The organism is Stappia indica (assembly GCF_009789575.1).
In the GTDB taxonomy this organism is placed as follows: Bacteria; Pseudomonadota; Alphaproteobacteria; order Rhizobiales; family Stappiaceae; genus Stappia; species Stappia indica_A.
Window position 1 is genome coordinate 4,019,253 of record NZ_CP046908.1, and the last position, 56,279, is coordinate 4,075,531.

A 56,279-nucleotide genomic window follows, 5' to 3' on the forward strand; every position below is an offset into this window, starting at 1 on the left:
TCGCGGTCGACCTGGGCAAGGCCGCCATCCGCGTCAACGCCATCTCCGCCGGCCCGATCAAGACGCTTGCCGCCTCGGGCATCGGCGACTTCCGCTACATCCTCAAGTGGAACGAGTACAACTCGCCGCTGCGCCGTACCGTCACGATCGAGGAAGTCGGCGACGCCGCCCTGTTCCTGCTGTCCGATCTCGGCCGCGGCGTGACCGGAGAAATCCAGCATGTCGACTGCGGCTACCACGTTGTCGGCATGAAGTCGGTGGACGCCCCCGACATCTCGGTGGTCAAGGACTGACCTTTTCCGAACAATCGCAAGAGTGCCGCAATGCGGCGGGGCCTGCCGGGGGGCGGGCGGCCGTTCGCCGTCGCATCGCGACTTCGGAGGTATGATGAGCAATGCCGGTGCGGGCGCGTCCCGCTTCTTTCCCCCCTTCCTGGTCTTCATCCGCCATGGGCAGACGGACTGGAACGCCGAAGGCCGCATGCAGGGCCAGCGGGACATCCCGCTCAACGATACGGGCCGCGGCCAGGCCAGGCGCAACGGCGCCGCCCTTCGGGACTACCTGAAGGAAAACGGCATCGCCCTCGAGGATCTCTCCTATTTCGTCTCCCCCCTGTCGCGGGCGGTCGAGACGATGGAACTGGTCTGCGGGGAGCTCGGCCTGTCGGCGGATCTTTGCCAGCGCGACGAGCGGCTGCGGGAAATCACCTTCGGCGCCTGGGAAGGCTATACCATTCCGGAACTGGCGGAGCGCGCTCCGGACCTGACCGCCGCCAGAAAGGCCGACAAGTGGGGCTTCGTGCCCCCGGAAGGCGAGAGCTATCGCATGCTGGCGAGCCGCATCGATGCCTGGCTGGCGACGGTCACGCGCCCCGCCGTCGTGGTCTCCCACGGCGGCGTGATGCGCGTGCTGCAGGGGCGCTTCCTGTCGGTGCCGCAGCCGGAGATTCCGACGCTCGACACACCTCAGGATCGCTTCCTCGTCTGGAAAGATGGGGAACTGGCGTGGGTCTGACCGCCTGAGGCGATCAGTCCAGGACCTGGACGTCGGTCAGCATGCGATTGCTGGTGGACTCGTCGTAGAACACCAGCACACGCATGCCCGGCTTCAGGTCGTCGACGAAGAAGTCGACCGGAATCGCGTAGGTCTGGCCGTCGGACAGGATCATCACCGAAGCATCCGGGCGGATCTCGACGATCGTCGCCTCAACCTCGCCTGCCAGCGCGGCTGCGGTTCCAGCCAGCGACAGCATGATGGCGGCAAGGGTCATCTGCAGCATGCGTTTCATCGTGTTCTCCGTGGAGCCGCCCGTTTGGCTCGGAGCAGGATCGAACAAAACCCGGGCTCCGGCGTCAAGTGGGGATCGGCAGAAGCGCGGATGGAAGTTGCTGGTTCATCGGGGGGTTGGGCGGCGAGGCACGGTCTGCCATGGGGCCGACGGCTGCGCCCGGACCTGGATGCGACCGGCGAACGGAGCGGGTGGTAAGGGTCAAGCGTGGCCTTTCGATGGCGGCATGCGGCTCTCGTGGTTCCTTGCCTGAAAAGGGTCAGGGCCGCCAACCGGCGGCCCTGTGCCTGATCGCTGGGCGAGGGGGTCAGGCCCCGCGGATGAAGTCCAGAACGTCGGCGTTGAACTGTTCCGCCTGAAGCTGGGCAAGGCCGTGGCCTCCGCCCGGATAGACCTTCAGCGTCGCATCCCGCACGATCTTCGCCGCGCGGTAGGCCGTTGCCTTGATCGGGACGAGCTGGTCGTCGTCGCCATGGATGATCAGGGTCGGCCTGTCGATTGCCCTCAGGTCGTCCGTATAGTCGATTTCCGAGAACTCGCGGATGCAGTCGTACTGCCCCTTGATGCCGCCGGCCATGCCCTGCAGCCAGAAGCTGTCGCGCAGGCCCTGGTTGTTCGCGACGCCCTCGCGGTTGAAGCCGTAGAAGGGCGTGGTGATGTCCTTGTAGAACTGCGAGCGGTCGAGCGAAGTCCCCCGGCGGATGTCGTCGAACACCTCCATCGGGACGCCATCGGGATTGTCTGCGGTCTGCAGCATCAGCGGCGGAATGGCGCCGACCAGGACCAGTCTGGCGATCCTGTCGTTGCCGTGGCGGCCGACATAGTGGGCGACCTCGCCGCCGCCGGTGGAATGGCCGATCAGGATCGCATCCTTGAGGTCGAGATGCTCGATCAGCTCGGCCAGATCATCGGCGTAGCGGTCCATGTTGTTGCCGTCCCAGGGCTGGGAGGAACGGCCGTGGCCGCGCCGGTCATGGGCGATGACCCGGTAGCCGTTCATGCCGAAGAACAGCATCTGCGCGTCCCAGGCATCGCCCGACAGCGGCCAGCCATGGGAGAAGACGATGGGCTGACCCGAGCCCCAGTCCTTGTAGAAGATCTCGGCGCCGTCGCTGGTGGTGAAGGTGGTCATGATCATGTCTCCGTGTTCTGCGGCCTGTGCGGCTAGGGGCAAACCCAGGTTGGGAAGAAGGGTGAGGCCGATGCCGAGCGCGCCGCCGCCGATCAGAGCGTTGCGACGCGTAAGCTGGAAGCGTGAGCTCGAGTTCGTCATGGGGTCCATCCATTTTGATCGTGAGCGATTTAATCGCTGACGAGTTGTTGTGTAACCGATGCCTGAAGAGGATGTCAATCGCTATCGATTAAATCGTGTACGATTTTTATTATTGATGGGAGGTTGCGATATGATCGCGCACGACTTATATGGGCGACATGCACAAGGAGAGCGGATATGGCGCCCGAAAAGACAACTGACGACGATGCGACCTGCGGCTTGCCGGAGGAGATGCTGTGCTTTTCCGTCTATGCGGCGTCGCATGCGTTCAATCACCTGTATCGCAAGGCGCTTGCCGACCTGGGCCTGACCTATCCGCAATACCTGGTCATGATGCTGCTGTGGCAGGCCGACAACCGGATGGTGAAGGATATCGGCCGGCACATGGACCTTGAGTCCAACACCCTGACACCGCTCCTCAAGCGGCTGGAGGTGCTCGGCTTCATTCGCCGCTCGCGCGATGCCGAGGATGAGCGCGTCGTGCGGGTCCAACTGACGGCAAAGGGCCGCGAACTGGAGCAGGTCGCCCGCTCGGTGCCGGAGTGCATCGCCGCGGCCGTCGATCTGGATCCCGACGAGTTGAAGGATCTCTCGCGACGGCTCAACGGGTTGCGGTTGCGCTTGCTGGAAGCCTGACGGGCGTTTGCCTGCCGGCCCTGGTCTTTTCCTACAGGTTTCAGGTCTGCCCGCGCTATCGCCGGCGTGGTGGAGACGTCGCCTTGCACGCCTTGCGCGGCTGGCGGACACTGCGTGCGGGGCGGAACGGTGGTGCCATGACGGATGTGAGTGCGGAAAGCGAGCTCTTCTACCAGTCCCTGCCGGTGTTCAGCGACTTCGCAAAGGTCAGCGATGCAGCAGCCTTTGCTCCCTTGCCCGAGGACTGGACGCTGCTGGCATCCGATATCGTGCGCTCGCGCGATGCGATCGCTGAAGGTCGCTACAAGGACGTCAACATGGTAGCGGCGGCAGCGGTTGCCGCCGTGCTGAACGTGGCAGGGCGTGCCGACCTTCCGTTCGTATTCGGTGGCGACGGGGCGCTGGTCGCGGTGCCGCCGGGCCTGGTGGATGCTGCCAGCCGTGCACTCGTGTCCGTTCGCGTGATGGCGCGCGAGACCAGCGGTCTTCGGCTTCGCGTCGCAGCCATCCCGGTTGCGGCGTTGCGCAAGGCGGGCGCGGATTTGCGGGTCGCGAAGTTCGAGCTCAGCCGGGGCAACAATCTCGCGATGTTTTCTGGCGGCGGCATCGAGCTGGCGGAGACGATCCTCAAGGACGAGGACCGTGTGGAACCCTACCGCCTCGCCGAGCCGGATGTGGTGGAGGCTGCGCCGCTGGACGGCCTGTCCTGCCGCTGGGAGCCGTTGCCGGCGCGCCGCGGCCGTATGGCGACCCTGCTCCTGAGGCCCGCCAGCGGCCGGGTGGAGGAGTTGAGCGGGATCCTGGAGGATCTTCGCGGAATGCTCGGCATCGACCTGACGGGGGCGGATCCCGCCAGCGCGCCGGTGCGGCGCAGTTCGTTGCGGTTCCGCTTTCCGCCGGCCGGGCTGAAACTGGAAGCGCGGATGGTCGGCTGGAAGAAGGGGCGCTGGCGGACCTACCTGGCTGGGCTGGCGGCCTGCGCCGCTTTTGTCTTCGGCGTTGCCACGGGGCGCCGGGTCGGACCTTTCGAGGCCGAGCGCTATCTGCACCAGGTCGCACTCAATACCGACTTCCGCAAGTTCGACGACACGCTGCGTCTGGTACTGGATCTCGACTCGCGCGAACTGGCGGCGCTGACGGCGTATCTCGCCCGCGAGGAGGCTGGCGGGCGCCTCTCCTACGGTCTGCACGTCTCCAACGAAGCGCTGATGACCTGCCTCGTCTTCAGCCTGGAGGACAATCGACATATCCATTTCATCGACGGCGCGGATGGCGGTTATGCGCGCGCGGCCCAGGACTTGAAGCAGAGACTTGCCGTTGGAACGGCGGGAAGTGCGACCGCCTGATCCGGTCCCGGTCGCTTTTGCGGTTTCCCTCTGCGGCGCGGCGCTTTAGAAGACCTGTGCCAACCCGCTTGTCGGCCATGTTCCGGATCACGCAGATGTCGCACAATACCTTCGGTCACCTTTTCCGCGTCACCACCTGGGGCGAAAGCCACGGCCCGGCGCTCGGCTGCGTCGTCGACGGATGCCCGCCGCGGATCGAGCTGACCGAGGCGGAAATCCAGGCCTTCCTCGACAAGCGCAAGCCCGGCCAGTCGAAGTACACGACCCAGCGGCGCGAGGCCGATGCGGTGCGCATTCTCTCCGGCGTGATGAGCGACGACCATGGCGTGCAGCGCACCACCGGGACGCCGATCTCGCTGATGATCGAGAACACGGACCAGCGCTCGAAGGACTATTCCGAGATCCGCGAGAGCTATCGTCCCGGCCATGCCGATTTCACCTATGACGCCAAATACGGCATCCGCGACTATCGCGGCGGCGGGCGCTCGTCCGCCCGCGAAACGGCTGCGCGCGTCGCTGCGGGCGCCATTGCCCGGAAGGTGGTCCCCGGTCTTCTCGTGCGCGGCGCGCTGGTTCAGGTCGGGCCGCACAAGGTCGACCGCAGCCGCTGGGACTGGGACGAGATCGGCAACAACCCCTTCTTCTGCCCCGATGCGACGACGGCCGCGCGCTGGTCCGAATATCTCGACCAGATCCGCAAGGACGGGTCCTCCGTCGGCGCGGTGGTGGAAGTGGTCGCCGAGGGCGTGCCGGCGGGGCTTGGCGCTCCGCTCTATGGCAAGCTGGACCAGGAGATCGCCGCTGCGCTGATGTCGATCAACGCGGTGAAGGGGGTGGAGATCGGCAACGGCTTCGACGCCGCAGCCCTGACCGGCGAGGAGAATGCGGACGAGATGCGCATCGGCGCCGACGGACGTCCCGTCTTCCTGTCCAACAATGCCGGCGGCATTCTCGGCGGTATTTCCTCCGGCGAGCCGGTGGTCGCGCGTTTTGCCGTCAAGCCGACCTCGTCGATCCTGACCCCGCGCCGTTCCGTCACCCGCTCCGGCGAGGATGTGGACGTGCGCACCAAGGGGCGGCATGACCCGTGCGTCGGCATTCGCGCCGTGCCCGTTGGCGAGGCCATGCTGGCCTGCGTGATCGCCGACCACTACCTGCGTCACCGCGGACAGGTCGGCTGATTTCAGTATTGCTGAAATCTGTGATCATTTTTATTGCTACTGAAAATCCGCTGCGGTAGCATGCTGGCATGCGTCTAGATGCTTGGCTCACCCTCAACAAGGAAACCCGGTCGGCCTTTGCCCGCCGCGCCGGCCTGTCGCCGGCGGCCGTGACCGCCCTGTGCAACGACCCGGGCGTTTGGGTTTCGCGTGAAAGCGCGGAAAGGATCGCTGCCGCCACAGGCGGCGAGGTCACTCCGAACGACCTGCTCGGCTTGAAAGGATCTACCAACGTGGACATGTCCCAGACACGTGTCGCGGAGGCGCTGCGCGCCTTCGAACGCGGCGAAATGCTTGTGGTTACCGATGACGACGACCGGGAGAACGAGGGCGACCTGATCGTCGCGGCCTCGCTCATCACTCCGGAGCAGATGGCCTTCATGGTTCGCCATACCTCAGGCATCGTCTGCGCTCCCATGACCCGGGACAATGCGCGCCGCCTGCGGCTCGACCCGATGGTCGCCGACAATGACGCGCCGCTGTCGACGGCCTTCACCATTTCGGTCGACTATCGCCACGGCCTCACCACCGGCATCTCCGCCGAGGAGCGGTGCTCGACCGTGCGCGGCCTCGCCAATCCGAATGCAGGGGCGGCGGATTTTGCACGTCCCGGACACATCTTCCCGCTGGTGGCTCGCGAGGGCGGCGTGCTGATGCGCTCCGGCCATACCGAGGCGGCCGTCGATCTCTGCCGCCTTGCCGGCCTGCCGGAGGTCGGCGTGATCTCCGAGCTCGTCAACGACGACGGCACGGTCAAGCGCGGCCCCCAGGTGGCCGAATTTGCCGCCCGTCACAATCTCAAGTCCGTTTCGGTGGCCGATCTCATCGCCTGGCGCCAGCGCATGGAGCGCTTGGTCGAGCGGATTGCCGAACAGCCGATCGAGACCATCGCAGGCCCGGCTTATGCGGTCACCTACGCGACGCCCTATGACCCCATGCACCATGTTGCGGTGGTCTTCGGTGACATTCTCGATGGTCGCAACGTGCCTGTCCGCCTCCAGTTGGAATCGGTTCTCGACGACGTCTTCGGGGATGCGCGGGTGATGGACGACGTGATGCGCAGCTTCGCCGCACGCGGCCGCGGTATCGTGGTCTATCTGCGCGAGGGTTCGGTCGGCGTTGCGCGCCAGGCGCGTCGTGCACGGACGGATCTGGCGGCTGCAGAGGCGGAGGAGCACCATTCGGCTCAGGCGCGTGAGGAGCAGTGGCGGGAAATCGGTCTCGGCGCGCAGATCCTGAAGGATCTGGGTGTCAACTCGATCACCCTGCTTGCGTCCCGCCAGCGTCGTTATGTCGGCCTTGAAGGCTTCGGCATCGCCATCGAGTCGACCGAGATCCGCGAAGCCTGAGGGGCACGACTGGCCCGCGACGCATCCACGCAGGGGACAAGATCTGCTCCGCCGCACAAAAAAGGAGGCCGTGCCAATGGCACGGCCTCAAGTCGATCACTGTGCACGTGGCCCCATCGACCACAACCTGTATTTAGTATCTTTTTTGGCCCATTGCATCACCTAAATGCTAGATAAAAGTCATATTTTTCCGTCGCATCAGAAATTCCTACAGGGTCTTATTTACTCAAGGTTGCATTGTTCTTGTTCGAATGGGGGTGTCTGAGCTTTGTGGTTGCCGGACCTTGCGGCAAGCGCAAAGAGGGGGTGCGCCGCGCGGATTTGCGCCCTATGTGAACATGGTGGTATTCACCGGCATGGCCGCCACACGTTCGGGAGTGCTCCGACCTCCCGTGTCTCGCGTCGAACCTCTGGGATCGCTTCCGTGTACAAACGCCCCGAAACGCCTTTGCTCGACACCGTCAGTTCGCCGAGCGACCTTCGCCAGCTTCCTGAGCGCGAGCTGCGCCAGCTTGCAGACGAGCTGCGGGCGGAAGTGATCGACGCCGTCTCGGTCACCGGCGGCCATCTGGGCGCGGGCCTCGGCGTGGTGGAGCTGACCACGGCGATCCACTACGTGTTCAACACGCCCGACGACCGGCTGATCTGGGATGTCGGCCACCAGTGCTACCCGCACAAGATCCTGACCGGCCGGCGCGACCGAATCCGCACCCTGCGCCAGGGCGGTGGCCTGTCCGGTTTCACCAAGCGTTCGGAGAGCGACTACGATCCCTTCGGCGCCGCGCATTCCTCCACCTCGATTTCCGCCGGGCTCGGCATGGCCGTGGCGCGCGATCTCGATGGCCGCGCCAACAACATCATCGCGGTGATCGGCGACGGTGCCATGTCCGCCGGCATGGCCTATGAGGCGATGAACAACGCGGGCGCCCAGCATTCGCGGCTGATCGTGATCCTCAACGACAACGACATGTCCATCGCGCCGCCGGTCGGGGCGATGAGCGCCTATCTGGCGCGTCTCGTCTCCGGGCGTACCTATCTCACGCTGCGCGATGCGGCCAAACAGCTGGCCAAGGTCCTGCCGCGCCACCTGCAGCAGAAGGCGGCCCGCGCGGAAGAATATGCCCGAGGTTTCTGGACCGGAGGGACCCTCTTCGAGGAGCTCGGCTTCTATTATGTCGGCCCGGTCGACGGCCATAACCTCGATCACCTGCTACCCGTGCTGAAGAACGTGCGCGACACCCATCAGGGCCCTGTGCTGATCCACGTGGTGACCCGCAAGGGCAAGGGCTATGCGCCTGCCGAGAATTCCGCCGACAAGTATCACGGGGTGGCGAAGTTCGACGTCATCACCGGCGAACAGTCGAAGCCGAAGGCCAACGCGCCCAGCTACACGCGCGTCTTTGCCGAAAGCCTGGTCGAGGAAGCGCGCCACGACGAGCGCATCGTCGCCATTACCGCCGCCATGCCCGACGGTACGGGGCTGGACCTGTTCGGCGAAGCCTATCCGGAGCGCACTTTCGACGTCGGCATCGCCGAGCAGCATGCGGTGACCTTCGCGGCCGGCATGGCAACGGAAGGCTACAAGCCGTTCTGTGCGATCTATTCCACTTTCCTGCAGCGCGGCTACGACCAGGTGGTGCATGACGTCGCCATCCAGGGGCTGCCGGTCCGCTTCCCCATCGACCGCGCCGGCCTCGTCGGCGCCGACGGTCCGACGCATGCGGGCAGTTTCGACACGGCCTATCTCGCCTGCCTGCCCGGGTTCGTCGTGATGGCTGCCGGCGATGAGGCAGAGCTTCGCCACATGGTCGCGACCGCCGCGGCCTATGACGAGGGACCGATCTCTTTCCGCTATCCGCGCGGCGAGGGCGTCGGCATCGACCTGCCGCAACGCGGGCAGGTGCTTCAGATCGGCAAGGGGCGGGTGCTGCGCGAGGGCACCAAGGTGGCGCTGCTGTCGTTCGGCAGCCGTCTGCGCGAGTGCCTTCTTGCGGCGGACGAGCTGGACGCGGCTGGCCTGTCGACCACCGTTGCCGATGCGCGCTTCGCCAAGCCTCTCGACGAGGATCTGGTCATGCGGCTTGCCCGCGAGCACGAGGTTCTGGTGCTGGTCGAGGAAGGCTCGGTCGGCGGTTTCGGGTCCCATGTGCTGCAGCTGCTGGCCGAGCGCGGAGCCCTGGATGCCGGCCTCAAGGTTCGGCCGCTCTGTCTGCCGGATCGCTTCATCGAGCACGACCGGCCGGAGCGCATGTATGCCGAGGCCGGCCTCGATACCCGCGGCATTCTCCAGACGGTGTTCGCGGCGCTGGGCCGGGATGCGGGAACGGCCGCGCGGCTGGCCTGAAACCGGCACAGGGCAGCCGGGTTTGCGACCCATGCCCTGAGCGGGCGGCGCCATGCATTGCCCGCGCATTGACACTGCCGCGCGAATATTGAAACGGTCCCGCCAGGTTCGGGCACGCGCTCGTTTTGCGCGTGCCCTTGGTCTGGACGCGTTGGGCACCTGCGCGCTGCGCGCCGCTTGAACCATCCGCAACGCCACGGTCGGACCGGGCCAGCCCGTCCCGCACAGTCAGGAAAGAGCGAGCCATGGCGCAGGTGCTGGCCCCTGTATCGGCCCTTCTCATCGCGATTACGCTGCTCGTCATCGGCCATGGTCTGCAGAGCACGCTGATCCCGCTTGCCGGTTCCTTGGCCGGCTTTTCCGACCTGCAGGTCGGTCTTGTGTCGTCGAGCTATTTCTTCGGCCTCGTCCTCGGCTGCCTCGGCGCGCCTTACGTGATCATGCGCGCCGGGCATATCCGCGCGTTCGCCGCGCTCGTCTCGCTGATGTCGGCGGCGGCCATCCTGCACCCGATCATGGTGGACCCGCTGTCCTGGAGCGCCATCCGCATCATCTCCGGCTTCTGCCTTGCCGGTTTCTACATGATCGTCGAGAGCTGGCTGAACGAGCAGGCGTCCAACGAGAACCGCGGCACGATCATGTCGATCTACATCGTTCTGGTCTATGCGGCGATGACCACCGGGCAGCTGTCGCTGACGGTGATGGACCTCACCACCTTCGTGCCCTTCGCCATCGCGTCGGTTGCCGTCAGCCTGGCCGTCATTCCCGTGTCGCTGACCACGGCCAACCAGCCGGCGCCGATCACCGTCGTCCGCTTCCGGCCGGTGAAGCTTTACCGCAACTCGCCGACGGCGCTGGTCGCGGTGCTGCTGATCGGCGTCACGCAGGGCGCGCTGTGGATGCTGGCACCGCTCTATGCGATCCAGATCGGGCTGACGACCAGCCAGGCAGCCTATTTCGCGGCCGCCTTCGTCGGCGCCGGGGCTATCACGCAGTGGCCCATCGGCCGCCTGTCCGACCGGCTCGACCGCCGGCTCGTGCTGCTCGGTCTTGCCGCTTCGGCCGTCCTGGTCAGCATCATCTTCATGACGGTGCCCATCGAGGGCATGGCCATGGCGATCATGCTCGCGCTGCTGGCGGGCGTCGCCACCCAGCCGGCCTATGCGATCGCCGCCTCGCACGCCTTCGACCACGCGGACCGCAACGACTATGTCGAGACATCGTCGGGCATGAACCTCGCCTTCGGCATCGGCTCGTCCTTCGGTCCGCTTACCGCGTCCTACCTGATGCAGTCGGTCGGCTCCTGGGGCCTGTTCCTCCAGGTCGCGGTGATCCAGGCCTTGATGGGGCTTTACATCCTGTCCCGCCTGTTCCAGAGGGCCGGCCCGACGGTCGAGGAAAAGACGGACTTCGACTACGCCGCCTCGGCACAGGTCGGTACGGTGCTCAGCCCCGAGCCGCTCGATCTCGAAGATCCTTCGGTCATTCCGCCGGAAGAGTTCCCCGCCTACGACTACATCACCGAGGAGAGTTCCGAGGAGGCGTCCGCTCCGGTCAGCGAGGAGTTCTGGACGAGCGCGGCCAATGAGCCCGCTGCGGAGGAAGACGGGGTTGCCTCTCCATCGCCGCAGTCTGCGAGCGATACCGAGGCCGGCTCGCGCCGGGACTGAGCGTGGTCTCGCAATCGGCCGAGCCTGCGGCATCTCATCTCTCGACCCGCGGCACCGCATGGGGCATTGTCGCGCCATGATCCGAAGCGCGACCATGCTTGGCGTCTTGCGCCGCGAGGCCCTGCCATTGGTGCTGGCCTGCGCGCTCGCGCTCATGCTGCAGCTCGCGGCCATGCCGCTCACTCTGGCAAAGGCCGGCGGCGAGGGGAGCGAGGCCCTGTCGGTGTTGTGCCTCGGCAGTGCCGATGCCGATGCCGAAACGCAGCCCGTTTCGCAGTCCTCGCATCATGTGCCGGGCTTTTGTCCCTGCGGGCCGGTCTGCGCCCATTCCGGCTCGCTTCTCTCTGTGACCATGCCCTCCGTCGCCGAGACGGCGCATGCCTCGTATGTCAGCCGCCTCCAGCCGCTGCGACCCGGCAGCGAGCCGGCACGTGCCGGTCGCGCGCACCGATCGGGCGCGATCCGCGGCCCGCCTCCCGCCAGGACCTGATCCGGCAGCGCCCCAATTGCGCCTGCCGGCAATGTCCACCGTCCTTGCGCCATGTCCATGTCGCTGCGGGACGGAGCTGCTACACGTCCATCGGGAGACGATGACATGACCAGACTTGCCAAGCTTGCCATTGCCGCGCTGATCGCGGCTGCCACACTGCCTGCCTTCAACCTGCCGGCGTTCGCCGCCGACGTGACCGCCGGCAACCTGACCCTGTCGGGAGCCTGGACGCGCGCCACCCCGCCGCGCGCACGCGCCGGCGGCGGGTTCCTCACCATCGCCAATTCCGGCGAGGCCGACCGCCTTGTTTCCGCGTCTTCGCCTGTGTCCACCCGGACGGAGATCCACGAGATGGCCGTCCAGGACGGCGTCATGAAGATGCGAGAGATGGCCGACGGCATCGAGGTGCCTGCGGGCGGAACGCTCGAACTGAAGCCGGGCAGCTACCACGTGATGTTCCTGGAACTGGCCGGTCCCTTGAAGGAAGGCGAGAGCGTGCCCGTTACCCTTACCTTCGAGAAGGCGGGTGCGGTCGAGGTGTCGCTCACGGTCGAGAAGATGGGGGCCAAGGGCATGGCCGGCCACGGAATGGGCCACGGCCAGCAAGGCGCGAAGGAGTAAGCCGGAATGTCCTCTCTGAAGATCCTTCGCTACGTCGCCTGGGCGGCGGTGATCGTCCTGCTCGGCGCCATGGGCTTCGTCGGCTACAAGCAATATGTCGCGCCGGAAGGCGAGGGGCTGATAGCGCCTCTCGCCAGCATCGGCGGTCCCTTCACCATGACCGATGCGTCGAGCGGCAAGCTCGTCACCGATGCCGATTTCCGCGGCAAGCCGTCGGCCTATTTCTTCGGATTCACCTTCTGTCCGGATGTCTGCCCGACCACCCTTGCGGAAACGCAGATGTGGATCGAGCAGCTCGGCCCGGATGCCGACAAGATGAACTTCGCCTTCGTCTCCGTCGATCCCGAGCGCGACACGCCGGAGGTCATGCGCGACTATGTCGCCGCCTTCGACAAGCGCATCCGGCCGCTGACGGGGACGCCGGAGCAGACCGAGGAAATGATCAAGGCGTATCGCATCTATGCGCGCCGTGTGCCGCTGGATGACGGCGACTACACGATGGACCATTCCGCAGCGGTTTTCCTGATGGACAAGGACAACCGGTTCGTCGGCACGATCGCCTATGACGAGGCCCCTGAAAACGCCATGGCCAAACTGCGCCGCCTGATCGATAATGCCTCCTGACACGTGATGTGAACCGGACCTTCAAGATGCGCTCCGACTTGCTCCTTCCTGCCGGACTGTTCTTCGCGGCGGCCTTCGTCGCGACGGGCGCTCTGTGGTGGGTGTATGGCGAGCGCATCTATGTCGACCGGCTGCTCACCGGCATTGCCAATTGCTTCTGACCCATGGCGGAGCGTGAGCGGCTGGATCAGCTTCTGGTGGCGCGCGGGCTTGTCGAAAGCCGTGCCCGCGCCCGCGACGCGATCCTGCGCGGGCACGTGCGGGTCGACGGTACGGCCGTCGACAAGCCGGGGCAGAAGGTGGCCGTAGGCGCCCGGCTCGACGTGGACGATCCGGCCGGCGGTTACGTTTCCCGCGCTGCGCTGAAGCTGAAGGCCGGGCTTGAGCATTTTTCCCTCGATGTTTCCAGCCGGATTGCCCTCGATCTCGGCGCGTCGACCGGCGGCTTCACGCAGGTCCTGCTGGAGGCCGGCGCTCTCAAGGTCCATGCCATCGATGTCGGCCACGGGCAGATGCACGCCTCCATCGCGGGCGATCCGCGCGTGGTCAGGCGCGACGGGATCAATGCCCGCGCCTTGACGCTCGACGACCTGGACGGCGAGAACCCGGCCGCGGTCGTCTCCGACATGAGCTTCATCTCCCTGCGCCTTGCGCTGCCGCCCGCACTGGACCTTGCGGCGCCGGGCGCATGCGGGCTGTTTCTGGTGAAGCCGCAATTCGAAGCGGGCCGCGAGGCGGTCGGCAAGGGCGGTCTCGTGGCCCCTGACGTCGGCGAGGAGGTCGCCCGCGATCTCGCACGCTGGCTGGCCGGTCAGCCTGGCTGGTCCGTCCTCGGCCTGGAACCTTCGCCGATCGCCGGCGGCGACGGCAACCGCGAGTGGCTGCTGGCCGCACGCAAGGACGGCTGAGCGCGTTCCTTTTGGCCACTCTCCCGCATCGCGGCTTGCGCGCGCATCGGCGGCAGAGTAACCGGTGCCCATGACCCAGGACGCGACACTCGACATCATCGCTCTTGCCCACAAGGGCGAGGGCAGGGCGGACACTCCGGACGGTCCCGTCCATGTTCCCTTCACGCTGCCCGGGGAGACCGTACGGGTCCGCCGCGAGGGCACACGTGCCCGGTTGCTGGAGGTGCTGACCTCCTCGCCGGACCGCGTGGAGCCCGCCTGCCCGCATTTCGGCACCTGCGGGGGCTGCGCGCTGCAGCACATGGATCAGGCCCCAATCCTCGACTGGAAACGCCAGCAGGTCGTCGCAGCATTTGCCGCGCGCGGGCTCGAGGGGCTCGAACCCCTGGTCGAGCCGACGGTGGATGCAGGCGGGCGCGGCCGTCGCCGTGCCGTCTTTGCTGCGACGCGTGGCGGCGCCCGCATTCTTCTCGGCTTCCATGAACGCTCCAGCCACCGGCTCGTCGATGTCTCCCGCTGTCCGGTCTTGGTCCCGGAAATCGTTGAGCTGTTGCCGGTGCTCAAGGCGCTGGCCGCCCGCGTGATGCCGCGCAAGGGCGAGGTGACGCTGACCGTCCTTGCAACGCCTGCCGGTGCCGATCTGGCGCTTGCCTCGCCGGCGAAGATCGAGCCGCGCGCGACGGCGGGCTTGATCGAAGAGGCGATGGCCGCCGGCATCGCCCGCCTGTCGCTCAACGGCGAGGTCCTCGTCGAGGCGCGCGCGCCGGCCATCGACATGGGCGGTATTCCCCTGATTCCGCCGCCCGGCGCCTTCGTCCAGGCGACGGAAGCGGGAGAGGAGGCGCTGGCCGCGCGCGTGCTGGCCGGCGTGGGCAAGGCGCGCAAGGTTGCCGATCTCTTCTGTGGCTCGGGCACGTTTGCGCTCCGCCTTGCCCGCAAGGCGACGGTGCGGGCGGTCGAGGGCGAGGCCTCTGCCCTTGCCGCGCTCGATCGGGCGATGAGGGCCGGCGCGGGCGCGCTGCGAGAGATTCGCGCCGAGCGACGGGACCTCTTCCGCAATCCGCTGACCGCCGTGGAACTCGACGACTACGGCCGCGGCATGGAGGCGGTCGTGTTCGACCCGCCGCGTGCCGGCGCCGAGGCGCAGGCGAAGGAGCTTGCCCGCTCGAAGGTGCCGACGGTGGTCGCTGTTTCCTGCAATCCGGGGACGCTGGCGCGCGACTTGCGCATCCTCGTCGATGGCGGCTACCGGATCTCGTCGGTCCTGCCGGTGGATCAGTTCCGCTTTTCGCCCCATATTGAGGTTGTCGCGGTCCTGTCGCGCGGCTGAGCAAGCCGTCGCGGCGACCCGGGTCGAAAGACAGGAGAGCGCCATGGCGGAAACGAGCCTTGCCGGACTTGCCTTCAACTGGGGCCGGAGGGCGCGCTATGCCGCCCGCCAGGGCTCCCGCGTCGCCTGGTTCGCGGTCCACGGCGAGCTCGCCCAGTCGATCTCGCGCCGCATCGTCAGGTCAGCGCGTGACGACAGCAAGCCTGATCCGAAGCAGCCCGGCGGCGAGGAAAGCGGAGCCGCGCGCCGCCGGACCATATCGACACCGGACCTGCGGCGCCTCTTGTCACAGATTGCGGGGCTGTTCGCGCGAGACCTCGCCAATGTCGAGGCCGGACACTATCCCATGCCAGAGGGCGAGTTCGGCAGCCCGCGCACCTTCCTCGACCTCAGCCGGCGGTTTCTTGCCGATGTGCCGAAGGTTGCCCGGCGGCGCGTTGCCGGCGGCCATCAGGAAGTCTATGAGGCCACCCGCGAGGGCGCGTCCGGACTCCCGCGCTACTACCGGCAGAACTTCCACTTCCAGAGCGAAGGCTGGTTGTCGCGCGACAGCGCCCGCATCTACGACTTCCAGGTCGAGGTGCTGTTCAAGGGCGCGAGCGCGGCGATGCGGCGGCAGGGGCTGGTGCATCTGTCGCAGCTGGTGCGCCGGAAGGATCAGCGCGAGATCGCCTATGCCGACATCGCCTGCGGGACGGGCGGGCTGCTGGCGCCGGCCCTTGCTGCCTTCCCGCGGCTTCGCGGCGTAGGCGTCGACCTGTCATTGCCGTATCTGGAGCATGCGCGCGAGATATTGCCGCAAGCCCGGTCGCGGAGAGCGGGTTTCGTCAATGCCAATGCCGAAAGCCTGCCCTTTGCCGATGCCAGCCTCGATGCGGTGTCCTGCGTCTACCTGTTCCACGAACTGCCGCCGAAGATCCGCCGCGTGGTCGCTCGCGAGCTTGGCCGGGTGCTGAAACCGGGCGGGCGGCTGATCTTCATCGACAGCCTGCAGCGTGGCGACCTGCCGGAGAACGACGGGTTGCTGGAGCTGTTTCCCGACCTCTTCCACGAGCCGTATTATCGCAGCTATCTGGAAGAGGATCTCGACGCCTTGTTCGAAGCAGGCGGGCTGCATCGGGCCGAACTGTCGGCGGCCTTCCTGTCGCGCATCGCGCTTTATACCAAGGAATAGCGGGCTGCAGCTTCAGTCGACGTCGAGCGGGGCGGTTCCGGTGGCGCTGCCATCCTCGGCCAGCTGGATGCGCTCGACCTTGGCTTCCGCCGCCTTCAGCAGCTTGTCGCAGTGGCGGCGCAGCAGGTCGCCGCGCGAATAGAGCTTGATGCTCTCTTCCAGCGGGACGTCGCCGCGCTCGAGCCGACCGACGATCTCCTCAAGTTCCTTCAGGGCAACCTCGAAGGCGAGCGCCTCGATCGCCGGGTCGATATCCTCTCGGGCCACGCGTCGGCTCCTGCTTGCTGCCTCGTTTGGAGTGCCAACCTACAGGGCGCCCCGGTGCCGGGCAAGGCAGCCGGCGCTTCCCCGGCCGCAGCCTGTGGACGGGGGCGTCACGCCTTCATCAGCGTCATGATATGGGCAGCGGTCGAGCGGGCAAGGCCCTCCAGGTCGTAGCCGCCTTCCAGGACGGACACGACACGGCCGCCGCATTGACGGTCGGCGATCTCCATCAGCTTCATCGTCGCCCAGGCAAAATCCGCTTCGACCAGGTTCAGCCCGCCGAGCGGGTCGCGGGTGTGGGCGTCGAATCCGGCGGAGATGATCACCAGGTCCGGCTGGAAGGTCTCGACTCGCGGCAGGATCGCAAGATCCATCGCCTCGCGAAACTCCTCGCCGCCGTCACCGGCCGCCAGCGGTGCGTTGACGATCGTGTCGGCTTCGCCGCGCTCGCTCGCCGCGCCTGAGCCCGGATAAAGCGGCATCTGGTGGGTGGAGCAGTACATGACTGTCGGGTCGGACCAGAAGATGTCCTGGGTGCCGTTGCCGTGATGCACGTCGAAATCGATGATCGCGACGCGCTCGGCACCGTGCTCCTGCTGGGCGTGCCGCGCCGCCACGGCGGCATTGTTGAACAGGCAGAAGCCCATGGCGCGCGCGGTTTCCGCATGGTGTCCGGGGGGGCGCGAGGCGGAGAAGGCATTGCCCACCTTGCCGCTCATCACCTCGTCCACCGCCTGGCAGGCGCCGCCCACGCCGCGCATCGCGGCCTCCCACGTGCCGGGCGACATGGTCGTATCGGCATCGACGCGCACCAGCCCGTCCTGCGGCGCCATCGTGTGCAGCATGTCGATATAGGAAGAGGGATGCACCCGTGCGATGTCCTGGATCCGCCCCATCGGCGCGACTTCGCGCTGCAGCGTCTGGAAGCGCTCGTGCTCCAGGATGCGGTCGATGGCACGGAGTCTGTCGGGACGTTCGGGATGCCCGACCGGGGTGAGGTGGTCGAGATAGGCGGAGTGATGCAGGTAGAGGGTTGCCAAGGGCGTTTCCTTGCTTGGGCCGTTTGCGGGCGCTTGGTAGCTCATCTGACCGGCCGCAGCGGGGCGTGTCAATGAGCCAAAGGCAAGGGAACAGCGGTGACGCAGACGGCGTCTGGCGGGCTGCGGACAAAAGAAAGCCGGGGCGGCTCGAAAGTGCCGGCCCCGGAGAGAGGTGCGGGCGCGCTAAGGCCCGTAGGGGAGGTCCGCTGCATCGCCTGTGAAGGCAATGATAATACTAATTGATTCGTAGCCGTTTCAGAAGGTGGAATATGCCGAAAAGTGAAAAGCTACTTGATAAAAGGTTCTCGCCCGCAAGATGCCGACAATTTTTCAGTGTAAGAAATGACAGTGTCTCAAGTTGAATTTTGCGTCATCTTTCAATGACGCTGCGTTATCGGATGGCCGATGCAAAGCCCGTGTCGCCAGTCGACGAGGGTGTCGTCAGCCGCGGGGAGCTGCCGCACGGCGCAGCCGGTCGTTGATCGCCTCGCCTAGTCCCGTCTCGGGAACAGGCATGGCGGCAATGCGCGCAACGCCATCGGCGTCCAACCGGCGCATGGCCGTGAAGAGATTTGCCGCGGCTTCCTGCAGGTCGCCGCTCTCGCTCATCTGTGCGATGGCGGATGCGCGCTCTGCACCGGCAGGCAGGGGCGTTCCGAAGGCGAGCAGGGCCTCTCCGGGCTCCACATGGGCGGCATTGAGCCTGAGGCCGGCGCGCGGGGCATAGTGCGATGTCAGCATGCCCGGTGCCTCTGGCGCCGCTCTCGCCGACTGCGCAGGGGCGGCGAGCCTTTCTCCGAGCACCGCCTCGATCTCCTCGCGCGCGATACCGCCGGGCCGCAGCAGCGTTGCCCGGTTGCCGGCAAGGCCGATGATGGTGGATTCCAGGCCCACCGGCGTCGGGCCGGCGTCGATCAGCAGGGCGAGATGCTCGCCAAGATCGCCGGCGACAGCATCCGCCGTGGTGCCGCTGATGCGGCCCGAGCGGTTGGCGCTGGGCGCTGCGATGGGCCGGCCGCAGGCCTGCGAGAGCTCGCGCATGATGGCCGCAGCAGGCACCCGCAAGGCTATGGTGTCGAGGCCGGCGGTCGCGAGATCGCAGACCGGGCCGCCCGGGCGCTTCGGTACGACCATCGTCAGCGGTCCGGGCCAGAAGGCGGCCGCCAGCTTCCTTGCGCGCTCGTCAAGAATGCCGTGGTGCTCGGCAGCCTCGCTGGAGGCGACATGGGCGATCAGCGGGTTGAAGCTTGGGCGCCCCTTGGCAGCGTAGATCGCAGCGCAGGCATGCGCGTTGGTGGCATCGGCTGCGAGCCCGTAGACGGTTTCCGTCGGCACCGCCACCAGCCGTCCGGCGAGGATGTCGGCAACGGCGGCGCCGAACTCCGGCGTATCGCGCCAGTCGGTTCCCTGCGGATCGATCTGCCAGCGCCGCATGTCCGTTTTCCTGCTTCCCAAAGTGCCGTTTGGAGACCCGGTCGGTTTTCGCCACGTCACGTGTTGACGTTTACGTTAGCCGCAGCCATCCTCGCGCCCGAAATGATGCCGGGCGGTTCTGCGGCCTTAGCCGTCTTTCGTCAAGCGCCGGCCTGTCAAGGGAGTGAGACATGTACCGTGCCCCCGTATCGGAGATCGCCTTCACGCTGAAGCAGGTGGCGGGACTGGGAGAGGTTCTGGCCCATCAGCAGCATGGCGAGGTGACCGACGATCTGGTGGACGCGATTCTGGAGGAAGCCGGCCGTTTTGCTGCCGAGGAGATCGCCCCGCTGAATGTCGTCGGCGACCGGCAGGGCGCCCGCCTTGAGAACGGCGTGGTGACGATGCCCGACGGCTGGCGCGACACCTACAGGGCGTGGATCGACGGCGGCTGGAACGCCTTGACCGGCGCGCCTGAATTCGGTGGGCAGGACCTGCCCACCATGCTCCACGCCGCGGCGCTGGAAATGTGGAACTCGGCCTCCATGGCCTTCGCCCTCGGTCCGACCCTGACCATGGGCGCTGTCGAGGCGCTGGAAAAGCATGCAAGCAAGGACCTGCAGGAGACCTATCTCGCCAAGCTGATCTCCGGCGAGTGGATGGGCACGATGAACCTGACGGAGCCGCAGGCCGGCTCTGACCTCAATGCCCTGCGAGCCCGTGCCGAGCGCGCCGACGACGGCACCTATCGCATCTTCGGCCAGAAGATCTTCATCACCTATGGCGAACACGACTTCACCGACAACATCGTCCATCTGGTGCTGGCCCGGTTGCCGGATGCGCCGGCCGGTACGCGCGGCATCTCGCTGTTCCTGGTGCCGAAGTTTCTGGTCAATGCCGACGGGTCGCTGGGCGCGCGCAACGATCTGCGCTGTGCCGGTATCGAGCACAAGCTGGGCATCCATGCCTCGCCGACCTGCACCATGGCCTATGGCGACAATGACGGTGCCATCGGTTGGCTGATCGGCGAGGAGAACCGCGGCCTTGCCTGCATGTTCACGATGATGAACAACGCGCGCCTTGCCGTCGGGATCCAGGGGCTCGGCGTTGCCGAACGCGCCACCCAGCAGGCGCTGACCTACGCGCTGGACCGGCGGCAGGGCCGGGCGGCCGGTCAGACCGGCGAGGGCATGAGCCCGATTGCCGCACATCCCGACATCCGCCGCACCCTGCTGGACATGCAGGCCTGGACGCAGGTTGCCCGGGCGATCTGCTACGCCAATGCCCATGCCATCGACATGGCGCGGCTGGCTGGCGACGATGCCGCGCGCAGCCATTGGAGCGAGCGGGCGGCCACGCTGACCCCGCTTGCCAAGTCCTTCGCGACGGATATCGGCGTCGAGGTCGCCTCCCTCGGCGTGCAGGTGCATGGCGGCATGGGCTTCATCGAGGAAACCGGGGCGGCCCAGCACTATCGCGACGCGCGCATCGCCCCGATCTATGAGGGCACCAACGGTATCCAGGCCATCGACCTGGTGATCCGCAAGCTGCCGCTGTCCGGCGGCGAACAGTTTCGCGGCCTGATCGGCGAGCTGTCTGCAGTAGCTGAAGCCGCGCGCGAGGCCGGCGGAGAGTTTGCAGATGCCGGTGATCGCCTGGCCAGGGCGCTGGCGAGCCTGTCGGACGCGACGGAGTGGATGCTGGCTGCGCTCGCCGACGGCCGCCAGCAGGAGGCGCTGGCCGGTGCCACCCCGTTCCTGCGCCTGTTCGGCATCGCCTATGGCGGCGCCATGCTGCTCAAGGGTGCGCTTGCCGGGCGCGGCGATGCATCGCCCGACGCGGCCCGCAGGCTGCTGCTGGCCCGCTATTTCGCCTCGGCGCGTCTCGCGGAGACCGCCTCGCTCAAGGAGCAGGTCGTCTCGGCCGCCGCTGCCGTGCTCGACTACGATCCGCTGGCCTGAGTGCGGAGTGGGGAGAGCGCGATGATCGAGATCGAGACAAGCGGGGGCGTCCAGCGCATCCGGCTGAACCGGCCGGACAAGAAGAACGCGCTGACTGGCGAGATGTATGCAGCGCTTGCCGAGGCGCTGGAGCGGCCGGGCGACGGCGTGCGCGCGCATCTGCTAAGCGGCGTACCCGGCGCTTTCACGGCCGGCAACGACATTGGCGACTTTCTCGCCATGGCCGAGGGAGGAATGCAGGAGACGCCGGTGGTGCGGTTCCTGCGAGCCCTGGCCCACTGCGAGACCCCCATCGTGGCTGCGGTCGACGGCCTTGCCATCGGCATCGGCACGACGCTGTTGTTCCACTGCGACATGGTGATTGCGAGCCGGCGTTCGGTGTTCCGCACGCCGTTCCTCGATCTCGGCCTTGTGCCGGAAGCGGGAGCTAGCCTGCTGGCGCCGCGCACCATGGGGCACGCACGGGCGTTCGAGCTGCTGTGCCTTGGCGAGCCGTTCGATGCGGCGCGGGCGCAGGCCGCAGGCTTCGTCAATCACGTCGTGGCAGAGGACGAGGTCGAGGCACGCGCCCTTGCCGCTGCCAGCGCCATCGCGGCCAAGCCGGCGGAGGCCATGCGCCTGTCCCGCGCCCTGCTGTGGGGGGATCGCGCGGAACTGCGCAGCCGGATGGAGGAGGAGATCCGGCTCTTTACCGAACGTCTTGCCTCCGAGGAGGCGAAGGCTGCCTTCACGGCCTTCATGGCGCGCTCGCGAAAGGGCAGCTGACGGGGAAGGCGGGGGGCGGCGGCGACGGGCTGCTACCAGCCCACCGCCTTCCAGAAGAGGGCTCCGAGAAACGCGCCTGCGCAGAGCGCGAAGGCCAGCCAGCGCAGCACCGGGTTCTCGCGCTTGCGCGGTTCGCCTCGAGCCGGCGGTGGATCTTCAGCCATCGCGGGCCTCAGTCGAATTCAGGCCCGCGCGCACGGTAAGGACGCAGCTCCTTCCAGGCCCGCATCAGGGTCGCCAGTTCCTCGTCGCCTTCCTCAGGCAGCACGATCCGCAGCGTCACCAGAAGATCGCCGCGGCCGCCGGTCCGGTTCGGCAGGCCCTTGCCCTTCAGCCGCATCGTTTTGCCGGCCTTCGCGTTCGGTGCGACGGTGAGGTTCACCGCCCCGTCGAGCGTCGGCACGCGCACCTTGGCGCCGAGCACTGCCTCGTAAAGGGTGATCGGCAGGTCGAGCCGCAGGTCGTCGTCTGCCGGCATGAACAGCGGATGACGGGCAAGGCGCACCTCGACGATGGCATCGCCCGCAGGTCCGCCGTTCTCGCCGGGTTCGCCCTGTCCGCGCAGGCGGATCTTCTCGCCGTCGGTCGTGCCGTCCGGCAGCTTCACATCCAGCGTCTTGCCGGAGGGCAAGGTGACCCGCGCCTTGCGGTCGTGGACGAGCTGCTCCAGCGTCACCCGCGCGGTGACGTTGGCATCGTTCCCGCGCCGTGTCGGGCGTGGTCGCGGTCCCGCACCGGGACCCGCGCCCGCGCCTGCACCCGCACCGGAAAAGCCGGCGCCGCCGCGCGCACGCCCGCCAAGTCCGCCGAGAATATCGTTCAGGATGTCGTCGAATCCGCCGCCCTGGCCGAAACCGCCGAAGCCGGAGGACTGGCCGCGCGATTGGCGGAAGATATCGGACTCGTCGAAGCCGCCGCCGAAGCCGTGCGCCTGGAAGCGCGGCTTGCCTTCGGCGTCGATCTCGCCCCGGTCGAACTGGCCGCGCTTTTCCTTGTCTCCAAGGATTTCGTAGGCCTGGTTGGCCTCGGCAAAGTGCTCCTTCGCCTTCGGATCGTCGGCGTTCTGGTCCGGGTGATACTTTTTCGCGAGCTTCCGGAAGGCTCGCTTGATGTCGGCCTCGCTCGCCGATTTTGCGACGCCGAGAACGGAATAGGGATCACGCATGGTTCAGACCGCGATGGTGTGTGGTGCAACGGGTATACACCCGCGCTGTGCTCGGGAAACATATGGTTGTTGATAGGAATAAAATCCAGAGGTCGGGTGTCTCGCGCCCTGTCGGAATTTGCAAGGCAGTGCGCAGGTTCCCCGCAGGCGGGATGGCGATCAACCCGCGCTGTCCGCCTCGGCGTTTTTCACCGAAAGGTCGATGATCGCCCACTCCTGCATGAGATCGCGGCAGGCGGTGCCAAGGTAGGCGCGCACGCCGCCGACCGTATTGGCTGTCGTCTCGAAGCGCGTGCAGCCGGTGCCGCCGGCCTGGGTGTCGTCCTTCACCGCGACGATGGTGCCGGAATTTCCGGTGATCGGGTTGTTCCAGGAGAAGGGCGGCTCGGCCTGGCCAGCCTCGTGCGCCGTGGCGATGGCACGGGCGATGATCGCGCGGTCCTGCGAGCTGATGTCCACATCCGCCGCGTTCTGCTGGGAATCGATGGAGCCGGTCAGGTCGAGCGGCGTCTCCAGATCGGAGCTGCCGATGGGCATGGAGACGCTGCTGCAACCGGCAGCGGCCAGCGGCAGAAGCAGGAGGAGTGCGAATGCGCTACCCCGGCGGCAGCTGTGGCCGGCGTTGTGGAGACTGCTGGGGATTGTCGTGACCCGGTGGTTTGTCATGGCGATACCGTTCCGACGCTGGTTGCTCGGCCTCGCAAGCAAGGCTGTTGCCCCTTTGCAACAGGATCGGTGAAAGCAATTAACAAACGGTAACCCGGCTCACATAGAGATTCCGTTTTCACTGTCGGGGCAGGGGCTTGTGGATTGCTTGTGTGGTCGGCTGGCATGAGGGCAGGGGAGAGGACTCAGCTGTCCTTGCCCAGCACTGCGCAGAATTCGCTGACGAGATAAGGGGTTGGGTAGATGCGGTACGGCGTGAGGCCGGTCATGCCGAGCCCGTTCAGCGTGGTGATGATCTGGGCGAAGCTGTCGGGCGTGAAGCGCCAGGCATGCACGTCGATATAGCTGCCCTTGCTCTGCTCCCATTCGCGGATTGCGTTGCGCGTGCGTGCGACCGTGTGGTCGAGCGTACCGTGGTCGCCCTTCCAGTGGCGGGCGGCGTCGTTATGCGTGGTCAGCGCGCGCATCTCGACGACGCTGCGCAGGGTGTGAACCTTCGGGTTCTGATGATGCGCCTCGATCACTTGGCCCAGGGTGGAGGGCGGAATGAAGTGGTCGAAACAGAAGCGACAGTCCGGGACGATCATCGCGTAGACGCCGCCCTTGTCGAGAATGCGTTCCACATGGGCCAGATGCGCGACGAGATTGGGCTGATGTTCGATCACGTGCGAGGAGACGATCATGTCGAACGGCTCGTCGACGACGGCAAGGTCGCCCGAGGGCGAGACGAAGTCGATTTCGGGAATGCCCTCCGGCTTCTCACCGATCGCCTTGGCCCGCTCGACCAGCTGTGCCCGAGGCAGCACGTCGAAATGCTTGGTATGGGCGCCGCGCATCAGCGGTCGGTGAAAGGCGCCGAGTTCCAGCGAGCGCTCGTCGCCTTGCAGTGCATCGACGAAATAGCCGCGTGCGGCGAGCGGCGAGGCGACCCGCCCCTCGGCACGACCCGCCTCGTGATAGTGGCGCTCCAGCGCTTCGTCGTCCAACTGGCTCAGGTCCGGATAGAGCGCGCGGTAGTAGTCGGGGTCGAATTCGGGAAGGAACCTGTCGCGCAGGGGCAGGGGCGCCACGCGCTCGAGCACGGCCTCGCGCGACCAGGAGCCGGTGGTCTGCGGGCGACGGGATGCAGGAGCCCGGCGCCTACCGAGGCGCAGGGCGCCAGCGATCTTCTGGGCGAGGCTCGTCATCGATTCGTGTCGGCTTTCGGCTTGGTCATCGGCAGGCAAACTAGGGCAGGGGCGCCGGCGCTCAAAGCAGCTTCTTCCAGCGGAAGTAGAGGAAGGTGAGGGCCACCGATGCCACCATGATGCCCAGAGAGAAAGGATATCCGTAAGTCCAGGCGAGCTCCGGCATGATCTCGAAGTTCATGCCGTAGATCGAGGCAATCAGCGTCGGCGGCAGGAAGATCACGGCGAGAACCGAGAAGATCTTGATGATCTGGTTCTGCTCCAGGTTGACCAGGCCGACCGTTGCATCCAGCAGGAAATTCAGCCGCGCGTCGAGCCCGCCGGCATGTTCGCGGATCGAGCGGATGTCCCGGCCGAGTGTCTTGGCGGCGCTCTTCTGCTGGCTGTTGAGGTTCAGCGTCTTGCCGTGCAGGGAGAGGAAAAGAAACAGCCGCTCCAGGCTGGCGCAGGCATCGTGCATGCGGGCGATCTTGAGGCCGATATGTCCGATCTTCTGGATGGTCGCCTTGTATTGCGCGCTCTTGCGGGTATCGAGCCCGACCCCGAAGACCTGGCTTGAGACCGCGTCGAATTCGGCCGAGCATTCCTCCACCACATCGGCGGCCCGGTCGGCGATGGCGTCGAGCAGGGTGAAGAGAATGTCGCAGGCGGAGCGGATCGGCACCCCTTCATGCTGGATCCGCCGCACCGCGATCGCGACCGCGGCGGGCTCGCCATGGCGCAGGGAGACGAGGCGATCCTTCGTTGCCACCAGGGTCATGGCCGCGGACTTGGGATCGGGATTGCGGGCAATGAGCGGCATGACCGCCGTCATGATCAGCGCCGACTGGAATTCGTAGAGCCGTTCGGAGGTCTCGATCGCCGCCATTTCCTCGCGCGTCGGGATCTCCGTACCGATCCAGGCCTCCGCCATTGCCCGTTCTTCATGCGTTGGCGAGAACAGGTCCACCCACAGGGCCAGGTCGGGGATCCGCATTTCGCTGGAGCAGCGGATCTCGACGATGGTGCCTGCATCGAGCGTATAGGCGGTGATCATGCGAAAAGGCTCCGGGAGTGTTTCGTTTCCGATCCCGGCAACCTATAGCGCTTTCTTGTCGGATTTGCCGCACTTCGGGTCAGGGGGCGCCCAATGGGCGCCGCCACCTGGTCCCACCCGGCGGCTACCGGGATCACTTGGCCTTGGGGGCCGTCGCCTTGACCATGCCGGTCTTGCAGATGTTTGCGGCCGTGACGGCACCGATGCCGACCGGCTTGTAGAGCGAAGCGAGGCTCGGTCGCGGTGCGGGAGCGGCGGCTTGGGGGGACTTGGAAGTCATGACAGGGTCCGGGTTTTGGTTGCGCCGGGGAACATCCCTTCGGCGGAGCTCACAAATCCTCTGTGATTTGGACAAAACTAAGGATGCCGCAAGAAAAGGCTGTGATGCCAGTCACACTTCCTAACGCCCTGTAACCTTTCGCGATTTTTCGCTGCCGTCGAAACGGCTCAAAGATGAGCGAGCAGGCTTTTCTCTTCTCCAAAGAAGACATGAAATCAAGAGGGTGACGATATCGAAAAGGCGTCACTGTGCCGGCGCTGCATCCCGGCGGTCTTCCTCATAAATTTCCGACAGATCGTCGGGCAACTGCTCCAGCGGCGCACGGTCCTCGCTGCCGATGGTTTCGGCTTCCTCCGGTTCCTGCGATTCCGGCTTGGTGCCGGGCAGTGGCGGGGGACCGTCTTCGCGCTGCTGGGCATTGGGATCGAGCAACGGCAGGTCGGGCGGCAGTTCCTCGTCCTCCTCCACCGGCTCGAGCGTGCCGTAGGCAGCAACGAGCACGGCGTCGAGATCCTCGAAGAAGCTGCGGATGCGATTGGCGTTGGCGCCAAGATCATGCGCGCCGAAGCGCGAGGCGGAGCGGATGTCGAGTTTGGCGCCGACCGGATCCGGCAGGATGCGCAAGGCGATTTCGTCGCGAAAGGCGAAGACGAGCGAGGTTGCGACCGCCTGGAAGCGGGTGGGGTCGTCCGGCATGCCTGGCGGCAGTTCCGCGGTCACCGTCCAGCGGCTGCGCATGGCGACCTGAAGTGCTGCCTCGTGCAGATCGGCCGGGGGGATGCGAAAGCGCCGCGATACCAGGTCGGGATAGGCCGAGGCCTGCGATTCGCCATTGGTGAAGGGGCGCCCGCTCGCCAGTTGCGGCGGGTTTGCCGTGTCCGTGCTGATATCGGCGAGACGGGGATAGATCGCAAAGGCATAAAGCGCGACGAAGGCCGGCGAGAGCGCGATCAGCCCGTAGAGAAAGCCGCGCACCGCCTTGGCCCAGCCATGACCGCCGCGCTGCCAAAGCACCAGGCCGGCGGCCAGCGCCGAGCCGCAGGCCAGCGCGCCCAGCAACAGGCCGAGCGTCAGCAGCACAAGGAACTGCGGGGTCGTGACGATGTCGGCCCGGTGCACCAGCGCGGATATCACCAGCACGGGCAGGGCCAGCCGCCCGAACTGGAGACTTGCTGCCGCGAGCCGCGACCGGAAGGGGGGCAGGATCTTGCGCATGCGGCGGGCGGAAACTTCCCTGTGACGTCGACCGCGTTTCGTTCCAACCGCTTACCACGGCCGGAGCCGAATGCGAACCGCCTTGCGTCGATCAGCCGGTGTCGGCAAAGCGGAAGTCGGCAAATTGCTCGCGCAGGGCGGTCTTCTTGATCTTGCCCGTCGCCGTGTGCGGGATCTCGTCGACGAAGACCACCGCGTTCGGCATCCACCAACTGGCGATCCGCCCTTCCAGCACCTTGAGGATCGCCTCTTCGGTAGGCGTGCGCCCCTCTTTGGCGACCACCACCAGCAGCGGCCGCTCGTCCCACTTCGGGTGCGGTACGCCGATGACGGCGGCCTCCGCCACGTCCGGATGCAGCAGGGCGAGGTTTTCCAGGTCGATGGTTGAGATCCACTCGCCGCCGGACTTGATCACGTCCTTCGCGCGGTCGGTGATCTGCATGTAGCCGAAGGCATCGATATGGGCGACATCGCCGGTGTCGAAAAAGCCCTCGTCGTCGAGGATCGGCGTCTCCTCTTCCTTGAAATAGGTTCGTGCCACCGCCGGGCCGCGCACCTTCAGCCGGCCGAACGTCTTGCCGTCCCAGGGCCGCTCCCTGCCTTCGTCGTCGGTGACCTTCATTTCGACGCCGAAGGGCGCAAATCCCTGCTTCTCCTGCAGGTCGAGAAGGGCTTCGCCCTCAAGATCCGCCACTTCCGGCCGGGCCGCGCAGACCGAGCCGAGCGGGCTCATCTCGGTCATGCCCCAGGCATGGCGCACCCGGACGTCGTAAATCTCCTCGAACGCCTTGGTGATCGCCCGTGGACAGGCGGACCCGCCGATCACCACCCGCTCCAGATAGGGGAGCGTGCGCCCGCTCGCCTCCAGGTGCTGCAGCAGCATCAGCCAGATGGTCGGCACCGCGGCGGTCAGGGATACCTTTTCCGCGTCGAGGAGCTCCCACAGGGCCTCGCCGTCCATGCGCGGCCCAGGCATGACCAGGGCTGCCCCGGACATCGGCGCGGAAAAGGCGAGCGACCAGCCATTGGCATGGAACAGCGGCACCACCGGCATGACGCGATCCCGGGAGGACAGCCCCAGCATGTCGGGCGTTGCCGCGGTCAGGGCATGCAGCACGTTGGAGCGGTGCGAGTAGACGACGCCCTTCGGGTTTCCGGTCGTGCCGGACGTGTAGCACATGCCGGCCGCCGCATTCTCGTCGAGCTCGACCCAGGCGAAGTCCGCGTCGGTTTCGGCGAGCCACTCCTCGTAGGGAACGGCATCGAAGCCGGTTGCGGGCAGGTGCTCCTCGCCGGTGAGCACGATCACCTGCTCGATGGTGGTCAGGTGCGGCAGCACCTTTTCCACCAGCGGCAGGAAGGTCAGGTCGACCAGCAGGAACCGGTCCTCGGCGTGATTGATGATCCAGATGATCTGGTCGGGAAACAGCCGCGGGTTGACCGTATGGTAGACGGCGCCGATGCCCATCAGTCCGTACCAGGCTTCCATGTGCCGCCAGGTGTTCCAGGCAAGTGTCGCCACGCGGTCGCCCTCGCGGATGCCGGCCTTCTGCAGCCGCTTGGCGAGTTGCAGCGAACGGGTGCGCAACGTTCTGTAGGTGGTGCGGTGGATCGGCCCCTCGACCGATCGCGAGACAATTTCGCGCTCCGGGTGGTTGCGCGCGGCATGGTCGAGAATGCGGGTACAGGTCAGCGACCAGTCCTGCATCAGACCGGTCATCCTCGGCTCTGGCATCTGTTTCCTCTCCGGCAAGTGCCTCTTGTGGCGAGGCTTTTCTTGTGGAGAAGCATAGCACCGGCGACCGGGGGCCTGTCCAGCGGCAGCGGCTTTCGGTCTCTGGCGATCAGTCTCGGACGATCAGCGTCTCGATCCAGTCGATGGCGGCGCTCAAGGACGCGGCGACGTGGTCCGCGTGCGGGGCCAGTACCTCGGCCCCGACGGTGCCGGTGGTGACCGCCAGCGTTCGCGTTCCCGCGGCCTGGCCGGCATGCATGTCGTGCAGGCTGTCGCCGACCATCACAACTTCCTGCGGGTCGAGGCCGAGGGCTGCACAGAAGCCGGAGACCATGCCGGGCGAGGGCTTGGCGCCGTGACCGCTGTCGAAGCCGATCACCGCGGCAAAGCGCTGGGTCAGGCCGAGCGCGTCGAGCTGCGCCAGCGCCGAGGCCTCCGCGTCGTTGGTGGCGATGCCGAGCGCCAGCCCGTGGCCTGCGAGCCGGTCGAGCGCCGGCACCAGATCGTCGAACGGAGAGAGGTGCGGCAGGCTCATCTCGCCGATGCGGGCGTTGATGTCCTCGGCAAGGGCCTTGGGGTCGGAAAGACCCAGGATCTCCGCGAAGGCATCGGCGATGTCGTCGTTGGAGCCGGCGATCAGCACCGAGTCCAACTCGAAGCGCACGGCCTCCAGGTCGAAGCCGGCGGCCGCCGCCAGCCGCTCTGCCTTCAGCCGATCACCGGCCGCAAGCTCGCTCATCAACGTGTGGAAGGTCGGCGCCCAGGTGTTCTGGAAGTCGATCAGCGTGCCATCCTTGTCGAACAGCACTGCGCGCACGGGTGTCATCGTTAGGCTGCCCTGCCGAGCGCCACGGGCAGCAGTTCGGACATGCGCTCGATCACCAGATCCGCCTCTCCGACGAGCCGCTCGCGCGGGATCGCGCCGGTGGTCACCGCAATGCGCATCATGCCGGCAGCCTTTGCCGCATGCATGTCGTGCAGGCTGTCGCCGACCATGGCGATCTCGCCCGGCTCGAGGCCGACATGGCGGGCAAAGGCAAGCAGCTGGCCGGGCTCGGGCTTGGACCCGTGGCCGCTGTCGTAGCCGGCAAGGAAGCCGAACGCCTCGCCGAGGCCGAGTGCCTGCATCTGCTTGCGCGCGGAGGCTTCGGTTCCGTTGGTGGCGATGCCGAGCGGCATGCCGCTGAGGTTCAGCGCGGTCAGCGTGTCCACCACGCTGTCGAACGGCGTGACCGTGCGGTCGCAATGGTCCAGCAGGATCGTCTCGATACGCTCCAGCATCGCCTGCGGGTCCGGCTCGCCGATCACCTCCGCCCAGCCGGCCGAATAGTCCTTCGGCGACTGCACCTTGAGGATGGAGGGGCCGGTGAACCGTGCCTCGGCCACATCGAACATGGCGAGTTCCTGCAGCGTCGCCAGAAGCGTTTCGTCGCCGCGCGCCAGGTCCTTCAGCACCAGCGAAATGGCGGGGCCCCAGGTGCTGTCGAAGTCGGTCAGGGTTCCGTCGCGGTCGAACAATACGGCCTTGATGCGCATTGAGGTCTCGTTCGGTGGGAGGTGTCCGGCGGGCATGGGCCCGCATTCCGCCGTCACATGCCACGTTCCCCGCCGCCCGTCAAAGGCGATGGAGCGCGGCGCTGGTCACGGTGTGTCGGTCAGGCAAGTTCCAGTCGGCTGACCAGCGTCAGGGTCGGGCCTTCGCCGGCGGCGAGGCCGACCAGCCCGCGTTCGATCAGCCATTCGACCTGCGCCAGCACCGAAAGCGCTGCCGCTCCGTGCAGCGAGCGGTCGACATCGGCATAGATCGTCGCGACCATCTCCGGGATCGTCCTGTCCCCGGCGGTGAGCCGGTCGAGGATCGCCTTCTCCCGCGCCTGGCGGTGAGCGGCGAGACCGGCCACATAGTCTGCCGGACTGGCGACCGCGCCGCCATGGCCCGGCAGATAGCTGGCATCGTTGCGCTGCGACAGCCGTTCCAGCGAGGCCATGTAGGCGCTCATCGAGCCGTCAGGCGGGGCGACGATCGAGGTCGACCACGCCATGACATGGTCGGCGGAAAAGAGCACTCGGCCCTCGTCCAGGGCGAAGGCAAGATGATTGGCGGTATGTCCGGGCGTCTCCACTGCTGTGAGGGTGAGCCCGTCGACGCTGACGCTGTCGCCGCCGCGCAATTCGCGGTCGGGCGCGTAGTCGGTATCGGCGCTGGCATCCAGCGGATTGGTCTCGCCCGGCAGCAGGGCGCGCGCCGCCCGGTGCGGACCGCAGCCGATCAGCGGGGCGCCGGTCATCTCCTTGAGTAGCCGGGCGCCCGGCGAGTGGTCCACATGGGTGTGGGACACGAGGATCGCCGAGATGCGGTCCGCGCCGGCAGCGGCCATGAGCGCCCGCACGTGGTCGGGGTCGGCGGGGCCGGGGTCGAGCACCGCCACCTCGTCGCGGCCGATCAGGTAGCTGTTCGTGCCGTGCCAGGTGAAGGGGCCGCGGTTGGGGGCCGTGAGGCGGCGTACCGCTGCTGAAATCTCGACCACCTCGCCGTGGCGCGGGTCGAAGTCCCGATCATGTCGCAGGGAAACCATAGCTTTTGGGGGTCCGTTTCTGTTTTTCGCCTTTGCCCTTGCGGAAAAAGTCGGGCCTGGCAAGTGAGCGGCGAGCTCGTCGATTGCTTCGCAGCCGGCTAATCTTTCGGTTGAAAGATCATTTCTGCACCCATAACGTCAGTCCCGCATGCGAGGGGCGGTGTTGCTGAACAGTGCCGCGCGAGGAGCCCGTCGTGCTCCGGTCGCGCCGGCTGGTTGGCCAGTGTCACACCCTTCCGTGTCATACTAACGTTGTCAAACTGACCTATGGCCGAGCAAGCGATGCGGGGAGGAGACCCGCCATTCCGTCGCCGCTCGCAAGACCAATGAAACGGAGAGGTCCGACATGTCCATTTCCCGCCGTTCGGTGCTCAAGGGCTCCGCAGCTGCCTCGACCCTGCTTGCTGCCCCGGCCATTCTGAAGGCCGGTGACGCACTGGCCTCGTCCGGCCAGGTCAACGTCTTCGCCTGGGGCGACTATATCCAGCAGAACATGATCGACAAGTTCGAGGGCGACACCGGCATCAAGGTGAACCTGTCGACCTACGGCTCCAACGACGAGGCCGAGCAGAAGCTGCGCGCCGCCGGCGGCAAGGGCTTCGACGTGATCTTCCCGTCGATCACCAATGGCAACAACTACTATCCGGACGGCCTGCTGCAGCCGGTCGACGAGAGCAAGCTCGCGCTCGACAAGCTGATCCCGTCCATGCTGCGCGATAGCGTCCAGCTGGGCGGCACCTATCGCGGCAAGCGCATGCTGCTGCCGTTCAACTGGGGCACCGAGGCGATCACTCTCGACAGCAGCCAGTTCAACGCCGACGACGTCTCCTACGGCACCATGTGGTCGCCGGAAGCTGCCGGCAAGGCCGCCTTCCGCCAGAAGTCGGTGATCATGGGCGTCGGCCTCTACCTGGACGCCACCGGCGAGGTGAAGTCCAACCGCATGCTCGATGTCTACAAGACCGAGGAAGATGCCCGCCGCGTGTGGGACGCCTGCGCCAAGTTCATCATCGACCGCAAGGCCAACATCGCCGCGTTCTGGAACAACGCGACCGAGGCGACCAATGCGTTCAAGCAGGCCGGCGCGACCATCGGCCAGACGTGGGATACCACGGGCCTCCTGCTGAACCGCGAGGATGCCAAGTGGAAGTACCGCATGCCCAAGGAAGGCGGCATCACCTGGATGGATTCCATGGGCATTCCGTCGGGCTCGGAAAACCTGGAACAGGCCTACGCCTTCCTCAACGCCATGCTCGACCCGAAGATGGCCGGCCTGCTGGCGATGAACACCGGCTACAATTCGGCCGTTGCCGGCGCCGCCGAATACGCGGGCGACAACTACAAGGCCCAGTTCGCCGACGTCTACAATGCCGAGAACCTCGCCAACCTTTGGTGGTGGCAGGCCGACACGCCGTGGTTCGCCACGCTGCGTGAGGAGTATGTGGACAAGATCACCAACGCCTGAGGCGCTTGAACCATGCGGATCGCGGCCCTTTGCCGCGATCCGCTTTTTGTTTCCGGTCGCGTGCTTTCGGGGCCGGGCCACGTGCCAGACGAGGGGCCAATGCACGGACAAGACGTCGTTCTCGACGGGGTGTCGATGCGCTTCGGCGATTTCACCGCCGTTCAACCGACCGACCTGACGATCAATGCCGGGGAGTTCTTCTCCATTCTCGGGCCTTCGGGCTGCGGCAAGACCACGATCCTGCGGATGATCTCCGGGTTTCTCGACCCGACCGCCGGCGATGTGCGCATCGGCGGTGCCAGCATGGCCGGCATCCGTCCCAACGCCCGCCCGACGGCACTGATCTTCCAGAACCTCGCGCTCTTTCCCCTCATGAGCGTGTGGGAAAACGTTGCCTTCGGCCTCGAGGCGCGGGGCGTGGCGAAGAAGGTTCGCCGCGAGCGCGCCGAGGAGCTGCTGGCGATGGTCGCGCTCACCGGCCAGGGCGAGAAGAAGCCGACCGAACTGTCCGGCGGCCAGCGCCAGCGCGTCGCGATCGCCAGGGCCCTTGCGGTCGAGCCTGCGGTGCTGCTGCTCGACGAGCCGCTGTCGGCCCTCGATCTCAAGCTTCGCCAGCACATGCGCAGCGAGCTGAAGGACCTGCAGCGCAAGACCGGCGTCACCTTCATCTACATCACCCACGACCAGGGCGAGGCCCTGACCATGTCCGACCGGGTGGCGGTAATGAACCGCGGCGTGGTCGAACAGGTCGCCACGTCCGACGAGATCTACAACCTGCCGGCGACGCCCTTCGTTGCCAGCTTCGTCGGAGAGCAGAACGTCTTCCGCGGCCGCCTTGCCGGGGTCGACGGCGAGATTGCGCGCGTCGACACGCCCCAGGGCGAGATGCTTGCCCATCTGCGCGGCAAGGCCGGCGTCGGCGACGAGGTCATGATCTTCGTGCGTCCCGAGCGCATGGGGCTCGGCGCGAACGGCGTCGGCAGCGAGCCGCGCAACCGCCTGCGCGCCACCATCGAGCGCCGCGACCTGGAAGGGCCTTTCGTGAACCTGCATTGCCGGGCCGGCGATGCGTCGGTGACGGTCCATCTGCCGAATTCGGGCGATGCGGCCTCTTCGCTGGCCTCCGGCGAGACGGATCTGGGCTTCCGGCCCACCGATGCCATCGTCATGGCGGTCGGGGAGCTCGCCCGTGAATAGCCTGGTCAAGAGCTACGGCAAGGGCCTGACCGGGATCTTCCTGGCGCTCACCGCCGTGTGGATCGCCGTCCTGATCGTGCTGCCGCAGGCGCGCATGATCGAGCGCGCCTTCACCTATGTCGACCGTTCGGGCGATGCGGCGACCCTGTCGCTCGAGATCGACCGCGCCTATACCCGCGTCTTCGACATCGACACGGACCTGCGGGACCTGAGTGGCCAGCTTGCGGCCGGGCAGACCGGCGATGCAGCCCCCTCCGGCGGCTTGCCGACACCCTCGCTCACCCCGTCGCCGTCACTGGTTCCCTCGCCGTCCCTGACCCCCTCGCTGCCAAGCCCCGGCGTGCCGAGCCCCTCGCTCTCTGCGCCATCGCCCGCGACACCCACGCCGGGCGTTGCCCCGAGCCCCTTCGCCGCGCCGCAGGAAACCTTGCCGCGCGAGGAGATCGAGGCCCGCATCGCCGAGCTTGAAGAAGAGAAGGCCGGTCTTCAGACCCGCATCGCCGAACTGGAGGTACAGGAGGCCGAGTTGACCTCGACCGCCGGCACCAGCGAGAGCTATTCGGCGAAGAACTTCACCGACATGAGCGAGCTGCACTTCCGCATCTTTCTCTCGACCATCGTCTATGCGCTCTGCGTGACGCTGCTGTCCTTCGTCGTGTGCTATCCGGTGGCCTATGCCGCCGCCACAGCCAAGAGCGCCAACAAGGTGGCGCTGATGATGCTCGGCCTCGTGATCCCCTATGCGATCAACGAACTGCTGCGCATCTTTTCCTGGGTGATGATCCTGGAGAAGCAGGGCATCCTCAACGGCGTCCTCGACTTCATGGGCCTGATCGACATGCAGGCGGGCGAGGGCGTGCGCTTCGTCGCGTCCAACGGTGCCGTGTTCACCGTGATGGTCTACGCCTATGTGCTCTTCATGGTGTTCCCGATCTACAACACCATCGACACGCTGGACAAGAACCAGATCGAGGCGGCGCGCGACCTCGGCAGCTCCACCTGGCGCATCCATTGGCGCGTGGTGCTGCCCCATGCCAAGCCCGGCATCGCCGTCGGCGCGATCATGACCTTCATGCTGTCCGCCGGGTCCATCGCCGTGCCGGAGATCGTCGGCCGCGGCCTGCATCCCGACTGGTTCGCGCAGGTGATCTATCGCCGCTTCTTCGAGGCCGGCTCCTGGAACGAGGGTGCGGCCTATTCGCTGGCGCTGCTTGTGGCCTGCATCATGTTCATTCTCATCAACATGGCCGTCTTCCGCGTCGGCATCAGGGACATCGCGAAATGACCGTCGTCACCGCAGAGCACGCCGCCCGGGCGATAGCGCCGCGCCGTCGCCGGACCAGGGACTGGTCGGACGCGGTGCTGTCCGGCTACCTGCTGCTGTTCTTCGCCTACATGTTCCTGCCGCTGATGTTCATGGTTGCGGCCGCGTTCAACGCCAATCCGACGCCGTCCGTCACCGACTGGCAGGGCTTCACGCTGAAATGGTTTCAGGCGCTGCCGCAGGACGCGCGCTTCGTGCAGGGCCTCTTGCATTCGCTGGCCATCGCCGGCGGCGTCATCGTCATCTCGATCCCGCTCGGCCTTGCCGGCGCATTGATCCTGACGCGGCTGCAATCGCGTGCCTCGACCCTGCTGTACACCGTGCTGGTCTCGCCGATCCTCACTCCCGGCATCGTGCTCGGTGCCACCACGATGATCTTCTGGCGCGATGCTTTCGGGATGGAGGCGGGCCTGTTCACCGCGGCCATCGCCCAGGCGGCCTTCATCGCGTCCTACTGCATGCTGATGTTCATGGCGCGCCTGCAGCGCCAGGACCGTGCGCTGGAGGAGGCGGCCCTCGACCTCGGCGCCTCGTCGGTCTTCGTCTTCCGCCGCATCACGCTGCCGTTCCTGATGCCGACCATGCTCACCGCCGCGCTGATCTCCTTCCTGCAGTCGATCGAGAACTACAACACCACCTTCTTCGCGATCGGCTCCAGCTGGACGCTCGTCACCGAGATCGGCGCGCGCATGCGCTTCGGCCTGTCGCCGATGATCAACGTAATCGGCGTGATCTTCGTCGTCATCACGGTGGTTGCGGCCACGGCCTGGGTGCTGGCCAGGAGGCGCTCGGGCAACGGTTGACGGGCGGGCCGGTCGGCTGCGACCTTGAGGTTCTTTCTTCCGGCGATTCATTCGGGAGCTGACATGTCCGACAGGGACGGGCCCATCGTCTTCCAGCGCACGCTGCCATTGGCACGCGAGGCGGCGTTCGATCTCCTGGTCGACCAAATCGGCGACTGGTGGCCGCGCGAGCTTACCTTCTCGCGCGATCCGGCGGCTGACCTGTCCATCGAGCCTGTCGCAGGCGGTGCCTGCACCGAGCGGCTGCCCGGCGGTTCGCGCCTGGTGTGGGGCACGGTCCTGTCCATCGAGCGCCCGCTCTATTTGCGCCTTGCCTGGCAGATCTCGTTCGACCGCAAGCCGGTGCCCGATCCCGCCGCCGCCAGCCGCGTGATGATCGAGTTCCGCCAGATGGCCGACGGAACCCGCATCGAACTGGTGCATGGCGACTTCCTGCGCCACGGCGAGGACGGCATCGCCTATCGCGAGGCAATGGCCTCCGCGCAAGGCTGGCCGGCCTGTCTCGACGCGTTGGAAGCGGCTGCCCGCGCCCGCCCGGCACGGCGATGAAACTTTCCTTCCGCTGCCTGCCGGAGCTGGCCGGCCACGTGCCGGAGCCGGTCCCGGCCCGCGCCAGTCTGCCGGACTGGCTGAAGGCGGCGCCCTCGCTCGTTGCCAGCGACGTTCTTGGCGGCGCCGAGGTCCGCACTTTCAAGCATTGCCCGCCGCTGATCGACGCGCTGGCTCAAGGGGTGATGTTCCGCCTTGCCGCCGATCTCGATATCGCGGGCGGCGAGATTTCCTGGGACTGGTCGCCGCCGGTCACGCAGACGGCACGCCAGACCCGCTCGCCCGTCGGCCTGCATGTGCCGGAACAGGCGCAAGGGCTGCCTTTCGGGCTGCCGGATGGTCAGTTCGTGCTGAAGTTCACCAACTTCTGGACGGTCGAGGCGCCGGACGGCGTGTCCTTGCTGTTCACCCATCCGCTCAACCGCGAGGATCTGCCGTTCCGTACGCTCGCCGGCCTCGTCGACTGCGACCGCTACCGCGACGGCTTCGTCCATTTCCCGGCCATCTGGCAGGATGCAGGCTTTTCCGGGCGCCTGCCGGCGGGCACGCCGGTCGCGCAGGCCTTCCCGATCCGCCGGGAGGCGCTGGAGCTGGACATCCGGGCGATGGACAAGGGCGAACTCGCCCGGCACCTGGAGGTGCAGGACGGCCTGCAGGACGATCCGGGACTGTACCGCAAGAGCTTCCGCGCGCCGCGCGAGCGGTAATCTTCAGCCGGCGGTCGGTGTCTTGCCGGTGAGCGCGAGGCTCGAAAGCGGGATCGTTCCGCGCGGTCCCTGGCTCATCGCCTTCAGCAGCCGTGGCCGCTCGCCCGGCAGGTCGGCGAAGAGAGCTCTCAGGTTCGAGGCTGATTCCGGCCGCCCCAGCCGCAATCCCGCTTCCGCCTTGCCGATCACGGCATCCCGGCCCGGCGGGCGCAGCGCCAGAACCCGGTCGAAGGCCGCTTCCGCCTCGCTTGCCGCATCGCGGCGCAGGAGCAGCCGGGCAAGGTTCAGCCATCCGTCCGCATCCTGCGGGGCTTTTGCGACATAAAGCGCAAAGCCGGCTTCCGCGGTCTCGTGCCGGCCTGCATCCATTGCGGCCGACGCCTTCTCGAACACGGCGTTGAGGTGATCCGGCGAAAGTTTCAGGGCGGCCGCAAAGCTCGCCTCGGCCGCGTCGGTATCGCCGAGCCGGCGCAGCACGAGGCCGAGATTGTAGTGCAGCGAGGCATTGCCGGCATCGGCCCGCAGCAGGCGCTTCAGCGCCTTGCGCGCGGTCTCCCAGTCCTGTGCCGCCAATGCCTGCGGCAGCAGCTCCGCCGCCTTGGCCGGTGTCATCGTGCGAAACCTCCCTGGCATCGGGCCCCTCCGGGGCGATGCATCGTTCGGCAGATAGCATCCGCAAGGAGTTTCGCAAAGCGGCCCGCCGGATTGTTTCCCGTCTTCGGTTTCCGTCTTGGGCCTGTCATGTTGACCATGCTATTCAGGGCGTCCCCTTTCCGGCCGTTCCGCTCAGCGTCTTTCCGCCGCCCGCGGGCGCAACCGCCGGAAGGAAAACCGAAAGATCCGACCGGCGACTGGAATGAGCGACGACACCACAGAGCGCCCCGCAGCGCGTTCCGGCCTGCGCAGCCGGCTTCGCGACCGCATCGCGGAGCAGCGTTGGGTGCTGGCCGCGCTGGCCGTCGTCGCGCTTCTTGCCGTTTTTGTCGCCGGGGTGCCGCCGCTGCTGGTTACGGCCGGCGGAGCGCTCCTGCTGCTTGCTGCGCTGGTTCCTCCCACGCGCCGTCTCCTGGTCACCCGCCGCCGCCGCGAGGCCCGCTCGCTGACGCCCTGGCCGGAGACCGGTATGAAGCAGCTGGCCGACGCGCTGCCCAACCCCTGTTTTATCGTCGACCGGCGCGGTATCACCCGCTACGTCAACCGCGCGGCGCGGGTGCGTTTCGGCGATCCGCTGCCGGGCGATCCGATTTCGCTGCGCCTGCGCGTGCCCGTTCTTCTGGAGGCGCTCGACAAGGTCATGGCCGGCGGTCCGGCGCAGCGGATCGAGTGGAGCGAGCGGGTGCCGACCGAAAGCTGGCTCGAGGCCTATGTCACCCCGGTCGCCGAACTCGTGTCGCCGCCTGGAGAGCCCGCGCGGGCCGGGGCCGCCGGCGGAGCAGGGCGCTTCGTTCTCGTGACCCTGCAGGACCTCACCGAGCAGCGCCGGCTGGAGCGCATGCGGGCCGACTTCGTCGCCAATGCCAGCCACGAGCTGCGCACGCCGCTTGCCTCGCTCACCGGCTTCGTCGAGACGCTGCAGGGGCCGGCGCGTGACGACCCCGTCGCTCGCGACCGCTTTCTCTCCATCATGCTGCAGCAAGGCGACCGCATGCGGCGACTGATCGACGATCTGCTGTCGCTGTCGCGCATCGAGCTGAAGGCGCATGTCCAGCCCGAGACGGTGCTCGATTTTGCATCCCTGCTGCGGCAGGCATGCGATGCGCTGAAACCGGTCGCCGACGAGGCCGGCGTTCTTCTCGACATCGAGACGCCGGACGCGCCCTGCCTGGTCAGGGCGGATCGGGACGAGCTCATCGAAGTGATCGAGAACCTGGTCGAGAACGCCATCAAGTATGGCGCTACCGGCAAGAAGGTGGAGATCCGGCTGGCACTGGCGCCGCAGGCGGCCGAGGGCGCACGTGCCGGCGGCACGTTCGTCATGAGCGTGCGCGACTTCGGGCCGGGCATCGCGGCCGAACACCTGCCGCGGCTGACGGAGCGCTTCTATCGGGTGGACGCATCGCGTAGCCGGGAAACCAGGGGCACCGGCCTGGGGCTCGCCATCGTCAAGCACATCCTGACCCGGCATAAGGCGAGGCTGGAAATCGACAGCGTTCCCGGCAAGGGCGCGGTCTTCACCGTTAGGTTTCCTGTCGCAAAAGACGCCGAGATTTCGGAAAAAGTCGAAAAAGCCGTTTAAAATCAACGCATTGAATTGTCACAAAACTGATACCGGACCTTCATATAAGCATCACGGGCCAGGACTAGGGTGCCCTCGACCTCGCGGGAATAAGTCCGCGGGGGAAGTGAGAAATCCTGAAATCCAGGGAGAGGTCAGGTGAACATCAAAGCTCTTCTCAGCGCGACCGCGGTCGCTTCGGTCGCCTTCGCTGGCGCCGCCATCGCTCGCGACCAGATCCAGATCGCCGGCTCCTCGACGGTTCTTCCCTATGCCTCCATCGTTGCCGAGGCCTTCGGCGAGAACACCGACTTCCCGACCCCGGTGGTCGAGTCGGGTGGTTCGGGCGCCGGTCGCAAGAAGCTGTGCGAAGGCGTGGGCGAGAACACGATCGACATCGCCAACTCCTCGTCGCGCATCAAGCAGTCGGATATCGACAACTGCGCCGCCAACGGCGTGACGGAGATCCAGGAAGTCCGCATCGGCTATGACGGCATCGTCTTCGCCTCGGACATCAACGGCCCGTCCTTCGCGTTCACGCCGGCCGATTGGCACAACGCCCTTGCTGCCAAGGTCGTCAAGGACGGCAAGCTCGTCGACAATCCGCACAAGATGTGGAACGACATCCGCGCCGACCTGCCGGCCCAGCCGATCCTCGCATTCATTCCGGGCACCAAGCACGGCACCCGTGAAGTGTTCGACGAGAAGGTGCTCATCGACGGCTGTGAGGAGAACGGTGCGTTCGAGGCACTCGCCGCTGCCAACAACGGCGACAAGAAGGCCGCCGAGAAGGCCTGCATGGCGCTGCGGACCGACGGCGCGTCGATCGACATCGACGGCGACTACACCGAGACGCTCGCGCGCATCGACGCCAACAAGGATGGTATCGGCGTGTTCGGCCTGTCGTTCTACGAGAACAACACCGACAAGCTGAAGGTCGCGACCATGAATGGTGTCGTGCCGACCACCGAGGCGATCGCCAAGGGCGAGTACCCGGTTTCGCGTCCGCTCTACTTCTACGTCAAGAACGCGCATCTCGACGTTATCCCGGGTCTCCAGGAGTACGTCGAGTTCTTCGTCTCCGACGAGATCGCCGGTCCGGACGGCCCTCTGGCTCAGTACGGCCTGGTCTCCGATCCGGAGCTGGCCAAGACCCAGGAGATGGTCAAGAACCGGACTCCGATGGGGCCGCTGAACTGACACTGAAGCACATCCGGCGGTGCGGTCTTCGCACCGCCGGTCCTGTTTTGGCGGCAAGCGGCGGACGATTCCATGAACGCTGGATTTCTTATTTTGATCGTGCTGGGCGTCTCCGCGCTCGGCTATTTTTTCGGCAGGCGCCGAGCCCTCGCGCTTTCGGCAGCCAGCGGGCGTCGTCTGCACTCGCTCCCTACCTATTACGGGCAACTTGTGGCCTTGTTCGCCGGCGTGCCGGCACTGCTGCTTCTGCTGGCCTGGCTTTTCGCGCAGCCCATCGTCCTTCATGGGCAGGTGAGTAGCCTGATTCCCGACAGCGCGATCCCGGAGGGCGGCGCCAGGAGCCTGGTGATGGCCGATGTCGAGCGTATCGCCGGCGGCCTCGATGCGTTGATGCAGGCGCGTGGCCTCGGCGAGGCCGAACTGGACCGCATGCGTGCCGACATGACCGACATTCGGTCGCGCCTCGCCGATGTCGGAGTTGCGCTGGGCTCAAATGTCCCGGTAGAGGTTTTCGAGGCTGCCAAGACCTACAGGAGTGCCCACCGCAACGGCCAAATGCTGATGACGGTGTCGGTTCTGATCCTGTCCCTCGGCCTCGCCTTCCTTGCATATCGCCGCGTGACACCGGAGTTGAGGGCCCGCAATACCAGCGAGACCTTCGTGCTCTCCTTGCTCATCGGCTCGTCCTCGGTGGCGATCCTCACCACCGTCGGCATCTTCGGCTCGCTGGTGTTCGAGACCTACAACTTCTTCCAGATGTATCCGGCGGAGGATTTCTTCTTCTCCACCGTCTGGAACCCGCAGTTCCGGGGCGGATCCGATCTCGGCATCCTGCCGCTTCTCTGGGGTACCTTCTACGTCTCCCTGGTCGCTCTTTTCTTCGCTGTGCCGATCGGTCTGATGATCGCGATCTATCTGTCGGAATATGCCGGCAGTACGCTGCGCAGCTTCGCCAAACCTGCGATCGAGATCCTGGCGGGCATCCCGACCATCGTCTACGGTCTGTTCGCCCTGATCACCGTCGGACCGTTCCTGCGTGATTGGATCGCCCAGCCGGCCGGCCTTGGAAGTTCCTCTTCCTCCGTTCTGACGGCCGGCCTGGTGATGGGTATCATGCTGATCCCCTTCGTCAGCTCACTGTCCGACGACATCATCAACGCCGTGCCGCAGGCAATGCGCGACGGTTCCTACGGCCTTGGCGCCACCCAGTCCGAGACCATCAAGCAGGTGATCCTGCCGGCGGCGCTGCCCGGTGTGGTCGGAGCGATCCTGCTGGCGGCAAGCCGGGCCATCGGCGAAACGATGATCGTGGTTCTCGGCGCGGGCGCTGCCGCCAAGCTTGACCTCAATCCCTTCGAGGCGATGACCACGGTCACCGTGAAGATCGTCAGTCAGCTTACCGGCGATACGGAGTTCGCCTCGCCCGAGACGCTGGTCGCCTTCGCCCTCGGACTGACGCTCTTCGTCTTCACGCTGGGCCTCAACGTTCTCGCCCTCTACATCGTCCGCAAGTATCGGGAGCAGTACGAATGACCGACGCGACAATCCCGGCATCCGCCGCCGGCAGCGGGTCTGCGTCTGCCCGCAGCTCACTCCTCACGGTCGACACCCATACCAGGCGTCGTCGCAGTTCCGAGGCTCGCTTCCGTCTGCTCGGACTGCTGGCGGTCAGCCTCGGCGTGCTGGCCCTGCTGGGCCTGCTTGCCTCCATCTTCTCAAACGGGCTGTCCTCTTTCCAGCAGACCTACATTCGGCTCGATATCCATCTCGATGCCGCCCGGCTGGACAAGGCTGGCGACCGAAACCCGGACCAGATCGCCAAGGTCTCGACATTCGGTTACGCGCCGCTGATCCAGAAGGCGATGGAAGAGAAGATGGCGGCGGCTGGCATCGCTATCGAGGGCCTTTCCGCGAGCGACGCCGCCGATCTGATTTCGAAGGAGGCGCCTGCCGAGCTGCGTCGCTATGTCCTCGCCGACCCCTCTCGCATCGGCCAGACGGTGCCGTTCGACCTGCTCGCCTCGGGCCGGATCGACGGCTACTACAAGGGCCGGGTAACGATGGCCAGCGCCGAGCTCGACCGGAACGTATCGCCGCAGCAGCTTCAGCTCGCCGACCAGCTCAAGGACGCAGGGATCCTGGAGACCAGGTTCAACTGGAGCTTCTTCACGGCTCCGGACGCCTCGGATACGCGGCCCGAGGCCGCCGGTCTGGGAGTGGCGATCCTCGGTTCGGCCTACATGATGCTGATTGTGCTGGCGCTGTCGCTGCCGATCGGTGTCGCCGCCTCGATCTATCTCGAGGAATTCGCGCCGAAGAACCGCTTCACCGACCTGATCGAGGTGAACATCGCCAATCTCGCGGCGGTTCCCTCCATCGTCTTCGGTATCCTCGGCCTGGCGGTCTTCATCAACTTTGCCGGCCTGCCGCAGTCAGCTCCGGTCGTCGGTGGCCTGGTGCTGACGCTGATGACCTTGCCGACCATCATCATTGCCACCCGTGCCTCGCTGAAAGCGGTGCCGCCCTCGATCCGCGACGCAGCTCTCGGCGTCGGCGCCTCGAAGATGCAGTCCGTGTTCCACCACGTGCTGCCACTGGCCATGCCGGGCATCCTCACCGGCACGATCATTGGCCTTGCCCAGGCGCTGGGCGAGACCGCCCCGCTGCTTCTGATCGGCATGGTGGCCTTTGTGCGGGAGTATCCGGGCGAGCCGCCGGCGGGCTTCTTCGACCCTGCCTCGGCCCTTCCCGTCCAGGTCTACAACTGGACGCAGCGAGGAGACCCGGCCTTCGTCGAGCGTGCGTCCGGTGCGATCATCGTCCTGCTGGTGTTCCTCGTGCTCATGAACCTGATTGCGATCGTCCTGCGCCGTCGTTTCGAACGTCGCTGGTAAGGAGGCTCTCCAAGCCATGAACCAAATGACCACGCCCGAGAAAGCCGCTGCCATGCACGAGACCAAGATTGCTGCCGAGAAGGTCCAGGTCTTCTACGGCGACACCCACGCCATCAAGGATGTCAGCATCCGCATCGAAGAGAAGACCGTTACCGCCTTCATCGGCCCGTCGGGCTGCGGCAAGTCGACCTTCCTGCGCTGCCTCAACCGGATGAACGACACGATCGACATCTGCCGCGTCGAAGGCGATATCCTGATCGATGGGGAGGATATCTACGATCCCAAGGTCGATCCGGTGCAGCTGCGCGCCAAGGTCGGCATGGTGTTCCAGAAGCCGAACCCGTTCCCCAAGTCGATCTTCGACAACATCGCCTACGGCCCGCGCATCCATGGGCTTGCCCGCACCAAGGCTGCGCTGGAGGAGATCGTCGCCTCCAGCCTGCAGAAGGCCGGCCTGTGGAACGAGGTGAAGGACCGCCTCGAGGAGCCTGGCACCGGCCTGTCCGGCGGCCAGCAGCAGCGCCTGTGCATTGCCCGTGCCATCGCCGTCAGCCCCGAAGTGATCCTGATGGACGAGCCCTGCTCGGCGCTCGATCCCATCGCCACCGCCAAGGTGGAGGAGCTGATCGACGAGCTGCGCGAGAACTACACGATCGTCATCGTCACCCACTCCATGCAGCAGGCCGCCCGCGTGTCGCAGCGCACGGCCTTCTTCCACCTCGGCAACCTGGTCGAGGAAGGGGCGACGAACGACATCTTCACCAACCCCCGGGACAAGCGCACCCAGGACTACATCACCGGCCGCTTCGGCTAGTCTGGACCAGCCGCGGGAACAGACGGGATGACGCGCGCGCCTCGCCGCGCCCCGAATGGAGAAGAAACATGAGCCAACATACCGTTTCGTCGTTCGACGAGGAGCTGAAGGACATCGCCGGCCGCGTGTCGGAGATGGGCGGCCTCGCCGAGATGATGCTGAACGATTCCGTGCAGGCCCTGGTGCGCATGGACAAGGAGCTGGCGCGCCGCGTCATTGCGCAGGACAAGCGCGTCGATGCCCTGCAGTTCGAGATCGAGGAGCAGGCGATCCTGATCATCGCTCGCCGCCAGCCGGTCGCCAGCGACCTGCGTGACGTCATCTCGGCAATGCGCATTTCCAACGATCTGGAGCGCGTCGGCGACCTCGCCAAGAACGTCGCCAAGCGCGTCATCGCCATCGAGGGCACCTTCGACTCCAAGAAGTTCGCCCTTGGCGTCGAGCACATGACCGAGCTCGCCCAGAGCCAGCTCAAGGATGTGCTGGACGCCTATGCCGGGCGCGACGGCACAGCGGCAGCCGCCGTGCGCGATCGCGACGACGAGGTCGATGCGCTCTACACCTCGATCTTCCGCGAACTCCTCACCTACATGATGGAGGATCCGCGCCAGATCTCGGTCTGCGCCCATCTGCTGTTCTGCGCCAAGAACATCGAGCGCATCGGCGATCATGCCACCAACATCGCCGAGAACGTCATGTACATGTCGACCGGCGTGCTGCCGACCGACGAGCGCCAGAAGGTCGACGAGACCGGCATCGAGACCGATACGGCGTCCTGAGGGCGTTCAGGCGAACTGAGCATGGCGCGGGCGGCACTGTCGCCCGTCGCCGCTGACAACGAGAGCCGGCAAGGCGGCGCGAGCGAAAAGCCGCGCCGATGCCTCCCGGCCGGGTCGATTGGACAAGGGTACCCCATATGCCGAAGGTCCTGATTGTCGAGGACGAAGAGCCTCTGGTGATGATGCTGCGCTACAATCTCGAGGCCGAGGGCTACAAGGTCGAGACGTGCATGCGCGGCGACGAGGCGGATCTTCTCCTGCGCGAGAGCCAGCCGGACCTGCTGCTTCTCGACTGGATGCTGCCGGGTCTGTCCGGCATCGAACTGTGCCGCCGCCTGCGCTCGCGTCCCGAGACCGAGCGCCTGCCGGTGATCATGCTCACCGCGCGGGGCGAGGAGCAGGAGCGCATCCGCGGCCTTGCCACCGGCGCCGACGACTACGTGGTGAAGCCCTTCTCGATCCCCGAGCTGATGGCGCGCGTGCGGGCCATGCTGCGCCGGGCAAAGCCGGAGGTGGTGTCCTCTCTGCTGCGCGCCGGCGATCTGGAACTCGACCGGGAAACCCACCGGGTGCGCCGTTCGGGGCGCGAGATCCATCTCGGTCCGACCGAGTTCCGCCTGCTGGAATTCCTGATGACGTCGCCGGGGCGCGTCTTCTCGCGCGAGCAGCTGCTGGACGGTGTCTGGGGACACGACGTCTATGTCGACGAGCGGACGGTCGATGTTCACGTCGGCCGGCTGCGCAAGGCCATCAACCGCGGCAAGGTGCCGGACCCGATCCGCACCGTGCGCGGCGCCGGCTACGCCTTCAACGACCAGTTCGCCGCCGCCGCGTCCTGACGCGCGCCGGCGGCAGGGACGCCGGGCAGGGCGGTCTGCCCACCTATCTGCGAACAACGAGAAAGGCCCGCCGCGGTGATCGCAGGCGGGCCTTTCTCGTTTCGGCTGCCCATCTTGAACAGATGGGCGGGCGTTGCCTCAGCCGTTGGCGACGTTGCGGTCGCGGCGGCGGTCGCTCGCCGGCTGGTAGGCGATGCGGCAGTGATAGGTGCAGTAGGGGACGCCCGGGTTCGACGGGTGGCCGCAGAAGTAGAAGTCTTCCTTGGTCGGGTCGCCGATCGGCCATTTGCAGGTCCGCTCGGTCAGCGTCAGGATGGTCGCGCGCTTGGCGATCGGCACCAGCTCGGCAACGGGCTTGGCCTGCGGCGCGGGGGCTGCGACCGGTGCCGCCTCGACCTTCAGCGCGGTGGCGCCCATTGTCTGCGGTGCCGACGGGGCGCTGCCGCCCTGCTGCGGCGAGGCGGTCTGCGCCGCGTCCTCGGCGCCGCCCTTTGCCGGCTTGCTCCGGGGCTTCTGCGCAGGTGCGGCCGCCTTGGCGCGTCCCGACAGGCCGAGACGGTGGACCTTGCCGATCACCGCATTGCGGGTGACGCCGCCCAGCTCGGCGGCGATCTGGCTGGCGCTCAGCCCGTCCGTCCAGAGCTTTTTGAGAAGGTCGACGCGTTCGCTTGTCCAGGACATGCGCTCAACTCCGTGTTTGATCGGGCCCCGACATCTGGTTAATAAAAGGTTATCGGCACACCGTAGGGGTGCCCCGCTCATTGCCGGATTTTGAGGCTATTGTGAGTCGGATACACGAGATGTCGTATTTCTTGACTGCAAAGCTACAATATGCCGGGTTTGCGGTTCAAGGTGAGGGGGCGATTCACCTGGGGATTGATACGGTTTTCCCCAGAAAAGGCCGTTTCTGGCGACTTTGGCCCTGCCGGGCGCCTGGCGGCGCGCTCAGCCAATTCCGTTGACTTTCCCGCGCGCTCCCGGTGTATAACGGGGCTTCCTCGCCGTGCCGCCTCTCGTGGGCGGCATAATTGCTTTCGGCAGTGGGTGCCAGCGGTTCTTGCAGCTCTTTGCGGCAGCAGGACGGCAACATTCCAGGTCCGGGCGAGGGCATCGAAGGCGGCTGGGGCCGCCAAGGCATCTCCCCGGCAGGCAAGCCGGTCAATGGGAGCAGGAAGGACATGGAAGGTTCATCTCTCTATCAGACCTACAGCCGCGCGAACTTGGAGTTCGTGCGTGGCGAGGGTGTGTGGCTGGAGACTTCCGATGGCCGACGCTTTCTCGACTGCGCCGCCGGCATTGCCGTCAATTCGCTCGGCCATTCCCATCCCGGCCTCGTCAAGGCGCTGAAGGACCAGGCCGACAAGCTGTGGCACGTGTCCAACGTCTATGCCATTGAGGGGCAGGAGGCGTTCGCGCGCAAGCTGACGCAGGCGACCTTCGCCGACCGCGTGTTCTGCACCAATTCCGGCGCCGAGGCGCTGGAATGCGCGATCAAGACCGCGCGTCGCTACTTCTATGCGAAGGGCGAGCCGGAGCGGATCGACATCATCACCTTCGAAGGCGCCTTCCACGGCCGTACGCTGGCGACCATCGCCGCCGGCGGGCAGGAAAAGTACCTGGAAGGCTTCGGCCCCAAGGCGCCGGGCTTCATCCAGGTGCCGTTCGGCGATCATGAGGCGCTGCTTGCAGCCATCGGCGACACCACTGCGGGCCTCCTGATCGAGCCGATCCAGGGCGAGGGCGGCGTCCGGCCGGTGCCGACCGAATATCTGCGCGAGCTGCGCCGCCTGTGCGACGACAAGGGCATCCTGCTGATCCTCGACGAGGTGCAGACCGGCGTCGGGCGTACGGGCAAGCTCTTTGCCCATGAATGGGCCGGCATCACCCCGGACATCATGGCGATTGCCAAGGGCATCGGCGGCGGGTTCCCGCTCGGCGCGTGCCTTGCGACCGAAGAAGCGGCCTCCGGCATGAAGCCGGGCACGCATGGCACCACCTATGGCGGCAATCCGTTGGCCATGGCGGTCGGCAATGCGGTGCTCGACGTGGTGCTGGCCGACGGCTTCCTTGAGGGCGTGCAGAAGAAGGGCTTGCTGTTGAAGCAGAAGCTTGCCGCCGTCGTCGACGGCCATCCCGCGATCCTGGAAGAGATCCGCGGCAAGGGCCTCATGCTCGGCCTGAAGTGCCGGGTCACCAATACCGAGCTGCTGTCGCATTTCCGCGAGGCCGGCGTGCTGGCCGTGGGCGCGGGCGACAATGTCCTGCGTATCATGCCGCCGCTGACCATCACCGAGGCGGAGATCGAGGAGGCCGTGTCGCGCATCGACCGCGCCGCCACCGCCATGGAAGCCGGGCTCGAGCGGGGAGCTGCAGAGTAATGACGATCCAGCCGCGCCATTTTCTCGACCTCACCGATGTCGATGCCAGCGAGCTGCGCTTCATCCTGGACGGCAGCCGCCGCATCAAGCAGGCGCGCGGCCCCGTCCGCGTGTCCGGCGGCGGCCCGCTTGCCGGCCGCGTGCTGGCCATGGTGTTCGAGCAGCCCTCGACCCGGACCCGCATCTCCTTCGATGTCGGCATGCGCGAGCTCGGCGGCGAGACCCTGATGCTGACCGGCGCCGAGATGCAGCTCGGCCGCGGCGAGACCATCGCCGATACGGCCCGCGTGCTGTCGCGCTATGTCGACGCGATCATGATCCGCATTCTCGATCACGACGCGCTGACGGAGCTGGCCGAATACGCCACCGTGCCGGTGATCAACGGCCTGACCAAGCGCACCCATCCATGCCAGATCATGGCCGATGTGCTGACCTTCGAGGAGAAGAAGGGCAGCATCGCCGGGCGCAGCGTCGCCTGGACCGGCGACAGCAACAACGTGCTGGCGTCCTGGGTGCATGCCGCGGCCAAGCTCGACTTCGCGCTCAACATCGCCACTCCGTCGCAGCTGGCACCGCCGGCCGAGCTGATCGCAGCGGCCCGCAAGGCCGGTGCCGAGATCCGCATCACCGACGATCCGTTCGAGGCCGTGAAGGGCGTCGACTGCGTCGTCACCGACTGCTGGGTCTCGATGGGCGACGACGACGGCGACCGCCACAACCTGCTGAGCCCCTATCAGGTCAACGACCGCCTGATGGCGGAAGCCGACAGCAAAGCCATCTTCATGCACTGCCTGCCCGCCCATCGCGGCGAGGAGGTGACGTCGGAGGTGATGGACGGTCCGCAGTCCGTCGTCTTCGACGAGGCGGAAAACCGGCTCCATGCACAAAAGGGCATTCTGGCCTGGTGCTTCGGAGCGCTGCAGGACTCGTAGGATCCGACCATGAGCGTTCAGGACGAACTGGAGCGGCTGGGCGTCACCCCGGCCGGTCGCGATGCCGTGCTTCCCTTTGCGGTGGAGCCGCTGGACGTGCGCGGCCGCGCCGTGATGCTCGGCCCGGTGCTCGACCGCATTCTGGAGCGTCACGCCTATCCGGCGCCGGTCTCGCGTCTTCTCGGCGAGGCGGCGACGCTCGTCGCGTTGCTCGGCACCTCGCTCAAGTTCGACGGACGCTTCACCCTGCAGACCACGACCGACGGTCCGGTGTCGATGCTCGTCGTCGATTTCCAGACGCCGGACGGCCTGCGCGCCTGCGCCCAGTTCGATGCCGAGGCCGTTGCCGCGGCCGAGGCGGCCGGGCAGACCGACACGCCCTCGCTGCTGGGCAACGGGCATCTCGCCATGACGGTCGACCAGGGTGCGGCGATGAACCGTTACCAGGGCATCGTCGCGCTGGACGGCATCACGCTCGAAGAGGTGGCGCATCGCTACTTCGCCCAGTCGGAGCAGATCCCGACCGTGGTGCGCCTTGCCGTCGGCGAGGTGCTGGACCGGCGCGCCGGCGACAAGCCTCGCCATTCCTGGCTGGCCGGCGGCGTGCTCGCGCAGTTCCTGCCCGAGGCGCCGGAGCGCATGCGGCAGGCCGATCTGCCGCCGGGCGATGCGCCGGAAGGGGCGTTCGAGCACGAGTTCGAGGAGGACGACGCCTGGCGCGAGGCCCGCGCCCTGGTCGAGACCCTGCGCGACGACGAACTCGGCGACCCGGACATGAGTGCCGAGCGGCTGCTGTTCCGCCTGTTCCACGAACGCGGCGTGCGCATCTTCGCGCCCCAGCCGCTCGCCGACCGGTGCCGCTGCTCCGACGAGCGCATCCGCGGCATGCTGAAGGGCTTCACCGCCGAGGAGCGCGACGACATGACCGTCGGCGGTCGCATCGAGGTGACCTGCCGCTTCTGCAATACCCGCTACGACTACAGCCCCGACGAGTTCTGAGCCCGCGTGTCAGGTGTCCTTGGGCAGGGCCGGAGTGCCCGACGCCAGATCGGCGGTGCCTGATCCGATATCCGGGGTACCGGATCCGATATTCGGCGTGCCGGATGCGATGTTCGGCGTGCCGCTCGCCGTTGGCGGCGAAGGTGGCGGCTTCGTCGGTCGGGGCGAGATGACAGGCGTGCCGCTCGCCGTTGGCGGTGAAGGTGGCGGCTTCGTCGGTCGGGGCGAGATGACAGGCGTGCCGCCTGCAACCCCGGTTTCGGGGGGAGTGGAGGGGAGCGAATAAAGGTCTCGCCCTCCGGCCGATGCCTTCTTGTCAGCTTTCCCGTCCGGATCGCCGGGTTTGGTTTCGGTCTTGCGCGTCATGACTGGCTGACCTCCCTGAGGTGTTTCGTCTCTCGATTGCAAGGGGAGTATGATGCACCCTTTCCGGGCGAGGGTTGACCTGCGTCAATCCAGACCCTGCGCTGACCACGAAAAGCGGCAGAAATCGTCCCATCCTGTCACTGGATGTGACAGGGGCCGCGGTGGTCACATTTTGATACACTCTTCGCCTTGCCAGTCGTTTGCGGCGCCTGAATAGTCCGCAATTGCGGCATGGGCGCCCGCGAAGCAATCCAGTCCGCGCCGGAATGCCTATAGGGTACCGGAACGCGCACAAGAGAGCATTCGAGTGGAAAAGAGTGTCATGCTGAAATCGGTGGACGATAACAACCGCACTCCCAGGGGGGAGGTCGCCTTCGAGCGCCCCCAGACCCGTGGCCGCTCGGCGGGTCGCACCGGTATCCTTGCCGCGAAGCTCGTTCTGCAGGCGGTGATCGCGCTCGCCGTGCTGATCGCCGCCTATGTCGGCATGAACCGGCTGATCCTCGCCAAGGATCCGGTGCCTGTGCGGCCCGCGCGCGAGACCGCCTATATCGTTGAAACGACGCCGGTCGAGATGCGGGACCACGCGCCGATGCTCTCGCTCTACGGCGAGGTCACCGCCGCACGCACCGCCGAACTCCGCACCCTGGTGGCCGGCGAGATCATCCGGGTCAATCCCGCCCTGGAGACCGGCTCCATCATTTCTTCCGGCGAGGAACTCCTCGCTGTCGATCCTTTCCAGTACGAGGGCGCCGTCACCGAGGCGCGCGCCAATCTCGTCGAGGCCCGTGCCGCCCTTGTCGAGGCCAGGGGCCGGGTGTCCACCGAGGAAGGCAATGTCGAGCGCGCCCGCGAGCAGCTCGAATTCGCGCAGCGCGATCTGCAGCGGGCCGAGCAGCTGCTCGGCAGCGGCTCGGTGACCGAGCGCACGGTCGACGAACGCCGCCTGCTGGTCTCCCAGCGCGGCCAGGCCCTGGAGCAGCGCCGTTATGCCCTCGATGTCGAGAAGGCGCGCGTCGACCAGCAGCAGGCGGCCATCGACCGGCTGCAGTGGCGTCTGTCGCAGGCCGAGCGGAACCTTGCCGACACCGTGCTGAAGGCACCCTTCGACGCGGTCGTGCGCTCGGAGAACGCGGCCATCGGCCGGCTTGTCGGCGTCAACGATGTGGTTGCGACCCTGTACGCGCGCGATGCGCTGGAGGTCCGCTTCTCCCTCTCCGACAACCAATATGGCCGTATCCTGTCCGACAACGGCACCGTGGTCGGCCGGCCTGTCGAGGTGTTGTGGCATATCGGTGGCCAGCCGGTCGCCTATCGCGGCGAGATCCGCCGGATCGGCGCCGAGGTGGCGCTGGCGCGCGGCGGCATCGACGTCTATGCCAGCGTTACGGTGGCGGACGGGCAGCCGGCGCTGCGGCCGGGCGCCTTTGTAGAGCTGCGCCTTGCCGACCGCACCTACCCCGCCTCCGCCCGCATCCCCGAGGGGGCGATCTACGGCACCGACCATGTCTTCGTGGTCGACGAAGAGAACCGCACGCGCCGGCGAGACATCGAGGTGCTCGCCTTCGACGGGACCCATGTCATCGTCTCGGGCGATCTCGCAACCGGCGACCGTCTGGTGTCGACCCGGCTGGACAAGGCCGGAGAGGGCCTCCTCGTTTCCGAGCCGCGCAATCGCGGCGCCAACACGGGCGGCTGACCCATGCGCGACACCGGCTTCGTTCCGCGCGGCGTAATTGGCCATTTCCTGCGCCATCGCAACGCCGCCAATCTCGTCATGGTGCTGATGATCCTGTTCGGCGCCTTCGGCCTTGCCCGGCTGAACGCCGAGTTCTTCCCGCAGATCGTCATCGACCGCATTTCCGTCTCCGTCTCCTGGCCGGGCGCCAGCGCCGAGGACGTGGAGAAGAACATTCTGCAGGCCATCGAGCCGGAACTGCGCTTCATCGACAATGTCGACGAGATGGTTTCGTATTCGCGTGAGGGCGCGGCCTCGATCAGCCTGGAGTTCCTCGAAGGCGCCGACATGCAGAAGGCGCTGTCGGACGTGGAGCAGGCCATCGCCGGCATCACCACGCTTCCCGAAGATGCCGAGCGGCCGGTCATCTCGCTCGCCAACTGGTTCGACCGGGTGGCCCGCGTTGCCCTGCGCGGCCCCTTCAGCGAGGATGCGCTGAAGGCGTTCGCCCGCCAGATCCGCGACGGCCTGATCGACCGCGGCATCGACAAGGTCTCGTTCAACGGCTTCCGCGACACCGAATACGTGGTCAAGGTGCCCGAGCGCGAGCTGCGGCGCCTCGACCTGACGCTTGCCGATATCTCCGAGCGCGTGGCCGCCAACACCCGCGACCTCCCCTCCGGCGACCTGCAGGGCGGCGTCGAGCGGCAGGTGAGGGCGGTTGCCGATACGTCCTCGCCGGAGGCGATCAGCCGTATCGTCGTCAAGTCCTTCCCGACCGGCGAGAAGATCGAGCTGCGCGACATCGGCGATGTGTCTCGCTCCTACGATCCGGACCAGACCATCGGTTATTCCGACGGTATGCGCGCCGTCGAGCTGACCGTGGAGCGTTCGGCCCGTGCCGACCAGCTCAAGGTCAACGCCATCCTCGACCGCTACCTGGCCGAGATCGCGCCGCAGCTGCCGGCCTCGCTGGAGCTGGTCAAGTACGAGGTGCGCGCCGAGGCGCTGACCGACCGCATCATGATCCTGGTGGAGAACGGCATTTCCGGCCTGTTCGTCGTCGTGATCGTGCTCTTCGCCTTCCTCAACGGCCGGATCGCCCTGTGGGTCGCGGCCGGCATTCCGGTCGCGATGATGGCGACGCTCGGGTTCATGTGGGTCTCCGGGCAGACCCTCAACATGTTCTCGCTCTTCGCGCTGATCATGACGCTCGGTATCATCGTCGACGATGCCATCGTCGTCGGCGAGCACACCGCCACCCGCATTGCCATGGGCGACGGGCCCTATCTGGCGGCCGAAGAAGGCGCCGGCCGCATGCTCTGGCCGATCATCGCCGCCTCGACCACCACCGTCGCCGCCTTCCTGCCGATCATGCTGATGGGCGACACGATCGGCCAGCTGATGGGCGTGCTGCCGCTCGTCGTCGTCGCGGTGATCACCGCCAGCATCATCGAGTGCTTTTTCGTGCTGCCGGGCCACCTTGCCCACTCGCTCGCCCGTCCGCCCTCGTGGAACTGGTGGCGGGTGGTGCTGATCGCCGGCGTGCCGGCGCTCTTTCTCGTCGGCCTCGCCGGGCGCGACGACATCACGGTGCCGGTCTGGCTCGACTGGCTGGCCGTGCCGGCCCGCACAGGCCGCGAGACCTTCGGCACGGTGCCCTTCGATATCGCCGTGGTCGTTGTCTTCTTCGTCGTGGCTTCGGCGGTCGAGTTCCTGCTGCTCCTGCTGCGCCGGGCCCGTACCCGCCGCACCTTCGACGAGCAGCCGGGCTGGTTCCGCCGCAACTTCGATGCCGGCTTCGGCTGGTTCCGCGACGTGCCGTTCCGCGCCTTCGTGCGCCTGACCTACGACTGGCGCTATGTCACGGTCGCCTTCGCCATCGGCCTGCTGCTGCTCACCGCCGGCCTGATGCGGGGCAACCATGTCGGCTTCCGTTTCTTCCCCTCGCCGGAGGCGGAGAACATCCGCGCGACGGTCGATTTCGTCGCCGGCATCTCCATCGAGGACGCGGAGAAGGCGTTGCTGCGCATCGACGGCGCCTTGCGGCAGGCGCAGGAGAGCCTGACGGCGGAGACCGGCGAGACGCTGGTCGTCGCGTCCTATGCGACCCTCGGTCAGTCGGGTAACAGCCGGGGCAACAACGTCGCCAGCATCGACGTCCAGCTGACCACCTCGGAGCAGCGGAGCGTGCGCACGCCCGACATCGTCCAGGCCTGGCGGCGTGCCATTCCCGAGATCCCCGGCACCAAGCGCGTGGCCGTGTTCGAGCGGCGCGGCGGCCCCCCGGGGCGCGATCTCGACATCCGTCTGATGGGCGACGATACGCGCGCGCTGAAGGAAGCCTCTCTGGAGCTGCAGGAGATGCTGACCTCCTATCCGGGTGTGGATGGGGTGGCCGACGACCTGCCCTATGGCAAGCCGGAACTGGTGCTGGATATCAGCCCGCGCGGCAAGGCACTCGGCTTCACCGTCGAGAATGCCGCCCGCCAGATCCGCTCCGCGCTGGAAGGCTCCATCCCGCGCCGCTTTGCCCGCGGCGAGGAAGAGATCACGATCCGCGTCAGGCAGGAAGTATCCATGGGGGGCGGGGCCTTGCGCGAGCTCTCCTTGCGGGCGCCGAGCGGCGAGTTCGTGCCGCTGACCGAGGTCGTGACGCTGGACGAGCGCGAAAGCTTCTCGGTGATCCAGCGCCGAGACGGCCGCGTCACCGTTGCCGTCTCGGCCGATGTCGATGCGGATGTCACGTCCAACATCGAGATCGTCCGCGACCTCGAGACCGGCAAGATGCAGGAGCTCGCCGGCAAGTACGGCGTCGACTACCGCTATTCGGGCCGCGAGGAGGAGCGGCGTGCCGCCTTCTCCGACCTGCAGCTCGGCATGGTCGCGGCGCTGGCGATGATCTACCTGATCCTGGCCGCGATCTTCGCAAGCTATTTCAAGCCGCTGGCGGTGATGTCGATCATTCCCTTCGGTGTGGTCGGCGCGGTGGCGGGCCACTACTTGATGGCCTATGACCTGACCATCCTCAGCTTCGTCGGCCTGCTCGGCCTGTCGGGTATCCTGGTCAACAACTCGATCATCCTTGTCGACCGGTTCGAGGACCACATCAAGGACGGCCGCAGTGTCGCCGATGCCGCGGTGATCTCGGCGCAGGATCGCCTGCGCGCCGTGCTGCTGACCTCGCTGACGACCATCGGCGGACTTGCGCCGCTGCTGTTCGAGACCAGCCTGCAGGCACGCTTCCTGATGCCGATGACGATCACCATCGTCTTCGGACTGGCGACGGCAACGCTTCTGGTTCTCGTGCTGGTGCCGGCGTTGATCGGCATTGGCGAAGACCTGCGGCGGATGGTCAGCCTGCGCCGCGATCCCCATGGCGACGACGGCGGCGATCAGGGCCACCGCTCCGGACCGCCGGCCCAGGTGCCGGCGGAATAGGAGCTAAGCTGCGGCGAGCCGCCTTGCGAAATCGGCAGCCGCCTTCGCGGCGAGCGCCAGGTTGCCGTCCCAGGTGGCCGGCGACGCATTTTCCAGCGGGCGCGCAGCGCCGCGTCGCGAAAA

54 protein-coding genes (1 of these 54 only partly in view) are annotated in these 56,279 nt (G+C 66.6%); 35 read left to right on the plus strand and 19 right to left on the minus strand.

Annotation, left to right across the window (positions count from 1 at the left end; genetic code table 11):
- Window positions 1-293 carry the 3' end of an enoyl-ACP reductase FabI gene (gene fabI / locus GH266_RS18745; protein ID WP_158195178.1) on the plus strand. The gene continues 526 nt to the left of window position 1, outside the view, so 293 of the gene's 819 nt are visible here — the last part of the coding sequence; the start codon falls outside the window, past its left edge; it ends in the stop codon at window positions 291-293.
- 94 nt (window positions 294-387) lie between these two features.
- Entirely contained in the window at window positions 388-1,014 is a 627-nt protein-coding gene (locus GH266_RS18750; protein WP_158195179.1) for a histidine phosphatase family protein, read from the plus strand.
- Window positions 1,015-1,027: 13 nt separating this feature from the next.
- Here GH266_RS18750 and GH266_RS18755 read toward each other — a convergent pair whose 3' ends face one another.
- Together GH266_RS18755 and GH266_RS18760 are read right to left on the minus strand one after the other, a co-directional pair.
- Window positions 1,028-1,288 (minus strand): DUF1344 domain-containing protein, encoded by a 261-nt coding sequence (locus tag GH266_RS18755; RefSeq protein ID WP_209001489.1) that lies wholly within the window; start codon window positions 1,286-1,288, stop codon window positions 1,028-1,030.
- Window positions 1,289-1,595: 307 nt separating this feature from the next.
- Complete coding sequence (locus GH266_RS18760; RefSeq protein WP_158195180.1) at window positions 1,596-2,420, minus strand: alpha/beta fold hydrolase; 825 nt, start codon at window positions 2,418-2,420, stop codon at window positions 1,596-1,598.
- Window positions 2,421-2,738: 318 nt separating this feature from the next.
- Between GH266_RS18760 and GH266_RS18765 the strand changes: the two genes are divergently transcribed.
- The 13 genes from GH266_RS18765 (at window position 2,739) to GH266_RS18820 (ending at window position 16,273) form a co-directional block, all read left to right on the plus strand.
- The gene (locus GH266_RS18765) at window positions 2,739-3,197 is read left to right on the plus strand and encodes a MarR family winged helix-turn-helix transcriptional regulator (protein WP_199270373.1); all 459 of its coding nucleotides are present in this window, start codon (window positions 2,739-2,741) and stop codon (window positions 3,195-3,197) included.
- Window positions 3,198-3,280: 83 nt separating this feature from the next.
- A complete protein-coding gene (locus tag GH266_RS18770; RefSeq protein WP_158195181.1) occupies window positions 3,281-4,543 on the plus strand; it encodes a DUF3095 family protein in 1,263 nt (420 codons plus the stop codon).
- Window positions 4,544-4,638: 95 nt separating this feature from the next.
- Window positions 4,639-5,724, plus strand: coding sequence for a chorismate synthase (aroC, locus tag GH266_RS18775; RefSeq protein WP_158195182.1), 1,086 nt, complete (start codon window positions 4,639-4,641; stop codon window positions 5,722-5,724).
- Window positions 5,725-5,792: 68 nt separating this feature from the next.
- Window positions 5,793-7,112 (plus strand): 3,4-dihydroxy-2-butanone-4-phosphate synthase, encoded by a 1,320-nt coding sequence (gene ribB / locus GH266_RS18780; protein ID WP_158195183.1) that lies wholly within the window; start codon window positions 5,793-5,795, stop codon window positions 7,110-7,112.
- A gap of 424 nt (window positions 7,113-7,536) precedes the next feature.
- Window positions 7,537-9,456, plus strand: coding sequence for a 1-deoxy-D-xylulose-5-phosphate synthase (dxs, locus tag GH266_RS18785; protein ID WP_158195184.1), 1,920 nt, complete (start codon window positions 7,537-7,539; stop codon window positions 9,454-9,456).
- Window positions 9,457-9,701: 245 nt separating this feature from the next.
- Entirely contained in the window at window positions 9,702-11,126 is a 1,425-nt protein-coding gene (locus GH266_RS18790; protein WP_158195185.1) for an MFS transporter, read from the plus strand.
- 94 nt (window positions 11,127-11,220) lie between these two features.
- Window positions 11,221-11,616: a hypothetical protein gene (locus tag GH266_RS18795; RefSeq protein ID WP_158195186.1), complete on the plus strand. Its 396-nt coding sequence runs from the start codon at window positions 11,221-11,223 to the stop codon at window positions 11,614-11,616.
- Between the two features lie 105 nt (window positions 11,617-11,721).
- Window positions 11,722-12,237 (plus strand): copper chaperone PCu(A)C, encoded by a 516-nt coding sequence (locus GH266_RS18800; RefSeq protein ID WP_158195187.1) that lies wholly within the window; start codon window positions 11,722-11,724, stop codon window positions 12,235-12,237.
- A 6-nt stretch (window positions 12,238-12,243) separates the two neighbouring features.
- Complete coding sequence (locus GH266_RS18805; protein WP_158195188.1) at window positions 12,244-12,861, plus strand: SCO family protein; 618 nt, start codon at window positions 12,244-12,246, stop codon at window positions 12,859-12,861.
- 26 nt (window positions 12,862-12,887) lie between these two features.
- The gene (locus tag GH266_RS23615; protein ID WP_266102347.1) at window positions 12,888-13,022 is read left to right on the plus strand and encodes a hypothetical protein; all 135 of its coding nucleotides are present in this window, start codon (window positions 12,888-12,890) and stop codon (window positions 13,020-13,022) included.
- A gap of 3 nt (window positions 13,023-13,025) precedes the next feature.
- Window positions 13,026-13,769, plus strand: coding sequence for a TlyA family RNA methyltransferase (locus tag GH266_RS18810; RefSeq protein ID WP_158195189.1), 744 nt, complete (start codon window positions 13,026-13,028; stop codon window positions 13,767-13,769).
- Window positions 13,770-13,839: 70 nt separating this feature from the next.
- Window positions 13,840-15,099 (plus strand): class I SAM-dependent RNA methyltransferase, encoded by a 1,260-nt coding sequence (locus tag GH266_RS18815; protein ID WP_158195190.1) that lies wholly within the window; start codon window positions 13,840-13,842, stop codon window positions 15,097-15,099.
- Between the two features lie 43 nt (window positions 15,100-15,142).
- Window positions 15,143-16,273, plus strand: a complete 1,131-nt coding sequence (locus GH266_RS18820) for a class I SAM-dependent methyltransferase (protein WP_158195191.1) — start codon at window positions 15,143-15,145, stop codon at window positions 16,271-16,273.
- Window positions 16,274-16,285: 12 nt separating this feature from the next.
- Here the strand turns inward: GH266_RS18820 and GH266_RS18825 are convergent, their stop codons facing one another.
- The 3 genes from GH266_RS18825 to GH266_RS18835 all read right to left on the minus strand — a co-directional run bounded on the left by GH266_RS18825 (window position 16,286) and on the right by GH266_RS18835 (window position 19,011).
- Window positions 16,286-16,540 carry an exodeoxyribonuclease VII small subunit gene (locus tag GH266_RS18825; protein ID WP_158195192.1) on the minus strand — a complete coding sequence of 85 codons (255 nt, stop codon included), beginning with the start codon at window positions 16,538-16,540 and terminating at the stop codon, window positions 16,286-16,288.
- Between the two features lie 107 nt (window positions 16,541-16,647).
- Entirely contained in the window at window positions 16,648-17,577 is a 930-nt protein-coding gene (locus tag GH266_RS18830) for a histone deacetylase family protein (RefSeq protein WP_209001490.1), read from the minus strand.
- Window positions 17,578-18,018: 441 nt separating this feature from the next.
- Window positions 18,019-19,011, minus strand: a complete 993-nt coding sequence (locus tag GH266_RS18835; protein ID WP_158195194.1) for an L-threonylcarbamoyladenylate synthase — start codon at window positions 19,009-19,011, stop codon at window positions 18,019-18,021.
- A 170-nt stretch (window positions 19,012-19,181) separates the two neighbouring features.
- Between GH266_RS18835 and GH266_RS18840 the strand changes: the two genes are divergently transcribed.
- Window positions 19,182-20,951: an acyl-CoA dehydrogenase family protein gene (locus tag GH266_RS18840; RefSeq protein ID WP_158195195.1), complete on the plus strand. Its 1,770-nt coding sequence runs from the start codon at window positions 19,182-19,184 to the stop codon at window positions 20,949-20,951.
- A gap of 21 nt (window positions 20,952-20,972) precedes the next feature.
- A complete protein-coding gene (locus tag GH266_RS18845) occupies window positions 20,973-21,716 on the plus strand; it encodes a crotonase/enoyl-CoA hydratase family protein (protein WP_158195196.1) in 744 nt (247 codons plus the stop codon).
- 32 nt (window positions 21,717-21,748) lie between these two features.
- Here GH266_RS18845 and GH266_RS23620 read toward each other — a convergent pair whose 3' ends face one another.
- The 11 genes from GH266_RS23620 to GH266_RS18895 all read right to left on the minus strand — a co-directional run bounded on the left by GH266_RS23620 (window position 21,749) and on the right by GH266_RS18895 (window position 31,576).
- Window positions 21,749-21,880, minus strand: coding sequence for a hypothetical protein (locus GH266_RS23620; RefSeq protein ID WP_280524809.1), 132 nt, complete (start codon window positions 21,878-21,880; stop codon window positions 21,749-21,751).
- 8 nt (window positions 21,881-21,888) lie between these two features.
- On the minus strand, window positions 21,889-22,881 hold the full coding sequence (locus GH266_RS18850; protein ID WP_158195197.1) for a DnaJ C-terminal domain-containing protein: 993 nt from the start codon (window positions 22,879-22,881) through the stop codon (window positions 21,889-21,891).
- Window positions 22,882-23,040: 159 nt separating this feature from the next.
- On the minus strand, window positions 23,041-23,418 hold the full coding sequence (locus GH266_RS18855; RefSeq protein WP_158195198.1) for an RT0821/Lpp0805 family surface protein: 378 nt from the start codon (window positions 23,416-23,418) through the stop codon (window positions 23,041-23,043).
- Window positions 23,419-23,732: 314 nt separating this feature from the next.
- The gene (locus tag GH266_RS18860) at window positions 23,733-24,734 is read right to left on the minus strand and encodes a class I SAM-dependent methyltransferase (protein ID WP_158195199.1); all 1,002 of its coding nucleotides are present in this window, start codon (window positions 24,732-24,734) and stop codon (window positions 23,733-23,735) included.
- A 61-nt stretch (window positions 24,735-24,795) separates the two neighbouring features.
- A complete protein-coding gene (locus GH266_RS18865; RefSeq protein ID WP_158195200.1) occupies window positions 24,796-25,770 on the minus strand; it encodes a magnesium transporter CorA family protein in 975 nt (324 codons plus the stop codon).
- Between the two features lie 133 nt (window positions 25,771-25,903).
- A complete protein-coding gene (locus GH266_RS18870) occupies window positions 25,904-26,050 on the minus strand; it encodes a hypothetical protein (protein WP_158195201.1) in 147 nt (48 codons plus the stop codon).
- Window positions 26,051-26,293: 243 nt separating this feature from the next.
- Window positions 26,294-27,265, minus strand: a complete 972-nt coding sequence (locus tag GH266_RS18875; protein WP_158195202.1) for a DUF1499 domain-containing protein — start codon at window positions 27,263-27,265, stop codon at window positions 26,294-26,296.
- A 91-nt stretch (window positions 27,266-27,356) separates the two neighbouring features.
- Window positions 27,357-28,985, minus strand: coding sequence for a long-chain-fatty-acid--CoA ligase (locus GH266_RS18880; protein WP_158195203.1), 1,629 nt, complete (start codon window positions 28,983-28,985; stop codon window positions 27,357-27,359).
- Window positions 28,986-29,109: 124 nt separating this feature from the next.
- Window positions 29,110-29,826 carry an HAD family hydrolase gene (locus GH266_RS18885; RefSeq protein WP_158195204.1) on the minus strand — a complete coding sequence of 239 codons (717 nt, stop codon included), beginning with the start codon at window positions 29,824-29,826 and terminating at the stop codon, window positions 29,110-29,112.
- Window positions 29,827-29,828: 2 nt separating this feature from the next.
- Window positions 29,829-30,536, minus strand: a complete 708-nt coding sequence (locus GH266_RS18890) for an HAD family hydrolase (RefSeq protein WP_209001491.1) — start codon at window positions 30,534-30,536, stop codon at window positions 29,829-29,831.
- Between the two features lie 119 nt (window positions 30,537-30,655).
- Window positions 30,656-31,576, minus strand: coding sequence for an MBL fold metallo-hydrolase (locus tag GH266_RS18895; protein WP_158195206.1), 921 nt, complete (start codon window positions 31,574-31,576; stop codon window positions 30,656-30,658).
- Window positions 31,577-31,922: 346 nt separating this feature from the next.
- On the opposite strand from GH266_RS18895, the gene GH266_RS18900 reads away from it, so the two are divergent.
- The 6 genes from GH266_RS18900 (at window position 31,923) to GH266_RS18925 (ending at window position 37,621) form a co-directional block, all read left to right on the plus strand.
- On the plus strand, window positions 31,923-33,041 hold the full coding sequence (locus GH266_RS18900; RefSeq protein ID WP_158195207.1) for an extracellular solute-binding protein: 1,119 nt from the start codon (window positions 31,923-31,925) through the stop codon (window positions 33,039-33,041).
- Window positions 33,042-33,140: 99 nt separating this feature from the next.
- Window positions 33,141-34,238, plus strand: coding sequence for an ABC transporter ATP-binding protein (locus GH266_RS18905; protein ID WP_158195208.1), 1,098 nt, complete (start codon window positions 33,141-33,143; stop codon window positions 34,236-34,238).
- Window positions 34,231-35,523, plus strand: a complete 1,293-nt coding sequence (locus tag GH266_RS23525) for an ABC transporter permease subunit (protein WP_199270374.1) — start codon at window positions 34,231-34,233, stop codon at window positions 35,521-35,523. The genes GH266_RS18905 and GH266_RS23525 overlap by 8 nt, the downstream gene beginning before the upstream one ends.
- Complete coding sequence (locus GH266_RS18915) at window positions 35,520-36,365, plus strand: ABC transporter permease (RefSeq protein ID WP_158195210.1); 846 nt, start codon at window positions 35,520-35,522, stop codon at window positions 36,363-36,365. Before GH266_RS23525 ends, GH266_RS18915 begins: the two co-directional genes overlap by 4 nt.
- A gap of 63 nt (window positions 36,366-36,428) precedes the next feature.
- Entirely contained in the window at window positions 36,429-36,914 is a 486-nt protein-coding gene (locus GH266_RS18920) for an SRPBCC family protein (RefSeq protein ID WP_158195211.1), read from the plus strand.
- Window positions 36,911-37,621: a hypothetical protein gene (locus GH266_RS18925; protein ID WP_158195212.1), complete on the plus strand. Its 711-nt coding sequence runs from the start codon at window positions 36,911-36,913 to the stop codon at window positions 37,619-37,621. The genes GH266_RS18920 and GH266_RS18925 overlap by 4 nt, the downstream gene beginning before the upstream one ends.
- Window positions 37,622-37,624: 3 nt before the next feature.
- Here the strand turns inward: GH266_RS18925 and GH266_RS18930 are convergent, their stop codons facing one another.
- Window positions 37,625-38,233: a tetratricopeptide repeat protein gene (locus GH266_RS18930; protein ID WP_158195213.1), complete on the minus strand. Its 609-nt coding sequence runs from the start codon at window positions 38,231-38,233 to the stop codon at window positions 37,625-37,627.
- 244 nt (window positions 38,234-38,477) lie between these two features.
- Here GH266_RS18930 and GH266_RS18935 point away from each other — a divergent pair, with 244 nt between their 5' ends.
- The 7 genes from GH266_RS18935 to phoB all read left to right on the plus strand — a co-directional run bounded on the left by GH266_RS18935 (window position 38,478) and on the right by phoB (window position 46,362).
- Window positions 38,478-39,857, plus strand: a complete 1,380-nt coding sequence (locus tag GH266_RS18935; protein ID WP_158195214.1) for an ATP-binding protein — start codon at window positions 38,478-38,480, stop codon at window positions 39,855-39,857.
- 138 nt (window positions 39,858-39,995) lie between these two features.
- Entirely contained in the window at window positions 39,996-41,036 is a 1,041-nt protein-coding gene (locus GH266_RS18940) for a substrate-binding domain-containing protein (RefSeq protein ID WP_158195215.1), read from the plus strand.
- 72 nt (window positions 41,037-41,108) lie between these two features.
- The gene (gene pstC, locus GH266_RS18945; protein WP_158195216.1) at window positions 41,109-42,569 is read left to right on the plus strand and encodes a phosphate ABC transporter permease subunit PstC; all 1,461 of its coding nucleotides are present in this window, start codon (window positions 41,109-41,111) and stop codon (window positions 42,567-42,569) included.
- The gene (gene pstA, locus GH266_RS18950) at window positions 42,566-43,930 is read left to right on the plus strand and encodes a phosphate ABC transporter permease PstA (protein WP_158195217.1); all 1,365 of its coding nucleotides are present in this window, start codon (window positions 42,566-42,568) and stop codon (window positions 43,928-43,930) included. The genes pstC and pstA overlap by 4 nt, the downstream gene beginning before the upstream one ends.
- 25 nt (window positions 43,931-43,955) lie before the next feature.
- Window positions 43,956-44,744: a phosphate ABC transporter ATP-binding protein PstB gene (gene pstB / locus GH266_RS18955; RefSeq protein WP_244953848.1), complete on the plus strand. Its 789-nt coding sequence runs from the start codon at window positions 43,956-43,958 to the stop codon at window positions 44,742-44,744.
- Window positions 44,745-44,812: 68 nt separating this feature from the next.
- Window positions 44,813-45,523, plus strand: coding sequence for a phosphate signaling complex protein PhoU (phoU, locus tag GH266_RS18960; RefSeq protein ID WP_158195219.1), 711 nt, complete (start codon window positions 44,813-44,815; stop codon window positions 45,521-45,523).
- Window positions 45,524-45,660: 137 nt separating this feature from the next.
- Complete coding sequence (gene phoB / locus GH266_RS18965) at window positions 45,661-46,362, plus strand: phosphate regulon transcriptional regulator PhoB (RefSeq protein WP_158195220.1); 702 nt, start codon at window positions 45,661-45,663, stop codon at window positions 46,360-46,362.
- A gap of 138 nt (window positions 46,363-46,500) precedes the next feature.
- On the opposite strand, the gene GH266_RS18970 is transcribed toward phoB, so the two are convergent.
- Window positions 46,501-47,043 (minus strand): GcrA family cell cycle regulator, encoded by a 543-nt coding sequence (locus GH266_RS18970; protein ID WP_158195221.1) that lies wholly within the window; start codon window positions 47,041-47,043, stop codon window positions 46,501-46,503.
- A gap of 497 nt (window positions 47,044-47,540) precedes the next feature.
- On the opposite strand from GH266_RS18970, the gene GH266_RS18975 reads away from it, so the two are divergent.
- From GH266_RS18975 to GH266_RS18985, 3 genes are read left to right on the plus strand one after another with little or no spacing between them, the layout of a single operon-like run.
- Window positions 47,541-48,740 carry an aspartate aminotransferase family protein gene (locus GH266_RS18975; protein ID WP_158195222.1) on the plus strand — a complete coding sequence of 400 codons (1,200 nt, stop codon included), beginning with the start codon at window positions 47,541-47,543 and terminating at the stop codon, window positions 48,738-48,740.
- Window positions 48,740-49,672 carry an ornithine carbamoyltransferase gene (gene argF / locus GH266_RS18980; protein WP_158195223.1) on the plus strand — a complete coding sequence of 311 codons (933 nt, stop codon included), beginning with the start codon at window positions 48,740-48,742 and terminating at the stop codon, window positions 49,670-49,672. Before GH266_RS18975 ends, argF begins: the two co-directional genes overlap by 1 nt.
- A gap of 9 nt (window positions 49,673-49,681) precedes the next feature.
- Window positions 49,682-50,671, plus strand: coding sequence for an Hsp33 family molecular chaperone (locus GH266_RS18985; RefSeq protein ID WP_158195224.1), 990 nt, complete (start codon window positions 49,682-49,684; stop codon window positions 50,669-50,671).
- Between the two features lie 9 nt (window positions 50,672-50,680).
- On the opposite strand, the gene GH266_RS18990 is transcribed toward GH266_RS18985, so the two are convergent.
- Window positions 50,681-51,037, minus strand: coding sequence for a hypothetical protein (locus tag GH266_RS18990; RefSeq protein ID WP_158195225.1), 357 nt, complete (start codon window positions 51,035-51,037; stop codon window positions 50,681-50,683).
- A 322-nt stretch (window positions 51,038-51,359) separates the two neighbouring features.
- On the opposite strand from GH266_RS18990, the gene GH266_RS18995 reads away from it, so the two are divergent.
- Window positions 51,360-52,736: an efflux RND transporter periplasmic adaptor subunit gene (locus GH266_RS18995; protein ID WP_158195226.1), complete on the plus strand. Its 1,377-nt coding sequence runs from the start codon at window positions 51,360-51,362 to the stop codon at window positions 52,734-52,736.
- Window positions 52,737-52,739: 3 nt separating this feature from the next.
- The gene (locus GH266_RS19000) at window positions 52,740-56,156 is read left to right on the plus strand and encodes an efflux RND transporter permease subunit (protein WP_158195227.1); all 3,417 of its coding nucleotides are present in this window, start codon (window positions 52,740-52,742) and stop codon (window positions 56,154-56,156) included.
- The last annotated feature ends 123 nt before the right edge of the window (window positions 56,157-56,279 follow it).

Coding starts and splice junctions, on each gene's coding strand:
- GH266_RS18855 (WP_158195198.1), bottom strand. CDS start 23,418: ATGCCCATCGGCAGCTCCGATCTGGAGACGCCGCTCGACCTGACCGGC.
- GH266_RS18845 (WP_158195196.1), top strand. CDS start 20,973: ATGATCGAGATCGAGACAAGCGGGGGCGTCCAGCGCATCCGGCTGAAC.
- GH266_RS18990 (WP_158195225.1), bottom strand. CDS start 51,037: ATGACGCGCAAGACCGAAACCAAACCCGGCGATCCGGACGGGAAAGCT.
- GH266_RS18860 (WP_158195199.1), bottom strand. CDS start 24,734: ATGACGAGCCTCGCCCAGAAGATCGCTGGCGCCCTGCGCCTCGGTAGG.
- GH266_RS18975 (WP_158195222.1), top strand. CDS start 47,541: ATGGAAGGTTCATCTCTCTATCAGACCTACAGCCGCGCGAACTTGGAG.
- GH266_RS18795 (WP_158195186.1), top strand. CDS start 11,221: ATGCTTGGCGTCTTGCGCCGCGAGGCCCTGCCATTGGTGCTGGCCTGC.
- GH266_RS18750 (WP_158195179.1), top strand. CDS start 388: ATGAGCAATGCCGGTGCGGGCGCGTCCCGCTTCTTTCCCCCCTTCCTG.
- GH266_RS18815 (WP_158195190.1), top strand. CDS start 13,840: ATGACCCAGGACGCGACACTCGACATCATCGCTCTTGCCCACAAGGGC.
- GH266_RS18765 (WP_199270373.1), top strand. CDS start 2,739: ATGGCGCCCGAAAAGACAACTGACGACGATGCGACCTGCGGCTTGCCG.
- GH266_RS18865 (WP_158195200.1), bottom strand. CDS start 25,770: ATGATCACCGCCTATACGCTCGATGCAGGCACCATCGTCGAGATCCGC.
- GH266_RS18920 (WP_158195211.1), top strand. CDS start 36,429: ATGTCCGACAGGGACGGGCCCATCGTCTTCCAGCGCACGCTGCCATTG.
- GH266_RS18900 (WP_158195207.1), top strand. CDS start 31,923: ATGTCCATTTCCCGCCGTTCGGTGCTCAAGGGCTCCGCAGCTGCCTCG.
- GH266_RS18870 (WP_158195201.1), bottom strand. CDS start 26,050: ATGACTTCCAAGTCCCCCCAAGCCGCCGCTCCCGCACCGCGACCGAGC.
- GH266_RS18930 (WP_158195213.1), bottom strand. CDS start 38,233: ATGACACCGGCCAAGGCGGCGGAGCTGCTGCCGCAGGCATTGGCGGCA.
- GH266_RS23615 (WP_266102347.1), top strand. CDS start 12,888: ATGCGCTCCGACTTGCTCCTTCCTGCCGGACTGTTCTTCGCGGCGGCC.
- GH266_RS18760 (WP_158195180.1), bottom strand. CDS start 2,420: ATGACCACCTTCACCACCAGCGACGGCGCCGAGATCTTCTACAAGGAC.
- GH266_RS18875 (WP_158195202.1), bottom strand. CDS start 27,265: ATGCGCAAGATCCTGCCCCCCTTCCGGTCGCGGCTCGCGGCAGCAAGT.
- ribB (WP_158195183.1), top strand. CDS start 5,793: ATGCGTCTAGATGCTTGGCTCACCCTCAACAAGGAAACCCGGTCGGCC.
- GH266_RS18820 (WP_158195191.1), top strand. CDS start 15,143: ATGGCGGAAACGAGCCTTGCCGGACTTGCCTTCAACTGGGGCCGGAGG.
- GH266_RS18915 (WP_158195210.1), top strand. CDS start 35,520: ATGACCGTCGTCACCGCAGAGCACGCCGCCCGGGCGATAGCGCCGCGC.
- GH266_RS18790 (WP_158195185.1), top strand. CDS start 9,702: ATGGCGCAGGTGCTGGCCCCTGTATCGGCCCTTCTCATCGCGATTACG.
- GH266_RS18905 (WP_158195208.1), top strand. CDS start 33,141: ATGCACGGACAAGACGTCGTTCTCGACGGGGTGTCGATGCGCTTCGGC.
- GH266_RS18995 (WP_158195226.1), top strand. CDS start 51,360: ATGCTGAAATCGGTGGACGATAACAACCGCACTCCCAGGGGGGAGGTC.
- GH266_RS19000 (WP_158195227.1), top strand. CDS start 52,740: ATGCGCGACACCGGCTTCGTTCCGCGCGGCGTAATTGGCCATTTCCTG.
- GH266_RS18800 (WP_158195187.1), top strand. CDS start 11,722: ATGACCAGACTTGCCAAGCTTGCCATTGCCGCGCTGATCGCGGCTGCC.
- GH266_RS18810 (WP_158195189.1), top strand. CDS start 13,026: ATGGCGGAGCGTGAGCGGCTGGATCAGCTTCTGGTGGCGCGCGGGCTT.
- phoB (WP_158195220.1), top strand. CDS start 45,661: ATGCCGAAGGTCCTGATTGTCGAGGACGAAGAGCCTCTGGTGATGATG.
- GH266_RS18840 (WP_158195195.1), top strand. CDS start 19,182: ATGTACCGTGCCCCCGTATCGGAGATCGCCTTCACGCTGAAGCAGGTG.
- GH266_RS18805 (WP_158195188.1), top strand. CDS start 12,244: ATGTCCTCTCTGAAGATCCTTCGCTACGTCGCCTGGGCGGCGGTGATC.
- GH266_RS18885 (WP_158195204.1), bottom strand. CDS start 29,826: ATGACACCCGTGCGCGCAGTGCTGTTCGACAAGGATGGCACGCTGATC.
- GH266_RS23620 (WP_280524809.1), bottom strand. CDS start 21,880: ATGGCTGAAGATCCACCGCCGGCTCGAGGCGAACCGCGCAAGCGCGAG.
- GH266_RS18890 (WP_209001491.1), bottom strand. CDS start 30,536: ATGCGCATCAAGGCCGTATTGTTCGACCGCGACGGAACCCTGACCGAC.
- argF (WP_158195223.1), top strand. CDS start 48,740: ATGACGATCCAGCCGCGCCATTTTCTCGACCTCACCGATGTCGATGCC.
- GH266_RS18880 (WP_158195203.1), bottom strand. CDS start 28,985: ATGACCGGTCTGATGCAGGACTGGTCGCTGACCTGTACCCGCATTCTC.
- phoU (WP_158195219.1), top strand. CDS start 44,813: ATGAGCCAACATACCGTTTCGTCGTTCGACGAGGAGCTGAAGGACATC.
- GH266_RS18850 (WP_158195197.1), bottom strand. CDS start 22,881: ATGCGTGATCCCTATTCCGTTCTCGGCGTCGCAAAATCGGCGAGCGAG.
- GH266_RS18925 (WP_158195212.1), top strand. CDS start 36,911: ATGAAACTTTCCTTCCGCTGCCTGCCGGAGCTGGCCGGCCACGTGCCG.
- GH266_RS18895 (WP_158195206.1), bottom strand. CDS start 31,576: ATGGTTTCCCTGCGACATGATCGGGACTTCGACCCGCGCCACGGCGAG.
- pstC (WP_158195216.1), top strand. CDS start 41,109: ATGAACGCTGGATTTCTTATTTTGATCGTGCTGGGCGTCTCCGCGCTC.
- aroC (WP_158195182.1), top strand. CDS start 4,639: ATGTCGCACAATACCTTCGGTCACCTTTTCCGCGTCACCACCTGGGGC.
- GH266_RS18935 (WP_158195214.1), top strand. CDS start 38,478: ATGAGCGACGACACCACAGAGCGCCCCGCAGCGCGTTCCGGCCTGCGC.
- GH266_RS18970 (WP_158195221.1), bottom strand. CDS start 47,043: ATGTCCTGGACAAGCGAACGCGTCGACCTTCTCAAAAAGCTCTGGACG.
- GH266_RS18985 (WP_158195224.1), top strand. CDS start 49,682: ATGAGCGTTCAGGACGAACTGGAGCGGCTGGGCGTCACCCCGGCCGGT.
- GH266_RS18755 (WP_209001489.1), bottom strand. CDS start 1,288: ATGAAACGCATGCTGCAGATGACCCTTGCCGCCATCATGCTGTCGCTG.
- pstB (WP_244953848.1), top strand. CDS start 43,956: ATGACCACGCCCGAGAAAGCCGCTGCCATGCACGAGACCAAGATTGCT.
- GH266_RS18835 (WP_158195194.1), bottom strand. CDS start 19,011: ATGCGGCGCTGGCAGATCGATCCGCAGGGAACCGACTGGCGCGATACG.
- pstA (WP_158195217.1), top strand. CDS start 42,566: ATGACCGACGCGACAATCCCGGCATCCGCCGCCGGCAGCGGGTCTGCG.